Source organism: Stenotrophomonas sp. 22385, assembly GCF_052045085.1.
Taxonomy (GTDB): Bacteria; Pseudomonadota; Gammaproteobacteria; order Xanthomonadales; family Xanthomonadaceae; genus Stenotrophomonas.
On sequence record NZ_JBQEOG010000009.1, the window covers coordinates 57,672 to 113,360 of the forward strand.

Consider the following 55,689-nt stretch of genomic DNA (forward strand, 5'->3'; position numbering starts at 1 on the left):
GCTTCAAGTTCGGCCAGTTCGCTGTCGCTGACCTCGGCCTTGTGCGACATGAAGGCCACGAAGGGCGACACCGAGCCCTGCAGCGTCTTCTCCACGAAGCTGGCTACCGCGCCCTGCACCACGCTGTCCTGCTCGCCGGTGGCCGAGTAGCGGTACACGCCCTCGACCTGTCGCCGCTGCAGGTAGGCCTTGCCGCGCAGGCGTTCCATCATGGTCAGCACCGTTGAGCGCGCCAATCCGCGCGCCTCCCCGAAGCCGGCCGCTACTTCGCCGACGCTGGCGCCGTCCTGTTCCGCTATGTACTGCAGCAGGGCCAGTTCCTGGTCCCCGATCGTCTTGCCGCGCATGGCACACTCCGTTGACTACACGTGTCGCCACCATGCCCGTGACTACACGTGTCGTCAAGTGCCGGACGGCGCGCGCCGACGAACGGTCGGAGGCGGTCACGACCGAAGGTCGTGACCTACCGGCTGCATGTCTCGGGGTAGGTCACGACCGTTGGTCGTGACCGCAACGGTGCTACCCGCGCGGGCCGCCCATGACCGGCAGGATCACGCCGCTGATGTAGCTGGCAGTGACCGGCGAGGCCAGGAACACATACGCCGGCGACAGTTCCTCCGGCTGCGCAGGGCGGCCCATGTCGCTGTCCTTGCCGAACTCGGCTACATCCGGCGCCTGCTTGTCGGCCGGGTTGAGCGGGGTCCACACCGGGCCCGGGGCCACCGCGTTGACGCGGATGCCACGCGGCAGCAGCTGGCTGGCCAGCGCCTTGGTGAACGCATGGATGGCGCCCTTGGTGGACGAATAGTCGATCAGCGCCTTGCTGCCGAACAGCCCGGTTTCCGAGCCGGTGTTGATGATGCAGTCCCCCTCTTCCAGATGCGGCAGCACCGCGCGTGCCATCTGGATATAGCCGCCGATGTTGGTCTGCAGGGTTTCCTGCAGGTGCGCGTCTTCCAGATCTTCCAGCCGTTCGCAGTGCAGCTGGAACGCGGCGTTGTTGACCAGGATATCGATGCCGCCGAACGCCTTGGCCACCTGCTTGACCGCCTTGTTGCAGAATTTCGGATCGCGCACGTCGCCGCCGATCACCACGCAGCGGGTGCCTTCGGCTTCCACATGCTGGCGGGTGACCTCGGCATCCTCGGCCTCATCCAGGTGCAGCACCGCCACGTCCGCACCTTCGCGTGCGAACAGCACCGCGACCGCGCGGCCGATGCCGGAGTCGGCGCCGGTGATGATGGCGCGCTTGGCCTGCAGTTTGCCGCTGCCCTGGTAGTCGGGCGCGAGGAAACGCGGCGCCAGCTGCAGTTCGTGTTCATTGCCCGGCTTGGCGATGTGCTGGGCGGGCATGGTGTCAGGTTGCTTGCGGGTGCCAGCCTGGGTCGCCTTCTTGGTGGCCTTTTTGGCGGCTTTCTTCTTTGCGGCGGCACGCGCGTCCTTGGCCTTTTCCTGGTCCTGCAGGCGGCGCTGGCGGGCGGCCACGCGCGCAGCGCGCGGATCGCTGGCGGCGGCCTTGCGGGTGGCGGTCTTGACCACTGGCGTGCGCGCGCGGGCCGGCTTCGGGTCGGCGGCGGGTGCGGCAGCGGTGGGGGTGCGCTTACGGGTCTTCTTGGCCGTGGCCATGCTGAACTCCTTCGTTGCGGTTGCCTCGATGCGGGTGGAGGGCGAGGCAAGAGCAGTGTGTCGCTGGCGGCGGTCGCATACGGTGAATGCCATGTGGGCGCGCCGTGCAGGGCTTCATCCCCTGCATACGCCGGCGGCGGCATCGTGGGCACCAGAATCCCCCCGGAGTAACACCATGTTGCGTCCCCTCTTTGCCGTTGCCGCATTGACCGCTCTTACCGCCTGCAGCAGCACCCCGGTGGCCCAGGTACAGCCCATCGACGGCGTCATTTCCGGCCAGTGCCATGTGGACAAGGTACGCGGCGCGGTCGGCCTCGCCGCGTCGGCAGCGACGGTGGAGCGTGCCCGCGTGGACAGCGACAGCCTCGAGGTCGTGGTACTGCGCAGCCAGCGGGCCGAGAGCGGCGCCACCGCCAGCGGCGCGGCCAACCCGAGCCCGGGCGCGGAAAGCGGTGGCGAGCGGCTGACCATCGAGAAGGGCCGCACCAACAACATCACCGCTATCTACTGCGGTTGATCGCCCCCGGCACGGCCGCGCTTCAACGCGCGGCTTTGCCTTTCACCACGCGTCGCGCCGAGCGCAGGAATTTCAGCGTGGCCTGCTCCCACTGGCGCTGGCCACGCAGCCCCGCCAGCTTGGCCAGCGAGCCATCGCGCCAGCCATCGAAGACGCTTGGGTCGATGTAGGCCTTGCGGCACACCGCTGGGGTGTTGCCCAGCAGCGTCGCTACTTCGCACACCACCTCTTTCTGCAGCGCGGCCAGCGCCCGTTCGCTCGGTGCCTCGGGCAGCGCGGTGGCAGCGAACTGGCGCAGCGCCGCCACGGTGCCACCCCAGGTACGGAAATCCTTGGCACTGAAGTCGGTGCCCATTGCATCGCGCAGGTAAGCGTTGACCTGGCCCGAGTCCACCGGCTGCAGGGTGCCGTCGTCATCACGGTACTGGAACAGGGCCTGCCCCGGCAGCTGTTGGCAACCCTTGATCAGGCCCACCAGGCGCTTGTCGTCGATATCCACTTCGTGCTGCTGGCCGGACTTGCCGCGGAAGCGCATGCGCGCGCGCCCGCCCTTCACCAGTTCCAAGTGGCGGTTGCGCAGCGTGGTCAGCCCGTAGGAGCGGTTGTCGCGGGCGTACTCGGTATTGCCTACCCGCACCAGCGTTTCGGCAAGCAGGGCGACCACGATCGCCAGCACCTTGTCCTGTGGAAACCCGGGCAGCTTCAGATCACGGCCCAGGCGGCGGCGCAGCGCCGGCAGCGCCTCGCCGAAGGCGATCACCCGGTCGAACTTGCCATCACCGCGCACCCGCGCCCAGTCCGGATGGTAGCGGTACTGCTTCCGCTTGCGCGCGTCGCGCCCGGTGGCCTGCAGGTGACCGTTGGCCAGCGCACAGATCCAGACATCGGTGTAGGCCGGCGGAATGGCCAGCGCGCGGATCCGCGCCAGGGTGGCGGTATCGCGCACCGGCTGACCATCGGGGTCGCGGTAGCTGAAGCCCTTGCCGGCGCGGCGACGGGCAATGCCGGGCTGCTCGTCAGTGACATAGCGAAGGCCGGCGTCGCGGGCGGCGGCAGCTTCAGGGGTGGCAGGACGTGCGGGCATGGAAGCGGTGGCGATGGAGCGGGCCTGCAGTGTGCTGGGCGGGGTGACGGCGCCGCGTCAATAACGCAACACAAACACCTCACACCCGCCCTTGGCGATATGCTCCATGGTTTACCGCCTGGAACTCTGGAGTCGCGATGTCGTCCTTGTCCTTCCGCCGCCTGCGGCGTCCGTCTGGTCCCGCCCTGCTGGCTGCGGCCCTGGTCCCCACCCTGCTGTTGCTTGGCGCCTGCAAGGCCCCGCCGATGGACGAGCAGGAAGCAGCGGGTACCCACGCGCAGAAGGCTGCCGAGGAAGTCGCGGCCGCCCCGGCCGACACCACCGCCAAGGCCACCGAGGCACCGCCGGTCGGCAACTGCGATGCCAACCAGGTGCAGAGTCTGGTCGGCCAGGCTTACAGCGACGCCATCGGTGCCCAGGCACAGCAGGATGCCAGCGCGCGCGAGCTGCGCGTACTCAAGCCCGACGACATGACCACCATGGAATTCGTCGGCGAGCGGCTGAACATCGAAGTCGATGAAAAGGGCGTGGTCACCGGCCTGCGCTGCGGCTGAATTGGGCGCACCGGACGCGGGTTTTCCGTGGGTTTGGTTGCGCGTGCAACCGTGTATTGCGGCGTTGCAGCAACTGTGATCTAGTCGAAGCATCCGGTGCCTCCAGATGCGCTCGACGGATTGAGCGGGGACGAGTGTCGCCGCTCACCCGACATCGAGGCAGAAATGGCCCCCCGCAACCGCCAAGGGCTTTACGACCCACAAGACGAACGCGATGCCTGTGGTTTCGGCATGGTGGCGCAACTGGATGACCAGCCGTCACGGCTGCTGGTCGACACCGCGATCGCCGCGCTCTCGCGCATGACCCACCGCGGCGGCGTCGCCGCCGACGGTGTCACCGGAGACGGCTGCGGGCTGTTGCTGCGCCGCCCGGACGCGTTCCTGCAGGCGCTGGCCACCGAGGCCGGTCTCACCCTTGGCAAACTGCATGCGGCCGGCGTGGTGTTCCTGCCGCACGACGATGCCGCTGCCCAAGCCTGCCGCGACATCCTCGAACAGCAGCTGCGCGACGCCGGCTGCCAGCCGCTCGGCTGGCGCGTGGTGCCGACCGATCCCAGCGTGTGCGGCCAGCTGGCACGCGACACCCTGCCGCACATCGAACAGGTGTTCGTTGATGCCGGCCACGGCCAGGACGAAGCCGCCTTCACCCTGGCGCTGTTCCTGGCCCGCCGCCGCAGCGAACAGCAGCTGCGCGACCATGCCGATTACTACGTCACCACGCTCAGTCCCAACGCGATCAGCTACAAGGGCATGGTGCTGCCGGACAAGCTGAGCCGGTTCTACCCGGACCTGCAGCGCAACGACCTGGCCTCCAGCGCCATCGTGTTCCATCAGCGCTTTTCCACCAACACGCTGCCGCGCTGGCCACTGGCGCACCCGTTCCGGATGCTCGCGCACAACGGCGAGATCAACACCATCGAAGGCAACCGGCGCTGGGCGCAGGCGCGCAGCAAGGTGTGGAAGACCCCGCGCTTCGACATCGGCGAGTTCGATCCGGTGATCTCCATGCACGGCTCGGATTCGCAGAGCCTGGACAACATGCTGGAGCTGATGGTCAGCGCCGGCATGGAGCTGATCCAGGCGCTGCGCATCCTGGTGCCGCCGGCAACCCAGTCGCTGGAGTTCAAGGACGCCGACCTGGCCGCGTTCTACGAGTTCTACGGCCTCAACAGCGAACCGTGGGATGGCCCGGCCGGCATCGTCGCCTGCGACGGACGCTATGCCGCCTGCACGCTGGACCGCAACGGGCTGCGCCCGGCGCGCTGGATGCTCACCTCCGACCGCCACTTCCTGGTGGCGTCCGAAGCGGGCGTGTGGGAAGTACCGGCCGAGCGCGTGGTGCGCAAGGGCAAGTTGGGCCCCGGCGAGATGATGGCCATCGACCTCAAGCGCGGCGACCTGCTGGATTCGGATGCCATCGACCGCATCAACCGTGGGCGCGCCCCGTACAAGCAGTGGTTGCAGCAGGGCGTGACCTACCTGCAGACCGAGCTGATCGATCCGTCGCTGGTGGAAGAGCCGTTCGACGAACGCACCCTGCGCAGCTACCACAAGCTGTTCCAGCTCAGCACCGAGGAAGTGGAGCAGATCCTGCGCCCGCTGGCCGAAACCGAGCAGGAAGCCACCGGGTCGATGGGCGATGACACCCCGATGGCGGTGCTCAGCCAGCAGAGCCGGCCGCTTTACGATTACTTCCGCCAGGCGTTCGCACAGGTCACCAACCCGCCGATCGATCCGCTGCGGGAAGACTGCGTGATGTCGCTCACCACCCAGCTCGGCAAGGAGACCAACATCTTCCATGCCGGCGCGGAGACGGTGAACCACGTCATCCTCAATTCGCCGGTGCTCAGCCAGCGCAAGCTGCGCCAGCTGATCAAGATGCCGCAGTACGTGGACCGCAACCGGCTCATCGACCTCTCCTACAGCCTGGACGAAGGGCTGAAGGCGGGCATCGAGCGCATCTGCGCCGAAGCCGAAGCGGCCGCACGCGAGGGCATCGTCATGCTGCTGCTCAGTGACCGCTACCCGGTGGCCGACCGGCCGATGGTGCATGCGCTGCTGGCCACCAGTGCAGTGCACCACCACCTGTCCAACGCCGGGCTGCGCTGCGACGTCAACCTGATCCTGGAAACCGGCACCGCGCGCGACCCGCACCACATGGCCTGCCTGCTCGGGTTTGGTGCCACTGCGGTGTATCCGTACCTGGCCTACCAGACCCTGTTCGACCTGGGCCGGCGCGGCATCCTGCAGCTGAAGAAGGGCGGCGAGCAGTCGCAGATCGGCCGCAGCTACCGCAAGGGCATCTACAAGGGCCTGTCCAAGATCATCTCCAAGATGGGCATCTGTACCGTGGCCAGTTACCGCGGCGCGCAGTTGTTCGAGATCGTCGGCCTGGATGATGAAGTAGTCGACCTGTGCTTCCCGGAAACGCCGTCGCGCGTGTCCGGCGTGGGCTTTGCGCGGCTGGATCACGAAGCGCGCGAACTCACCGTACGCGCCTGGAACGACCTGCTGCGCCCGGAGGTGGGCGGCGTGCTCAAGTACGTGCACGGCGGCGAGTACCACATGTACAACCCGGACGTGGTCATGACCCTGCAGCGCGCCGCGCGCAGCGGCGATGCCGCCGATTGGCAGCGTTACTGCGAGGCGGTGCACGGGCGGCCGGTGTCGGCGCTGCGCGACCTGCTGCAGCTCAAGGCCGCCCCCACGCCGACCCCGCTGGAACAGGTGGCGCCGGCCGAGGACCTGTTCCGCCGCTTCGACACCGCCGCCATCAGCCTGGGTGCGTTGTCGCCCGAAGCGCATGAAGCGCTGGCCATCGCCATGAACAGGTTGGGTGGGCGCAGCAATTCCGGTGAGGGTGGCGAAGACCCCGTACGCTACGGCACCCACAAGCGCAGCAAGATCAAGCAGGTGGCCTCGGGCCGCTTCGGCGTCACCGCCGAATACCTGGTCAATGCCGAAGTGCTGCAGATCAAGGTCGCCCAGGGTGCCAAGCCCGGCGAAGGCGGGCAGCTGCCCGGGCACAAGGTCAACGAACTCATCGCGCGGCTGCGTTATGCCAAGCCGGGCATCGGCCTGATCTCGCCGCCGCCGCACCACGACATCTACTCGATCGAAGACCTGGCCCAGCTCATCTACGACCTCAAGCAGGTCAACCCGGATGCGCTGGTGTCGGTGAAGCTGGTCTCGCATGCCGGCGTGGGCACCATCGCCGCCGGCGTGGTCAAGGCCGGTGCGGACCTGATCACTGTGTCCGGCCATGATGGCGGCACCGGTGCCAGCCCGGTCAGCTCGATCCGCTACGCAGGCGTGCCGTGGGAGCTGGGCGTGGCCGAATCGCATCAGGCGCTGGTGGCCAACGACCTGCGCGGGCGCACCCTGCTGCAGACCGACGGCGGGCTGAAGACCGGCCTGGACGTGATCAAGGCCGCGCTGCTGGGTGCGGACAGCTTCGGCTTCGGCACCGCGCCGATGATCGTGCTGGGCTGCAAGTACCTGCGCATCTGCCATCTCAACAACTGCGCCACCGGCGTGGCCACCCAGGACGAGCGCCTGCGCGCGCAGTACTTCACCGGCCTGCCCGAGCGCGTGGAGAATTTCTTCCGGCTGCTGGCCGAGGAAGTGCGCGGCTGGCTGTCCTACCTGGGCGTGCGCTCGCTGGACGAGATCGTGGGCCGCACCGACCTGCTGCAGCAGTTGGAGATCGCCCCGCGCCCGGGCGTCAAGGTGGATCTATCGCGCCTGCTCGACCCGGCCCGGTACGGCGGCAGCCACTGTGCCGCGCAGCGCCTGTACGAATCACCCGACAGCCTGGCCACGCAGATGGATGGCCTGCTGGCTCCGGCCATTGCCGGCAAGCTGGGCGGCGAACACCGTTTCCTGATCCACAACACCGACCGCTCCATCGGCACCCGCCTGTCCGGCACCATCGCGCGCGCGCATGGCAACCAGGGCATGAGCGATGCGCCGCTGACGCTGCGCTTCCGTGGCACGGCCGGGCAGAGCTTCGGCGCGTTCAACGTGGGCGGCCTGCAGCTGGAAGTGGAAGGCGAAGCCAACGATTACGTGGGCAAGGGCATGGCCGGCGGCCGCCTGGTGGTTCGCCCGCCGCGCGGCGCACGCTTCGAAGCGCGCAACACCGCCATCATCGGCAACACCTGCCTGTACGGCGCCACCGGCGGTGAGCTGTTCGCCGCCGGCCGGGCCGGCGAGCGCTTCGGCGTGCGCAACTCCGGTGCGCTGGCGGTCATCGAAGGCGCCGGCGACCACTGCTGCGAATACATGACCGACGGCATCGTGCTGGTGCTGGGCAAGGTGGGTCTGAACTTCGGTGCCGGCTTCACCGGCGGGCTGGCCTATGTGCTGGATATCGACCGCGACTTCGTGGACCGCTACAACCACGAACTGATCGACATCCACCGCATTTCGGCCGAAGGGTTCGAGAACCACCGCCAGCACCTGCACACCCTGATCAGCCGCCACCGCGAGCTCACCGGCAGCATCTGGGCCCAGCAGATCCTGGATGAATTCCGCGATTATGTCGGCAAGTTCTGGCTGGTCAAACCCAAGGCCGCCAGCATTGAATCGCTGACCGAATCGCTGCGCCGCGCCGCCTGATTTCCTGGATGCCCCTTACATGAGCCGCAAGCACGCCTTCCAGTTCCTCGACCTGCCCCGGACCATGCCGCAGCGTATTCCGGTGGAGCTGCGCACCTCCGGCGACTGGGGTGAGCTGTACGGCAAGTTCGGCAAGGAAGATGCCCAGTACCAGGCCGGTCGCTGCCTGGACTGCGGCAACCCCTACTGCAGCTGGAAGTGCCCGGTGCACAACGCCATTCCGCAGTGGCTGCAGCTGGTGCAGGAAAACCGCATCCACGAAGCGGCCACGCTGTGCCATTCCACCAACCCGCTGCCGGAAGTGTGCGGCCGGGTGTGCCCGCAGGACCGCCTGTGCGAAGGCAGCTGCACGCTGGAAGAGTTCGGTGCCGTCACCATCGGCGCGGTGGAGAAATACATCGTCGATACCGCGCTGGCCACCGGCTGGCGGCCGGACATGGCGGCGGTGGAAAGCACCGGCAAGCGGGTGGCGGTGATCGGTGCCGGCCCGGCCGGGTTGGCCTGTGCCGACCGGCTGGCGCATGCAGGCGTGCAGGCGGTGGTGTACGACCGCTATGAACAGATAGGGGGCCTGCTGCAGTTCGGCATTCCCAGCTTCAAGCTGGACAAGTCGGTGATCAGTCGCCGTCGCAACGTGCTCGAAGGCATGGGCGTGCAGTTCCGGCTCGGCGTGGAGATCGGCCGCGACGTGACCCTGGAAACCCTGCTGGCCGACTACGACGCGGTGTTCGTCGGCACCGGTGCCTACCGCTACACCGACGGCGGGCTGCCCGGGCAGGATCTGAAGAACGTGCTGCCGGCGTTGCCGTTCCTGGTCCAGAACAGCCGCATCGTCAGCGGCAGCGATGCCCACGGCCGGCCGATTGCCGGCTGGGAAGACACGCTTGCCCTGCCCGACCTGGAGGGCAAGCGCGTGGTGGTGCTGGGTGGCGGCGATACCGGCATGGACTGCGTGCGCAGTGCGGTGCGGCTGGGTGCGGCCCGGGTGACCTGCGCCTACCGCCGCGATGAAGCCAGCATGCCGGGCTCGGCCCGCGAAGTGGCCAACGCCCGCGAAGAAGGCGTGCGCTTCCTGTTCAACCGCCAGCCGCTGTCGATCGAGGCCGGTGCCGACGACGAAGCAATCGGTGTCACCGTGGTGGAAACCCACCTGGGCGAGCCCGATGCGCAGGGCCGGCGCAGCGCGGTGCCGATCGAGGGCAGCGAATCGCTGCTGGAAGCCGACGTGGTGATCATTGCATTCGGCTTCTCGCCCACGGCACCGGAATGGCTGACCGCGCAGGGCGTGGAAGCGGGCCACAACGGCCGCATCCTGGCCGGCGGCCAGGGCCGCCTGCCGTTCCAGACTGCCCACCCGCGCCTGTTTGCCGGTGGCGACGCGGTGCGTGGTGCGGACCTGGTGGTTACCGCCGTGGCCGAAGGGCGCGATGCGGCGGCGGCGATCGTAGCGCTGATCACCGCCTGACAGCGGTCACAGAGCACGGTAGCGCCGGCGTCAAGCGGCGGCCCGTAGCCCGGCGCGTTCGATCTCCAGCGCCAGCAACAGCTGGATCTCATCCAGCTGGTCGCGGATGCGGGCATTACCGGCGTCGTCGGCATGGTCGCACTCGATATGCGCATCCAGCATGCGCGCCAGCCCAACCAGCAGTACGTCGGCATCGCCGTGGGCAGCGTGGCGCAGCAGGCGGCCCAGCGTACGGATGCGGGCGCCGCGGTCGTGCGCCAGCGTCGGCACCGACGGCGCGGTGCGGGAAGCGGAAAGGGGCATGAGGGGCTGTCCTGATTGACCGGGTGACAGCCGTCAATGTCGGTTATGGCCCCAGTGGCCGGCTATGCAACTTTTACGAATTGGCGTGAAGGGCTGGTAATGTCGCTGATGCCCCACTCGTTCGGATGATTCCCATGCGCATCGGCCTGGCCGCCAATCGGCTGCACCACCACGACAAACACGCTGCACTGTTCCGCTGGCTGCGCGCCAGCGACACCGGGCTGCGCGAGCTGGGCGTGGAGCTGCATGCGGTCGGCCGCACCTATGACGCCATCCGGCGGCTGGGTTTCCTGCCCGATTTCGCCCCCCTGCGCCGCTACCCGAACGGCCGCGAGGGCGGGCTGATGAAGCTGGTCGCCGAAGTGGTGGGCATGGGCACGCCCGAGCGCACGCTGGATGGGGCCATCTATCTGATGGACCCGGTCGATCCGTCCTCGGTGTTCCCCGAAGCCACCGCGCTCAAGCGCCAGTGCGTGATCCACGGCAAGCCGTTCATCTCCACCGTGGCCACCGCGCGCGACTGGATCGAAGTCGAACGCGTGCACGCCGGCCTGCCCGCTGATCCCGGCGCCGATGACCTGCATGCATTCGAGCAGCACACGCTGGCGCTGATCGCGCACGATGCGATGAAGCCGGCCATGCTGGCCTTTGCCGACGAACATTTCGCCCTGCTTTCCCGCTTCCGCAGCCGCGTGGGCACCGGCACCACTGGCCAGCGCCTGAACGAACTGGCCTGGAGCCGTGGCTGGCCGAAGGACCAGGACTGGGTGACCCGATACCAGAGCGGTCCGATGGGCGGTGATGCGCAGATCGCCGACCAGGTGCTGGAAGGCCGCTGCCAGCGCGCGATCTTCTTCGAAGACCCGCACGTGGCGCGCCAGCATGAAGCCGACATCCAGCTGCTGGAGCGCGCGGTCACGACCGTGACCGATCAGGCGGTGTGCATCACCGCCCCGCGCGTGGCCGCACGCTGGGCGCAGGCGGCCACACTGCGCACACGCGCGTCGCCCTGATCACAGGGTGGGTACGCATCGCTGGCCACGGCGAAATCATGCGCGCCCTGCCCCGCCGCCGGGCTACAGCAGCTGCCGCAGCATCGCTTTGAGCCGCCGCCCCTCCAGCTGGAAGTAATCGCGCTCCTCGCGCCAGGCCGGGAAGCGCTGTTCCACTTCGTCCCAGAACGCCGGCGAATGATTGGCCTGGATCAGATGGCAGAGCTCATGCACCAGCACGTACTCGAACGCCGACGGCCGCCCCAGCACCAGCGCCAGGTCCAGCGCCATGCTGCCATCGGGGGCCAACGAGCCCCATTGCGAGGACATTACCTTCAGCCGCAGGCGCGCCGGTGCGCGCGGCAGGCCGGGCAGGTAGCGCGGCAGCCACTGGCCGACATCGGCGCGGGTCTGCGCTTCGTAGAATTCGCGCAGCGCACGCTTCACGGTCGTATCTGTAGCGCGCGCCGGCAGGTGCATGCACACGCCAGTATCGTCGAGCACCAGGCGCGCATAGCGTCCGGCATCCCACCGCACTGGCAGCAGTTCGCCGCGCAGCGGCAGCACCCCGGGCTCGCCGATCACCAGCGGCGGCGGCATGTTCTGGGCCTGGTAATTGCGCAGCTGCGAGGACAGCCAACCGCGGTGCTCTTCCAGGAAACGCTCGCCCATCAGCAAGCTGGCGCGCGGCGGCAGGGTCAGCCGTACGCCACGCTCGTCCACGCTGAGCTTGATCCGGCGCGCACGCGGATCGCGCACGCGCAGCACGTCGATCTCGGCATCCTCCAGGCGCAGGCGAACGGTGTCGCGCTGCAACGTGGGGGCAACGGCCGGGGAGATCAGGCGGCGGAGGAATCCGGGCATGGCTACAGCATAGCGCCGGCAGCGGCCCGCACATGACTGCGGGCCCCGCCCGGTGCCTCAGTCGGCCTTGCTCAGCTTGAAGGCCTCTTCCAGCAGCAGGAACAGGCGACGCACTTCGCCGCTCTGCAGGGCGAAACGGGCGTCCAGCTCGGCGCGGCGGCCGTCTTCGTCGGCGTGCTCGAGCTGGTCCAGGGCGCCGTCCAGGAACTTCAGCTTGCGCACGATCAGGTCGTCGCCCAGCACGAAGGACAGGTTGTCCTCGAACACCAGGGCCAGCTTGGTCACCTGCTTGCCGGCGTCCAGGTGCTTGTCGATCTCGTCGCAGCGCAGTTCTTGGTGCTGGCACTTGACCACCGCACCGCCCTCGGCCGGGTCCTTCATCTCGCACTCTTCGCCCAGGCTCAGTCCGGTCGGGAGCGGCTCGCCGGCGATCCAGCCGGTCAGGATCGAGCGCGGCGCCACTTCAGCGTTCAGCGGCATGGCCGGGAAGCTGCCGAGCAGGCCACGGATGTCGGACATCATGTTCTCGCCCTTCTTGCTGCTCGAGCAGTCCACCGCCACGTAGCCGTGGGTCAGGTCGATCAGCGCGTCAGTGCGCGAGCTCTTCACGAAGGCACGCGGCATCAGCTCATGCAGCAGGTCGTCCTTCAGGCGCTTGCGCTCACGCCCGCCGGGCTTGCGCCCCTCCTTCTCTTCGATCTCTTCCAGCTTGCGGGCCAGCAGATCGTTGACCACCGCGCCCGGCAGGATCTTGTCCTCACCCCCTACGGTCAGCCACAGCGCGTCGCCGACGCGGTGCGAGAACACGGCCTTTTCCTCACGGCCGAACGGGGAGATGAAGCCACGTGAACTCATTTCGAGCGGGCCCACCGGCTTGAGCAGCACCTGCGGCAGCAGGGTGTCGACTTCGGAGAAATCAGTGGCAGTCGGGAAGCGGAACAGCGTCAGGTTGCGAAAGAACATGGAAATCCGGATGGGAAGGCGTGGAAGGGAAGGTCAGGGGGTGCCGTCGGTCCAGGCCGACGACGGGCTGGGCGCGACCGCGGTGCGGCCCAGCGCCATGAAATCGAACAGGGCCGGGTCGGCCAGCTGCGACGGGTGGATGTTGCCCAGCGCGCGTGCGATCTGGTCAATCCGCCCGGGGTGCTGATCCTCCCACTGCTGCAGCATCTGCGCCACCTGGCGGCGCTGCAGGTTGTCCTGGCTGCCGCACAGCGTGCACGGAATGATCGGGAAGCCGCGCGCCTGCGCATGCTGTGCGATGTCCCGCTCGCTCACATAGGCCAGCGGGCGGATCACTACATGCCGGCCGTCATCGCTGCGCAGCTTGGGCGGCATCGCCGAGAGCTTGGCGTGGTGGAACAGGTTGAGGAAGAACGTGGCTACGCTGTCGTCGCGGTGGTGGCCGAGTGCGATCTTGCTGAAGCCGTTTTCCGCCGCGTGCCGGTACAGCGCACCGCGACGCAGCCGCGAACACAGCGAGCACATCGTGCGGCCTTCGGGAATCACCCGGCTGACCACCGAATAGGTGTCCTGTTCGATGATCTGGTAGGCCACGCCGATCGAGGCCAGGTACTCCGGCAGCACGTGTTCGGGGAAGCCCGGCTGTTTCTGGTCCAGGTTCACCGCCACCAGTTCGAAGGCCACCGGGGCCCTTTTCTGCAGCTGCAGCAGCACGTCCAGCAGGGTGTAGCTGTCCTTGCCGCCGGACAGGCAGACCATGACGCGGTCGCCATCCTCGATCATGCCGAAGTCGGCGATCGCCTGGCCGACCTGGCGGCGCAACCTGCGCGCCAGTTTGTCCTGCGCGGCCGCGTCCGTGCGCGGGGCGCGGGGAAGCGGATCGGGCAGGGGCAGGACGGCAGGCATCCGAACATTCTACCGGCTCGCACCGGTCGCCATCGGTGCGGGGAAGTGACTGCGTTCACTCCCGGGCGTCATGCCGGGTGTGTATGCTCAACCCCTGTGGATACCTTGACGCCCGAACAGATCAGCGCCCTGCTTGCCGACCTTCGGCAGGAACATCGCACGCTGGATGAAGAGATCCAGCGCATGGCCGCCAACGGCGAGGATGAGCTGGAGGCCAAGCGCCTGAAGCGGCGCAAGCTGCAGCTCAAGGACCGCATCGCGAAGCTGGAGGACATGTTGATTCCGGACGAGCCGGCGTGACGCGTGCCGACCCGCGGTCGTCACCTGCCCATTGCCGCACCGGCAGGTGACGACCGTTGGTCGTCACCCGCGGTCAATCCGCGGCCACCGGTTCTTCCGGTTTTGCCGCTTCGGGACTGACGCGTTCGATGGTGTGGCGCAACTCGCGACCCAGGATGAACTTGGCATCCTTGGCCCACAGGTCCAGGCGTTCGTCGAACAGCAGCTTGCTGTTCTCGTCCGGCCACACCAGGCGCAGCTCGCGCATCTTCTGGATGAAGCCGCGGAACAGGGTGCGGTCGAAGAACTCCGGTGCCGCCGGAGCGTAGAGCAGGCTCAGGCGCTGCGCGGCCTGCTGGCACAGGCTTTCCAGTTCGGCCGAGCCGAGCGTGCCCGGGCCGTTCTTGACCAGCACCGAAATGGCGATGTAGTAACGCTCGAACGCCTGCTGCAGTGAATGGCCAATCGCACGCAGGCGGAACACCTCGTCGGTCTGCCCGGTGTTGCGCGCCAGGATGCCGCCGTCGTCATCATTGACGTTCTGCAGCAGGCCCTCGCGAACGAACACCGCGATGGTCTGCTCGATGCGCTGGGCGAACTCGTCCTCGGTCCAGGGCAGGAACAGCTCGGCCTGCAGGAACGGGTACACGGTACGGCCCAGCTGCACCAGGCCGGTGCGGCTCATGCGGCGGTTGTTCTGGAAGCAGCACGCCACCCACGAGGAAGCGGTGAACAGGTGGATGACGTTGTTGCGGAAGTAGCTGAGCAGCACCGCGGTATCGCCACTGACGCTGAGCACATCGCCCAGCGGGTGCTTGACCCGGGTCAGTACGTTGATTTCCTCGGCGTGGGCGATGATCCGCTCCGGCGAGTGCGGCGTGACCGTGACCCGATCCGAATACGGCATTTCCACCAGCAGGGTCTTGCACAGCTCGATCTGCGCGATCAGGTCCGCCTCGCCCATCGCGTGCTTGGGCGTGGACAGCAGCGCCAGCGCCAGCAGGTTGATCGGGTTCACGTCGGCCGCGCCGTTGATGTGCACCTGGATGCGTTCGGCCAGATGGTCCACCGTGCCCGACAGCCATGATGGCTTCTCGTCCTCGCCTACCGGTGCCCCGTCCCACTCCGGTGCCTGGCGGGCCAGCACGTCGTTGAGCGCGATCGGCTCACCGAAGTTCACCACCACCTGGCCGTAGTTCTGCTTGAGCACCTTGGGGATCGACCACAGCAGCTGCCAGATCGATTCCTTTTCCTTCGGCCGTCCGGACAGTTCGTCCAGATAGCTGCCGCCTTCCATCAGCTTTTCATAGCCGATGTAGACCGGCTGGAACAGCACTGGCTTGCGCGGCTGGCGCAGGAAGGCGCGCAGCGTCATCGAGATCATGCCGCCCTTGGGCTGCAGCAGGCGCCCGGTACGCGAACGGCCACCCTCGACGAAGTACTCGATCGAATAGCCACCGGCCACCAGCTGCGCCACGTACTCGCTCAGCACTGCCGAATACAGCGCGTTGCCGCGGATCGAGCGGCGGATGAAGAATGCACCGCCCTTGCGCAGCAGGGTACCCACCACCGGCAGGTTGAGGTTGATGCCGGCGACAATGTGCGGCGGCACGATGCCGCGGTCGTACAGCAGGTAAGACAGCAGCAGGTAATCCATGTGGCTGCGATGGCTGGGCACGTAGACCACTTCATGGCCCGGCGCGGCGGCCTTGAACTTGTCCAGGTGGTGCACCAGCACGCCGGCGTAGATGCGGTTCCACACGTGGCTGAGCATGAAGCTGGCCGATCGCACCACCGGGCTGGAGTAGTCCGCGGCGATTTCCCAGGCATAGGCATGCGCCTTTTTCCAGGCATCGGCAGGCTTGGTGTTGTCACGCTTGGCCTGCGAGGCGATGGCTTCGCGGACGGTGTCGGCCTCCAGCACCTTGTCCACCAGAAGGCGGCGGGTGGACAGGTCCGGGCCGATCACCGATTCGCGGATACGGCGGAAGTGGGTACGCAGCACGCGCTGCAGCTTGCGCACCGTGCGCTCGGGGTCCAGCCCTTCGTCCACGGTGGCGCGCAGCGATATCGGCGGGGCGAACCGCACAATGGTGCTGCGACCGTTGAGCAGCACCGCCAGCAGGCGGCGGAAACGCCCCACCAGCGCCCAGTTTTCCGAGAACAGCACCGCAAACCAGCCGCTCTGCTTGTCCGGCGCGCGGCCGACAAAGATCGACACCGGCACCAGGTTCACGTCCAGCTCGCCGCGCGCGCGATGGGCCTGCAGCACCTTGGCCAGTGAATCGGAATGGGTCTTGGCGCCGCGCTGCTCGGGAATCAGCGAGTTGCTGCTGCTCCGCCGCGACAGCGCCAGGTATGCGCGCCGGCGCCCGGTCGGGTCGCCGGCGATGGGGACCAGCGGCGAGGGCAGGCCGGCTTCCCGGCAGGCCTTGTCCAGGATCAGCGCGTTGGACAGACCGTAGTCTTCCAGCACGTAGACCACCGGGCGGCCGTCATCGTACTGGCCGGGCTGTTCGGGTTCGATCTTCAGCGACAGCCAGGGTTCGACCAGGCGGCCCAGCAGACGGGCCCACCACGGGCGGCGCCCGAACGAGGTGCGGGCCGCCGCGCTGACCGGGCTGGGCACGATCGCCGCCGGGTCGGTTGCGCCCGCGGCCGGGGCGTCCGCGCCGGGCACGGTGTCGGGCGACGCGGACGGGACGTCCGGCGTCTTGGGCGGCTCTTCGCCGGGGAAAGGCAGGGGATTCTGGTTCGGCATCGGCTTCATTATGGCTTAGCCGGTGCAGAAGCACCGTCCTTGACCTGCGCGGCGGCCTCTGCTTCAGCTGCCCGCTGCGCGTCATGTTCAGCTTGCGCGGCCACCGCCTCGTCTGCCGCCTTGAGCAGTGCGTCGGTCTCTTCCAGGGTGCGTGCCAGATACCAGTGGCCGTCGCGGCGGGTCATGCGCACCTGGGCTTCGATCTGTTCACCGGCCAACGGGTACTGGATCCGCAGCAGGGCGGTGTCGCCCTGCTGCGACACCAGCTCGCCGCGCAGCCCGGTCATGGCCGCGTCGAGCGACAGCCCATAACTGGCCAGCGCGGTCTTCAGCGCCTTGGCGAACGGCCCCAGCCGGCGCAGGCTCCCCTCCATGCCGGCCGCCTGCAGCTCGGCGTCGGTGGACAGCCCGGCGGTGCGCGCGGTGGCGGTCAACAGGGTGATGGTGGTCTTCGCGCGCTGCCGGTCGGTCAGCGGCGCGGCGGCAGCCCAGCGGCTCAGTGCATCCACTACCTGGCTGTAGTGCGCCCGCTCGTCCTCGCTGTAGTCGGCCTGGTTGCGCAGGTACTGCACGCCGAACAGCCCCATCGAATGGGCTGCCTGGCGCACTCCGGCGGCCTGGCCGGCAATCTGGGTATCGAAGGAGCGTTGGAGGCGCTTGGGCGCGTCCGGCGCGGACAGCGCCGCCAGCATCGGCAGCAGCTGGCCGTCCAGTGGCAGGTCGGTCAACGGCCAGCGGCTGTGCCCGTCGCTCCAGGCCACCCGCAGGCGGTTGTACTGGGCCGGCGGCACCGACGCGCGGGCGTACCCCACCAGGTCGTTGTCGGCCAGGTGCTGGGCGATCTGCTGCAGCGCGGCTACCGGCTCGGCGGCGGGTGCGTCCGGGTCGATCGTGTCGCGCCTGCACGCCCCCACCAGCAGCAGGCCGCACAGCGACAGCGACATCACCCAGGGTCGGTAGCGCCCTGTCATCAACGGCATGGACATGAATTCGGACTTCCCCGGACCGGTCCGCATCTTGCGGCCTGCGCCCCCGCAGCGGCAACCCATCCTGCCCGCCACGCCGGCAGGATGGGCGCAAGCCCCTGTTTCTACTGGATATCAGTCGCGCATCCAGGTGGCCTGGATGAAGTCGCGCACATAGCCCTGCGACAACCGCGCATATACCCCGGGACGCCCCGGCAGCGCACAGCCTTCCCCCCAGCTGACCGTGCCCAGTACTGTCCAGGCCTGCTTCCGGCGCACCAGCAGCGGCCCACCGGAGTCACCACTGCAGCTGTCGATGCCCTCGGCGCCGGCGCAGATCACCGTGCCGGCCTGCAGGCTCGGGTAGGCCTGCTGGCACGCGGCGAACGAAACGAACGGGGTCAGCACCGTCTGCAGGGTGGTCGGCAGCGCCTCCCCGGGAAATTCGGTGACACCCCAGCCGATCACCGTGAAGTCGCGGCCAGGTCGCAGGTACGCGCCGTCCCGGCCCAGCATCACCTCGGCCGGCTCGGCCTTGGGTACCGGCCGCTTGAGTTGGATCAGCGCCACGTCATTGACCAGGTCGCGCTCGTCGAACGCCGGATGCACATGGATCGCCTTGACGTTGGACACGCGGCGGCGCGGCGTGGTTTTCAGCTCGGTCTGCCCGACCAGGACCGCCAGGCCTGCTGGCCGCAGCCCCTCTACGCAGTGCGCGGCGGTAAGCACCCACGAGGGCGAGATCAGGGTGCCGCCGCAGCCGTGCCGGGCGTGGTCCGAATCGCCGCGGCCCAGCCGCTGCAGGCTCGCCATGAACGGATACTGGCCGGGTTCGGCGTCGACCCCACCGATGATGCGGGGAACGCTGTCTGGTCCGGGCTGGGCCAGCGCGGGAAGAGAAACAGCAGAGAGGATCAGGCCGAACATCCAGGCCGGCCGGGAACAGGTACGCATGCAGCAACTCCTTTGCGGAAAAGTGGAAACGACAGGCACGGCGCCGGGGCGCGTGCCAGGTCGATTCGACGGCAAAGAAGGGGGGTCAACTGCGTGGCCGGTCGCGTTTCAGCGGCAGCAACGATTGATGGATCCGTTTATGCGAACGGGCGCAACAATACACCCGGATGCAGTTCCATCCCGGTGCGTGCAACCCTTACATCACGCCGCGGCGGGCGCTGCGGATTTCGTCCTGGATCGCCAGCGCGGCCGCGCGCGGGTCGGCGGCCAGGCGGATCGGGCGACCGACCACGATGGCATCGGCGCCGTCGGCGAAGGCCTGGGCCACGCCCACGGTGCGCTTCTGGTCATCGCCGACCGGGCCGCCGGGACGGATGCCCGGGCACACGATCGAAAATCCGGCGCCGGTGGCGGCGCGGATCGGGCCGGCTTCCTGGCCGGAGGCGATCACCCCGTCGATGCCGGCGGCCTGGGCGGCCAGCGCGCGCTCCACCACCACCTCCACCGGCTCGCGGTCGATGCCCATGCCGCGCAGGTCATCGCGCCCCATCGAGGTCAGCACGGTCACCGCCAGCAGGCGCATGTCGCTGCTGTTGGCGGCCGCGCAGGCCTCCATCATGGCCGGGTGCCAGCCGTGGATGGTGGCGTAGCTCACCGGCCACTGCGACAGCCGGCGGATCACCGCTGCGGCGGTGGCCGGGATGTCGAAGAACTTCAGGTCCACGAACACGCGCTTGTCGCGCGCGGCCAGCGCATCGAGCACCTCGAAGTACTCGCCCGAGGCCAGCAGCTCCATGCCGATCTTGTAGAAGGAAACCGCGTCGCCCAGCCGGTCCACCCAGGCCAGCGCGTCCTCGCGGCCCGGCACGTCGAGCGCGAAGATCAGGCGTTCGTCATCGCGCAGCGGCAGCGGGGCGCGGCTCACGGCGCGTAGTCCAGCGCAGCGCGCTTGGCGTCATGACGGGCCTGGCGCGACTGGCTGTAGTCGTTGTTGAACTGGGCCGGCTCGAAGCCACCGTAGGTCGGGTTGGGCAGCATCCACCAGCGTTCGCCGAACCAGTCGTGGTACTGCTGCAGCAGCGCGTCGCGGCCGTCGTTGGTGTTGGCGGTGACTTCCACGAAGTCGCCCAGCTGGTCGCCGAACTGCATCAGCACGCGGTAGTTCTGCCCGGCCAGGCGGCGGCGGCAGTTCTTTTCGCTGCCGGCCTGCTCGCAGTCCTTCACCACCGTGCCCAGTCCCAGGAACACGCTGTCATCGGCCACCGGCAGGCCTTCGGCACGCAGGTTGGCCAGGGTGGCCTCCTTCAGGTGCACGGCGCGGTTGGAGATGTACAACAGGGTGACGCCCTTGGCGTTGGCCGCCTTCGCGAAATCGACCACGCCTGGAATGGCCTTGGCCTTCTTTTCGGCCACCCACTGGTCCCAGCTCAGTTCATCGTACTCGCCGCCGTCGCGGACCAGGCGGGCCTGGTAGGGCGAGTTGTCCAGCACGGTTTCATCCACGTCCAGCACCACGGCCGGCTTCAGGCCCTTGGCGGCATTGCCGCGCTCTTCGGGCACCAGCGCATCCCAGTTGGCTTCCTTCAACGCCTTGTCCAGGTGGTCGGCGGCGGCGCGGTAGGTCTGCTCGGTGATCGCCCGGTATTCCTGCGAACGCTGCATCCACAGCACGGCATTGAGGTTGTCGTTGGCGGCCACGGCTGCGTCGCCCTTCGCGGCAGGCGCCGCAGCGGCGGCAGCAGGGGCCGGGGCAGCGGCTTCGGCAGGGGTTTCGGTGCGCTTGCACGCACCCAGTGCCATCACGGCACAGGCAAGCACGGACAGGGAAACAGCGGTACGACGCATGGGAATCACCAGTACTGAGTGGCGCCAGTTTACCGGCTTGCCCGCCGCGGTTCATGCCGGTCGCAGGGCTCGGCTATGCTGCACGCCCCAGAAACACCCGGAGCGCGACATGACCGATGACATCCAGACCCCTGCCCTGCCCGTGCTCAACGCGGCCCAGGCCCGTGCCCTGGGCTGCCTGATCGAGAAGGAAGCGACCACCCCGGACGCCTACCCGCTCACGGTCAACGCCACCCAGGTGGCCGCCAACCAGAAGACCGCCCGCGAGCCGGTGCTGCAGCTGTCGGCCGGCGATGTGCACCACGCGCTGCGCCAGCTGGAAACCCTGGGCCTGGCCCGCCAGCAGTTCTCCTCTCGCGCCGAGCGCTACGAGCACCGTGCCGGCAGCGCACTGGACCTGACCCGCCAGCAGCTGGCCATCCTGGGCCTGCTGCTGTTGCGCGGCCCGCAGACCGTGAACGAGCTGCTGACCCGCAGCGAGCGCCTGTTCCAGTTCCAGGATGCCGATGAGCTGCGCCACCACGTCGAGCGCATGATCCAGCGCGGCCTGGCCGTGCAGCTTCCGCGCGCCGGGGGTCAGCGCGAGGACCGTTACATGCACCTGCTGGCTGGCCCGGTGGATGTGCAGGCGTTGGCGGAGCAGTACAGATCAGCGCCGTCCAGCGGCGGTGGCAACGGCGCGCTGGAAGCGCGGGTACAGGAGCTGGAAACGACGGTGGTCGCGTTGCAGGAACAACTGGCGGAACTGCGCGCTCAGCTGGGCGGGTAACGGCAGCCACGCAGGGCGTGGCGCTGCGACCTCAGGCGATCATGCCCCTGTTACGGCTGGGGCGCCGGGCGTGGCGAACAGCAGCAGCACGTCTTCATCGCGCGGCGCCGGCAGGCGCACATCGCCACGGTCTTCCATGCCCAGCTTGCGCAGCAGCGCGGCCGAACGCAGGTTTTCGGGGGCGACGATGCCGTACAGATCGGGGTGGCCCAGAACGTCACGCGCGTAATGCATCACACCGCGCGCGGCCTCGAATGCGTAGCCATGGCCTTCGTACCGGGCCAGCAGCGCATAGCCCACATCCGGCGCGGGCAGGCCATCGCGGCGCACCAGCCCGGCATTGCCCAGCCACGCGCCGTCGCTGCGGCGGATGATGGCGTACATGCCGAACCCGTTGAGCGTGTAACTGCCGAGCACGCGTTCGGCGGTGTAATCGCGCGCCTGTGCGAGCGTGCGCACGCCACGGTCGGCGATATGCCGGATGAAGCCGGGCTCGTTGAGCAGCGCCAGCATATCGGCCGCATCATGGTCGGGATCGATCAGGCGCAGGTGCAGGCGGTCGGTCTGGATCACGGCGGACATGGAACCCCTCGCAGGCAGGAATGGGCCGATTGTGCGGCCGATCGACTCAGTCGAACAACGCTTCGATCGCCGCCAGGCCGGCGCTGGCACGCTCCTTCTTGCGCGCCGCATCAGCCACCGGGTCGGCGCCGTCGCGCTGCATTTCCTCGGCGGGGATCTCCTCGAAGAAGCGACTGGGCTTGAGCCGCACGTGCTCGCCGAACTTGCGGGTGAGCTTGCTGTAGCTCATCCACAGCTGCACCTTGGCACGGGTGATGCCAACGTACAGCAGGCGTCGCTCTTCCTGCAGGTTGCCTTCGTCCAGACTCACCTGGTGCGGCAGCACGCCATCCTCGCAGCCGACGATGAATACATAGGGGAATTCCAGGCCCTTGGAGGCGTGCAGGGTCATCATGCGCACCTGGTTGCCGCCGTCATCCTTGTCGTTGCGCGACAGCAGCGCCAGCTGCGCGGCCAGGTCGGCGGTGCTCGCGCCGCGCGGACCGCCTTCAAACCACTGCGCCAGCTCTTCCAGATTGCCCAGGCGGCGCTGGTACACCGATTCTTCCTTGCACGCGCCACGCAGCTCGGACACCAGCCCGGAATCTTTCACCAGCTTGCGCACCAGGTCGCCCGAGCTGAGTTTGGGCATGTCCGCGCGCAGGTCGCGCAGTATGTCGGTGAAACGGCTCAGGCTGTTGGCCGCGCGCGGCGGGAGTTGCGACAGGGCGCCGATCGCTTCGGCCGCGTGCGCCATCGGCAGCTCTTTTTCCGACGCCAGCTCGGCCAGCTTGGCCAAGGTGCCGGCGCCAACTTCGCGCTTGGGCGACTGCACCGCGCGCATGAAGGCCGTATCGTCATCGGGATTCACCAGCAGGCGCAGCCACGCCAGCGTGTCCTTGACCTCCTGCCGTTCCAGGAACGCGGTACCACCTGTGATGTGGTACGGCGCACGCACCAGCTGCAGTGCCTTCTCCAGCGGGCGCGACTGGAAGTTACCGCGGAACAGGATGCAGAAATCGCTCCACGGAATCTGCTTTGACGTGGCGAGGTAGGAAATCTCAGCGGCGACCTTCTCCGCCTCGTGCTCGCTGTTGCGGCACTCCCACACGCGGATGCGTTCGCCGTCGGCCTGGTCGCTCCACAGCTTCTTCAGGTGTTCGTGCGGGTTGTTGGCGATCAGCGCGTTGGCCGCGCGCAGCACGCGGTTGGAGCAGCGATAGTTCTGCTCCAGCTTGATGATTTCAAGCGCCGGGTAATCGCGCGCCATCTGCTGCAGGTTTTCCGGGTTGGCACCACGCCAGGCGTAGATGGACTGATCATCGTCGCCCACGCAGGTGAAGTTCCCCGCGCTGCCGGCCAGCTGCTTGAGCAGCCGGTACTGCGCATCGTTGGTGTCCTGGCATTCGTCCACCAGCAGGTAGCCGATGCGTTCGCGCCACGCCAGCGCAATCTCGGGGTTCTCTTCCAGCACCTGCACCGGCAGGCGGATCAGGTCGTCGAAATCCACCGCGTTGAACGCGGTCAGGCGCAGCTGGTAGCGCTCGTAGACGCTGGCCGCTTCCTTCTCGCGGTTGCTGCGTGCTTCGGCCATGGCCTGTTCGGGCGACAACCCGGCGTTCTTCGCACGCGAAATGAGGTTCTTCACGTCCTCGATGTCGTCCGGCTTGGCGCCGTACATCAGGTCTTTCACCTGCGAGGTGGAATCGTCGGCGTCGAAGATCGAGAAGCCGCGCTTGAGGCCCACCGCGGCATGCTCGATCTGCAGGAATTTCAGGCCCAGCGCATGGAAGGTGCAGATGGTCACGTCTTCGGCGTCGCCGCCCTGCAGTCGCTTGGCCACGCGCTCGCGCATTTCCTTGGCGGATTTGTTGGTGAAGGTGATCGCCGCGATGCGCTTGGCCGGGTAACGCCGGGTGCTGATCAGCTGGGCGATCTTTTCCACGATCACGCGCGTCTTGCCGCTGCCCGCGCCGGCCAGTACCAGCAGGGGACCTTCGCAGTGCAGGACTGCCGCGCGTTGGGGGGGATTGAGACCGTGCATGCCTTCTCCGTGGGTGCCGCATTGTAACGGGCGGCCGTCCCGACGGCCGGCTTGGGCGGCGAGTACGGCGCGCGCCCGGGGTCCTGGCCGGTGAACCGGTTCACGATCCAGCGGCCGGGCCGGGGTGCGGATTAGAATGGCCCGATGGCCAAGCTCTATTTCTATTATTCGGCAATGAACGCCGGCAAGACCACCACGCTGCTGCAGTCGGCGCACAACTACCGCGAGCGCGGCATGCGCGTGGCCATCCTCACCCCGCGCCTGGACGACCGGGCCGGGCGCGGCGTGGTGGCCTCACGGATCGGGCTCAAAGCCGACGGCATCGCCTTCGACCGCGATACCGACCTGGAGCAGCTGATCCGGGCCGACCTCGCCAGCCATGGGCCGTTGGGCTGCGTGCTGGTGGACGAGGCGCAATTCCTCAGCCGCAGCCAGGTCTGGCAGCTCAGCGAAGTGGTCGACCAGCTGCGCATTCCGGTGCTGTGCTACGGGCTGCGCACCGATTTCCGCGGCGAGCTGTTCGAAGGCAGCCAGTACCTGCTGGCCTGGGCCGACGAGATGCAGGAGATCAAGACCATCTGCCACAGCGGCAAGAAGGCCACCATGACCGTGCGCGTAGACGAACACGGCCACGCGGTGCAGGACGGCCCGCAGGTGGAGATCGGCGGCAACGAACGCTACGTCTCGGTCAGCCGCGCGGAGTTCAAGAAGATCACGCGCGGCGAAGGCCGGATCGAGCCGTTGCAGGCATCCCTTCCGCTCTGATCAATAGAGCGTGCGTTCCGGCGCCCCCGGCGGCGGCGGGGAGTATTGGTACAGCCAGGTTTCCGTCAGGGTCTTGCCACCGCTGCGCAGGTACAGGCGGATGTCGATCTGCTCGGTGCTGTCATCCGGCGGCACCAGATCGAACATGGCGCGGTAGCCCTTGATCTCGCGCAGCGGTCGCGCCGAAACGATCTCGGTGCGGCCGCGGCTGGCCTGTACCACCGCCTCCACTTCGCCCTTGTCGATCAGCGCCGCCAGTTCGCCGCCCTGGAAATCCACGGCGAAGCGCCAGGAGAAATACTCGCGCTTCTTGCCGATCACCCCGCCCAGGCCGGTGCGGGTGGCCACGCACTGGGCCAGCGGCGGGCGCGCGGGCGGCTCGGCGCCCCAGTACAGGCGGTAGCCCAGCAGCATTTCCTGGCCCGGCTGCGGCTTGGCTTCCGGGTTCCAGAACGCCACGATGTTGTCGAAGGTCTCGTCCACCGTGGGAATTTCCACCAGCTGCACCGAGCCCCTGCCCCACTGCCCCTTCGGTTCCACCCACAGGCAAGGGCGCTTCTCGTAGAACACGCCGTCGTCCTGGTAGTGGTCGAAGCTGCGGTCGCGCTGCAGCAGGCCAAAGCCCCTCGGGTTGTTGTCCACGAACATGTTGAAGCGCAGCTGGCGCGGGTTGGACAGCGGGCGCCAGATCCACTCGCCCGCGCCGTTCCACATCGACAGGCCGTCGGTGTCGTGGATCTCCGGGCGCCAGTCCCAGGCCATACGGCGGTCGTTCTCGCCGACCTGATACATGCTGGTGCACGGCGCGATGCCAAGCCGTTCGATGGCCTTGCGCGGATACAGCGCCACGTCCACGTCCATCAGCAGCACATCGCCGTTGGTGATGGCGAAGCGGTAGGCGCCGGCCACGCTGGGCGAATCCAGCAGCGCGTACACCACCAGGGTGTTGGAGTCGGCGGCCGGCTGTTCCAGGAAGTAGGCGATGAAATCGGGGAATTCTTCCGGGCGGTCCATGCCGGTGTCGATCGCCAGGCCGCGGGCGGACTGGCCGTACTGGCCCTCCTTGCCCACCGCGCGGAAGTAGCTGGCGCCCAGGAAGGCGGCAAAATCGCGGTCGGTGTCGGCACGGGTGTTGAGCCGGAACCCGGCAAAACCCAGATCAGCCGGCAGGTGGCCGTTCTTCAGCCCGCTCTTGCCGTAATCGAACGCGGCCGGGTCATAGGCCAGTTCCTGCGCCTTGCCGTCAACGACGTCGAACATGCGCACCGGTGAATGGAAGTACAGGCCCAGGTGGAAGAACTTGGCCTGGAAGCGACCGGGCTGGTCGGCCCACAGTGCGTGGTCCTGGCGGTAGCGGATCGACTGGTACTGGTCCCAGTCCAGCGCCTCCAACGGTCCCGGCAAGGTCCGCCGGTGGCTTTTGTAGGCGGCCTCGGACAGCGCGCGCGCCTGACCCTTGAGGGAGGCGAAATCGAACGGTTGCGGCTGGCCCAGCCGGCGCAGGCCCACCTGGCTGCCCTGCGCGGCACAGGCCGGCAGCGCGGGAAAACCAATGGCGGCAAGGGCCAGGGAGGCGTTGCGGATGAAGTCGCGTCGTTGCATGCAGGCAGCGATGGGCAGGAAAGGGTCGGCCATCATAGGCACGTGGACGTTAATTCGCCGCTGTGGCGCGCGGATCGCGTTCAGGCTTGCCGGCGCGCGCCTGCAGGGTCCTGCTGCCACAGGCGCTCAACGCCTGCGCAATCTGACGTGGAATGCGCCCCCCCTGCGGGCGCTGCGCGCGCACCTCGGCCTGCAGCTGCGCCAGCGCCTCGCGCCCGCGAGCGGGTGCCTGCGTGCAGCCCAGCTCGCCCAGCGCGGACCGTGCCAGCCAGCGCAGGTTGACGCTGCGAGGGTCCAGTGCCCCGCCCTGGGTGAGCGGCTGCAGTGCAAGCTGCGCCTCCACCGGCTGGTCCATCCGCATCAGATTGCGCCCCCAGGCCAGCTGTACCGCCTGCTGCTGCAGGCGCGCCTCCGGTCCGCCGCGCGCGGGCTGGCGCATCAGCCTTGCGAGACGGTCGCCGGCCTGCCAGGGGTCGACGTGCTCGCCGATGATCTCGGCCATGCGCCGGTCGCCGCGCTGCACCTCAGTGTCATCATCGCCACGCTGGGCGGCCTGCCATTGCCTGCCCTCGTGGAAGGCGGCCAGTGCATCCTGCCAGCGGCCGACCTCCGCGAGCGCGTTTCCGTAGTCGTACAGGCCCTGCGGCAGCAGCCCGATACAGTCGGGCTGGCGCCAGATCGCCACCGCCCTGCCGAATGCATCCACCGCCGCCGCCGCATCGCCCCGTTCGAGTGCCGAACGGCCAAGCGCATGCCAGGTCTGGCCAGTGTCGCGGTGCTGCTCGCCCAACGCCTTGCGGGTGAGCCGGTGCACCTGCTGCAGGGCGGCTTCGGCTCCAGCAAGGTCGCCGCGCTGCAGCGCCAGCGTGGCGCGCAGGCGGCGGATCGTCAGCGTTTCGGGGTGGTCGGCGCCGTACAGCGTCACCGCAGCGGCGGCGGCCTCCTGCAGGGCCTGGGCGGCGGCATCCAGATCACCCTGCGCGGCCAGCGTCTCGCCCAGCAGGCGCTGCAGGGTGATCAGCTGCGGGTGGCGGTCGCTGGTTCGGACCTGCAACAGCGCCAAGGCCTGGCGGTAGCCGGCCAGCGCGCCCTGTGCATTGCCATCGTCGTTTTCCAGCGCCGCCAGGTCCACCAGGCTTTCAGCCATGCCGGTGGCGTCGTGGGTGATGTCGCGGCGAAGTGCCAGTGCACGTTCAAACGCTTCGCGCGCTTCATCGCGGTAGCCGAGCAACTGCTGGCAGCGGCCCAGCTGGGCGTGGAACTCGGCCACGATCGACGGCATTGCCTGGCGCTGTTCGGTGGCCAGCGCCTGCACCGGCGCCATGTGCGCCACGCACTCGCGTGAGCGGCCCAGCATGCGCAGCGCGCGGCCACGTTGGGTGACCGCTTCCAGCTGTAGCGCGGGTGGCACCTCCTTGACCTGCTGCAGCAGTGCACGCTGCCGGTCCAGGGTTTCGAGCGCCAGCGCGTAATCGCCGATGCCGATCCGCAGCCGGCCGATCACCCCTTCAAGGTTGGCCAAGGGCAGCGGCTGGTCGGCCAGTTCCGCCTCGCCACGCTGTTGCCCGGTGGCAAGCAGCTGGCGCACATCAAAGCTGCCATGGCGCACGCTGGCGGCACGGTCGAACAGGCCGATGGTGAAATCCTGCATGGCCTGCGCACGCGCGATCTCGCGCCGTGCCTGTTGCATCTGCCACACCGCCAGCGCCGCCAGCGCAGCCAGCGCCAGCACCGCCACCGCAGCCAGCGCCACGCCCCAGCGGTGCCGCCCCAGGTACTTGCGCAGGCGGTACAACGGGCGCTGCGGGCGCGCGTGGATCGGCCGCCCTTCCAGGAAGCGCTGCAGGTCCTGCGCCAGCGCCTCCACCGATGCGTAGCGCTGCGCCGGCTCCTTCTGCAGCGCCTTGAGCAGGATGGTATCCAGGTCGCCGCGCAGGCGCCGGGCCAGCCGTCGCGCGGCCGGGGTGGCAGCCGCATCGGTGATGTCGCCGCGCATCAGCACGCTCGACGCGCGTGGCGCATCCACTTCCAGGATCGAGCGTTCCCATTCGGCATCGCTGTGCCGACGCAGGCGGTACGGCTTGCGCCCGGTAATCACCTCGAACAGCACCACACCCAGCGAATACACGTCGGTCAGGGTGGTGACCGGTTCACCCCGCACCTGTTCGGGTGCGGCGTAGTGCAGGGTGAAGGCACGCACTTCGGTCGGCGGGTGCGCGGCGCTGGTGCGCGTGTGCTCATCGTCGAGCAGTTTGGCGATGCCGAAGTCCAGCAGCTTCACCTCGCCGTTGGCGGTGACCAGGATGTTGGACGGCTTCAGGTCGCGATGCACGATCAGGTTGGCGTGTGCGTGGCTGACCACCGCGCATACCTGCAGCATCAGCTGCAGGCGCCGTTCAAGCGGCAGCTGCAGGCGTTGGCAGTAATCGGTGATCGGCTCGCCTTCCACATACGCCAGCGCCAGGTAAGGCTGGCCCTGCAGGTCCACGCCGGCATCGAGCAGCTGCGCCAGATGCGGGTGCTGAAGCCGCGCCAGGATTTCGCGTTCACGGCTGAAACGCTGGCGCAGGCCAGGGTCGGCGTAGCCGCTGCGCAGCAGCTTCAGCGCCACCTGGCGCTGGTACAGCCCATCGGCGCGCTCGGCCAGCCACACTTCGCCCATGCCGCCTTCGCCCAGCTGTCGCAGCAAACGGTACGGGCCGACAGCGGTACCAGCGCGGCTGTCTTCGGGTGCCGCGGTCCATAGCGGCTGTTCGAGGAACTCGCGGCTGTCCTGCTCATGGTCGAGCAATCGTTCCAGGTCGTCGGCCAGGCTGGCGTCGGCCACGCGCAGCTGTACCAGGCGCGCGGCGCGCTGGTCGTGCGGCATCTCCAGCAATTGATCCAGCAGCGTCGACAGCTGCCGCCAACGCACTGCGTCCATCGTCCTTCCCCGGAGCGCTGCATGATTCCTGCCCGCGCGCGCCACGGCGCGGGTCCCTGACCGCGGCGCTCAGTCCTCGCGGACCGACGCCAACAGGAACATCCGTGCCTTCTGCCAGTCGCGCCGGATGCTGCGCTCGGAGCGCTGGCACAGGTCGGCGATCTCCTGCTCGGACAACCCGGCGAAGTAACGCAGCTCGACTACCTTGGCCAGGTGCGCGTCCACCGCCTGCAGCCGCGCCAGGGCCACGTCCAGCGCCAACAGGTCCTCATCCAGGCGCACGCCGCTGCTGCTGTTCTCGGGAATTTCGGCCACGCGCTTGAGATCCCCGCCACGCTTGCGCGCCAAGCGGTTGCGCGCGTAATCAACCACCACGCTGCGCATGGCCGACGCGGCGTAGGCAAAGAAATGCGCGCGGTCTTCGAACCGGGCCGCGCCGCGCGCGCCCAGCAGCTTCAAGTACGACTCATGGACCAGAGAGGTGGCATCCAGCGTGCGGCCCTGCTGCCCGGCCAGCTGGCGCCGGGCCATGCTGTGCAGTTCCTGGTACAGCAGGGTCAGCACCCGGTCGAGTGAGGCGCGGTCGCCCGACCGGGCCGAATCGAGCCATACGGTGATATCCGGGCTTTCGTCCATCGCACACCCCGCCGGTGACGTTTGGCCGACTATAGCGCCGCTTCCTGCCTGTGCGTAGGACAGTTCATCGCTGGCAGTGGCCGCACCACACGCTGGCACGCTGGCCAATGATGGCGTGGCGCAGCGCTCGCCCACACTGGCGGCACGGTTCGCCCTCACGCCCGTACACCAGCAGTTCCTGCTCGAAATAGCCCGGGGCGCCGTCCGGATTGATGAAATCACGCAGGGTGGTGCCGCCGCGGGTGATGGCGTAGCCCAGGATCTGCTTCACCGCCGTGGCCAGCCGCTGGTAGCGGTCGCGCGATATCTTTCCGGCCTCGCGCAGTGGGTTGATGCCGGCCATGAACAGGCTTTCGGCGGCGTAGATGTTGCCTACCCCGACCACGATGGCCTGGTCCATCAGGAACGTTTTCACCGAGGCGCTGCGGCCCCGGCTGCGCTGGAACAGGTGGTCGCCATCGAACACCTCATCCAGTGGCTCCGGTCCCAGCCCAGCCAGCAGCGGATGGGTTTCTCCGGCCGGCTGCCAGAGCAGGCTGCCGAACCGGCGCGGGTCGTTGAAGCGGAGCAGGCGACCGTTGTCCAGGCTGATGTCGACATGGTCATGTGCGCGAAGTGGGGTGTCTCCCGGTAGTACACGGAGGCTGCCGGACATCCCCAGGTGCAGCACGGCGCTGCCGATGGGCGTATCCAGCAGCAGGTACTTGGCGCGGCGGCGCACCCCGTCAATGGGCTGGCCGGGCAGCAGCGCGCTGATTTCGTCGGGAATCGGCCAGCGGAGATCCGGCCTGCGCAGGATCACGCCGTGCACGCGGCGCCCTTCCAGGTGCGGGGCCAGGCCGCGGCGGGTGGTTTCTACTTCGGGAAGTTCAGGCATGGGGACAGTCTACGTGCGCCGCAGCGGGGCAGAGCCCCCTCTACGAAGGTGGCAGGCATGTGCGCGGTGTCAGCGGGGTGGGGCCGAGAGTTCCTTCGCGCTCAGGAAGCCATCGCCGTTGGCGTCCTGCTTGTGGAAGCGTTCGACGATCGTCTGCCGCTGCTGGTCGCGGGTGACCGGCCTGCCCTTGCCGCCGGGCAGTTCATCGGCGCTGAGCACGCCGTTGCCGTCGCGGTCCATGCGGTCGAACGCGTACATCATCCACTGCACGTATTCGTCAACGCTGACCTTGCCATCCCCATCGGTATCCATGCGCTGCAGATAGCTGCCGGTATCGGTGACCTGGGCCTGCGCGGAAAACACAAGCAGCAGTGCCGCGCAGGGAAGGCCCCGCACAAGGCGGCGCCTTCCGGTGGTGCAAAGGGCAGGCCGCACCGGTCAGTGCGCCGTCAGCGCGTAGCCCTTCAGGCGCGCGGCGTAGTTCTGCAGCGCGGCGATGCCGCTGGCCTCGGCTTCGTGGCACCAGGCCTGCAGCAACTTGAGGCGTTCGGCAGCATCGTTGCCACGGGCTTCCAGCAGGGCCGCCAGGCGCGCGCGGTGTTCCACCAGCACGCGGATGCGCGGGCGCTGTTCGACCCAGGTGCTGAGCTCGGCGCGGCAATCGGGCTTGAGCCAGCGTCCGTCGTTGACCAAGCCACGACGCATGCGGCGCGGCAGCAGCTTGCGCAGCTTCGCGCCGGCAAAGGCCGCTTCTTCGCGTAGCGCCGGCACGAACACGTTGCGCTGGTAATCGGTCATGGCCTGGAAGCGGTGCGAGAGCAGCGCCTTCAGGGTTTCGGCATCGGGCACGGCGATGTTCGGGCGCACGTCCATGCTGGGCGCCACGCGCAGCACCTTGGCCAGGCCCATGGCCTGCAGGCCGCGGATGGCCGCCCAGCCGATATCGAACTCCCAGCGGCGCATCGAGAAGCGGGCCGAGCTGGGGAAAGCGTGGTGGTTGTTGTGGAGCTCTTCGCCGCCGATCCAGAACGCCCAGGGGGTGAGGTTGGTGGAGGTGTCAGCCGATTCAAAGTTGCGGTAGCCCCACCAGTGGCCCAGGCCGTTGACCACGCCGGCGGCCCAGAAGGGAATCCACGCCATCTGGATCGCCCACAGGGCCACGCCGGGCAGGCCGAACAGCAGCAGGTTCAGCGCGAACAGGACCACCGGGCCCAGGTTGGCGTGCGGGGTATACAGGTGGCGCTCGATCCAGTCTTCCGGAGCGCCGCGCCCGTACTGTTCGATATCCGCGCGCATGCCACGGGCTTCGCGGTACAGCTCCACGCCGCGCCAGAACACGGTGCCGATGCCCTTGGTCACCGGGCTGTGCGGATCCTCCTCGGTTTCCACCTTGGCGTGGTGCTTGCGGTGGATCGCTACCCACTCCTTGGTGATCATGGAGGTGGTGAGCCACGTCCAGAAGCGGAAGAAGTGCGCGATGGCCGGGTGGAAATCCACCCCACGATGCGCCTGGCTGCGGTGCAGGTAGAGGGTGACGGCAAAGATGGTCAGCTGGGTGAACACCAGCAGCACCAGGCCCATGCCCCACCAGCCGAGGCCGACTACACCGCCGGTCAGGAAGTTGATGAGGGTATCGAGCATCGCAGGACTCCGGGCCGAGATGGCCAGCAGGGAAACGGGTACGGTTGGAACCATGATGGGGCCAGACGTTGCAAACTTCATCCGTCTGATGCGATTTTTGCGCAGTCATTCAGTTGTTTTCCCCCTTCGTGAGCATTGCCCCCGCATTCATGACCGTTGCCACCCCGCCGGCCGTTGCCAACGCCGCCCCCCTGATCGAACTCGACCGCGCATGTGTCATCCGTGGACAGGTCCGCGTGCTGCATGACCTGAGCCTGCGCATCGCCCAAGGCCAGCACACCGCGCTGCTGGGTCCCAACGGCTGCGGCAAATCCTCCTTCATCAAGCTCATCACCCGTGAGCTTTACCCGCTGGCGCATGCCGACGGCAGCGTGACCGTGCGCGTGCTGGGCCAGAACCGCTGGCAGGTGGACCGGCTGCGTTCGCAGCTGGGCATCGTCACCGGCGACCTGAGCAGCAACCTGGCCGACATGCCCGGACTGACCGTGGAGGAAGCAGTGCTGTCGGGGTTCTTCGCCAGTTTCGTGGTACCGGCGTTCCGCGAGGTCACCGACCAGATGCGCGCGCGGGTACGTGAAACGCTGGCTCTGACCGGCGCGCTGGGGTTGCTGCAGCGGGGCTATGCCGAACTTTCGGCAGGCGAAACGCGGCGCGTGCTGATCGCCCGGGCGCTGGTGAACCGGCCGCAGGCGCTGTTGCTGGATGAGCCCTCCACCGGGCTGGACCTGGTGGCGCGCCAGCACCTGATCGCCAGCATGCGCACGCTGGCCGCGCAGGGCATCACGCTGGTACTGGTGACCCACCACATCGAAGAGGTGATTCCGGAGATCGAACGGGTGGTGCTGCTGCGTGGCGGCCGGATCGCAGCCGATGGCACCCGTGCGGAACTGTTGCGGGACGGGCCGTTGTCGGACGTGTTCGGCGGCCCGATCCAGGTGGTGGAGCACGAAGGCCGGCTGACCGCCTTCGCAGGCTGAGGGCGCTGCGCACGGCAGGGGACGGGGGTTGCCCGTCCCCTGCGCTGGTCAGAACCGCACCGCTACCGCGCGGCTTTCGATCGGCGCCATCCGGCCCTGGTCCTGCAACTGCAGGTCGCGCAGTTCGAAGGGGGCCGAATAGCCTTTGGGCAATGGCGCGGTGTCGAACGCGAGCAGCAGCTCACCGGCGCCTGCCGCATCGAACCACGCCGCACTGTGCGCCTGCGCCACCGGGTGCAGCCTGCCGTCGGGGCCGGTGGCGTGCAGCGTGCCGCGCGCCTCATAACGGCCCGGCGCGCCGATCTGCAGCGGCAGCCGCACCTGGCGCTGGGCGGCATCCACCTCGACCTGGCCGCTGAAGCGCGCCGTCGGCCGGGCCACGGCGAACGCCACCTTGGCGTCGCGCTGCACCCCCTGCGCGGTAACGAAGGCCTGCAGTTCCCACAGCCCCTGTGCCTGCCCCACATCCTCGGGAATGGTCACCTGCGCGCGCAGGCCATCCTTGCCTGCCACCAGCGGCACCGGCCAGCTGCGCCCGTCCGGTGCCACCAGCAGTGCTTCGCCGCCCGCCGGCAGCGTGCGCGCTACCGAGCGCCCCGCCGCCCGCGCCGCGCTGCCGCCGTCGTGCTGCAGGCGTGCATTCAACAGCACGCTGCCACCGGCCAGCACCTGCTGGCGGTCAGCCTGCAGGGTCAGCGCGATCGGGCTGTTGGGCTCCAGCACCTGCACCACGTAGCGGCCCTGGGCCTGCGGTGCCTGCAGGCGGTAGGTGCCCACCGCCGTACTGGCGCCGGTCCGCGCCATCGCGCTGCCCTCGCCCACGCCCATGCCGGCGGCGCGCAGCTGCTGGGCATCGACCACCTTGTCCAGCGCCACCGCGCCGGACGGGTCGCGCACCTGCAGCTGCGCCACGTCCAGCGCGCGGGCGCCCTGCACCGGGCTGACCTGGATCACCGCATCGGGTGCGGTCAGCGGCAGCTCCAGGCCGCGCTGCAGCGTGGCCGCATCCACGGTGTCCCAGTAGCTGCGGCTCAGTGCAACGAACGGGGCCGGCGCGCTCAGCGCCCGGGTCGGGTCCAGCGCCCAGGCAAAGCGCACGGGGGCACGTTCCACCGTGGCATCGGGCATCGGCGCGCGTTCCACGCGTGGGGCCACCTGGTCGGTGCCGCGCGCGGCCTGCAGCGGTTGGGCGGCGTGCAGCGGCAGCGCGGACAGCGCCGAGGCTATGGCCATGGCAAGCATCAATCGTGACGTCATGGCATGCTCCTCAGAGGGTCAGGTCGTTGCGCAGGATCGCGCCCAGGCCGAAGCATTCGCGCCGGCTCTGGTTGTGGCTGAGCGGTTCGGCGCCGTCGGTGCGCGCCTTGTCAGTGAACAGCACGCTGCCGGCCGCCTTCTGGCTGCTGCATTCCAGGAAGCCATCGGAACAGCTGTCGAGCCAGTTCCGGGTAAGTTCCAGCCCGACGTTCTGCGCATACCCGCCGCAGTAGCTGCTGCTGTCCCACACTGCCGATTCCACATCTGAACCCACCACCGCGCGGAATGGCCTGGGCAACGCAGGCCGGCCTGCGCTGCCGTACAGGTTCTGCGCATTGTAGGTGGCCATCCAGCCCACCTGCTGCATGCGCACCGCATCGTTCTGGTAGCCCAGCAGCCAGCCGACCGAGGCTTCGAACGCGTTGCCGTTGAGCACCGCATCAGCCAGCGGCGTGCCGGCCGACGACGGCGCCAGCGCGGTGACCTTGCTGATGGTCTGGATGAGTTTCGGGTAGCGGCTGTCGTAGGTGGGGTTGGACAGGATCCAGCGCACCACGTTGCCGCCGTTGGAATGGGTGATCACCACCAGCTTGGTGATGCCACGCGTGTTGATGAACGTGGTGAGCTGGCCAGCCAGGCAGCCGGCTGCTTCCGGCTTCCACATGTACTGCTCGAAATCGCAGTTGACCACGGTGTAATTGGCGCTGTTGGGCAGGCCCTGGCGAACGGTGTCGATGATGCCCGGCTGCCAGTAATCGGCGCGCGCATCGGTCTGCTGGCCGGTGCCGTGCACGAACGCCACACCCACCACGTCGGCCGCGTGCGCGCTGGCGCAGGCCAGCATCATTCCCAGGGCCAGGCCAGCGCCCTTCCCCACTGCAGTGCTTTGCATCCTGTCACTCCCTCTACCGGTGATCCCCCTGATTGCCGACAGAAGCTATGCCGCCTGCGAATCGGTTTCCGTGAACCAGTAGAGATTTCCTATCATTTGAAACCACTCCCAATGGCGCGCTGCAGTGGATCGTGCCGGTTGTGGCGGCATGACCAGTGGCTGCTGGCAGCGCGCGCCCAAGCTGCGATCATGCGCACTTCACGCCTTCGAGTCCTGCCGATGCAAGCTGCCGCTTCCACCACCGTCCTGCGTCCCTTGCTCGCCACCGCGCTGCTGGCGGCGGCGGCCGGCTGCACCACGGTGGCCGCACCGACCACACCGGTGGAGGCGTCGGTCGTGACCAAGGCGGTGGGTTACCTCGCGGCGGACGCGGTGCCGGACAGCCTGAACCTGGTGCCGGCCCCTCCGGCCAGCGGTTCAGGCAGCTTCGCGCTGGATGAGCAGGTCAGCCGTGAGGCGCGCGCCCTGCGCGACACCCCGCGTTTTGCCCAGGCCCACCGCGATGCCGAACTGGGCTTCCCGGAAGGGGCAAACCAGTTCGCCTGCGCGATCGGGCTGGACGTGGATGCGCAGAAGACCCCCGCGCTGTATCGCCTGCTCGAGCGCAGCCGGATCGATGCCAGCGCCGCCACCCGCGCGGCCAAGCACCAGTACCAGCGCCCGCGCCCGTTCATGGTCAACGGCGAACCCACCTGCACGCCGGAAGATGAAGAAGGCCTGCGCAGGAATGGCTCCTACCCGTCCGGCCACACCTCGATCGGCTGGGCGTGGGCGCTGATCCTGTCGGAGATCGTCCCCGAGCGCGCCGATGCCATCCAGGCACGCGGCCGCAACTACGGCGAGAGCCGCCTGGTATGCAACGTGCACTGGCAAAGCGACATCCTGGAAGGCCGTTTCATGGGCGCGGCAGCCGTGGCGAGGCTGCACGACAACGCCGACTTCAACCGCGACCTGCTGGCCGCACGCAAGGAAATCGCGGCAGCCCGAAAGGCGGGCGCAACGGTAGACCGCGACTGTGCCGCAGAAGAGACGGTCCTGAAGACCCGACCTGCCAGCGCACTGTGATGTCGGGTCGCCCGCGCTGACGTATCCGGTTCTCACCACGTTCGCCAGCGATTTGTAGTGCCACGCCATGCGTGGCAACCGCGCAACGCGCGGCTCAAGCATCCGGAGCCTCGACACTGACGCGTCCGGTGAAATCACCGACGCTGACATCTGTCCGAAGACGTCCGTCAGATGTGCATGACGCCGGAACGAAGCGCCGTTTTTCGCCACAGGTCATGCGTTACCGGGCGTTGAAGCGTTATCGGCGGTCGTTCGGGAACCGACCCTACCGCGCCGGCAACAGCTCGAAACGGAATGGAAAACGGCGCGGATCTCTCCGCGCCGTTGTTGATTCAACCCGTCATCCGCACCATCAGAACTTCGCGGTGAACTCCACGCCAAACGTACGCGGCTCGTTGAGGAAGCCGGTCAGGTTGTTGAAGTCGATCGCACCCACCACGCGGGTCTGGTTGGTCAGGTTGCGACCGAACACCGCAACGTCGTACTGGCCATAGTCCCAGTTGTAACCCAGGCGCAGGCCGCCTTCCAGCGACGAGCGGCTGCGGAATTCCGGCGACTCGTACAGGAAGAAGTTCACCGGGCTGCGGTAGGCCCAGTCGGTGTAGACGTAGAGTTCGCTGGCATCGTTGAGCGGGAAGCCGGCGCGCAGCGTCAGGTTGTGGATCCACTTCGGCGCCTGCGGCAACGGGTTGCCGTTGACCAGCGCGTAGGTGCCCCCGTTGATCACCGTGGTCGGGTCGGTGATGGTGCAGCCGCCACCGCAGATCGCCACCGCCAGGTCGCGGTCCTTGATCTCGGTGTCGTTGTAGCTGCTGCCCAGGGTCAGCAGCACGTGGTCGGTCAGGTAGGCTTCGAAGTCCAGCTCCGCGCCCTGGCCGATGGTCTTGTCCGCGTTGAGCAGGGTGGCGGTGTTGTTGCTGCCGCCCACTGCGATCAGCTGCTGGCCATCGACGTTGTAGCGGAAGATGTTGAAGCCCAGGCGCGCGCGGCGATCGAAGAGGTCGGCCTTGACCCCGATCTCATAGGAAATCACCTTTTCCGAATCGGCCTGCGACACGCCACCAAAGGCCAGCCGGCCCTGGATCGACGGCGCGCGGAAACCCTTGGCTACACGTGCATACGCGTTGAAGTTGTCGGTGACCTGGTACACACCGCTCAGGTCCCAGCTGACATCGTCGACGTCGGTGTTGGCCACGTACGGGCCGCTGACCGGGGTACCGCCCGGCACCGCCTGCAGCACGCTGGCGGTGAAGTCCTTCTTGTCCTGCGTGTAGCGCACGCCGCCGCGCAGCTTGAACTTGTCGGTGACGTCGAAGTCGCCGGAAGCGAATGCCGCCCACGCCTTGTTGCGCTGGCTCTGCACGGCGTGACCGGTCTGCGGGTTGCCCGGGGTCAGCGAGTCGTAGTTGAAGCTGTCGATGGTGACGTCTTCATCGAAGTAGAACACGCCCGCCTGCCAGTCGAAGCGGCCCCATTCGTTGGATTCCACGCGGAATTCCTGGGTCCACTGGCGGTGGTGCGGCAGGCCGTCGGCCGATTCGGACGGGAACGGAATGAAGCCCGGGCCGTAGTTGCCCGCGCCCAGGAAGCTGGCGCCGTAACCACCGTCGATATCGCCATGGTTGAGCGATTCGGCGGTTTCATAGCCGGTGATCGAGTGCAGCGTCACGCCGCCCAGGTTCCACTGCAGGCGCGCGCTGCCGCCCCAGGTTTCCAGCTCGGAGAAGTTCTCGCCGTCGTTGGAGACCTTGTCGCGGTCGAAGTTTTCCACCAGCGCATTGCTGCCCGGTTGGATGATGTTGGCGCGGAACAGGCGCGCGGTGCCGTTGAGCTTGCGCTTGTGCAGGTTGAACAGCGCTTCGAACTCGTCGCCTTCGTACAGGAACTGCACGCGGCCCGCGGCTTCGTCGTAGCCTTCGAAGCCTTCCGCCGGTGCGTTCGGGCGGGTGTTGTCCACGTAGTTGTCGCGGCGCTGGTACAGCGCCGACACGCGCGCGGACCAACGGTCGGTCAACGGCCCACCGTAGGCGGCCTGGGTGTTCCAGGTGTCGTAGGTGCCGTAGGAGACCTTGACGTAACCATCGGCATCCTGCGACGGACGGGCCGAATCGAACTTCACCACGCCGGCCGGCGTGTTGCGCCCGAACAGCGTGCCCTGCGGGCCGCGCAGTACTTCCACGCCGGCAAGGTCGAACAGCGGGAAGCCCTTCAGCAGCGGGCTCTCCTGCACCACATCGTCATACACCAGCGACACCGGCTGCGAGGCATTGAGATCGAAATCGGTGTTGCCCAGGCCGCGGATGTAGAAGCGCGGGAAGGCACGACCGTAGGACGATTCGATGTTCAGGCTCGGCACGCGGGCCGACAGGAAGCGGATGTCGTCGCCGGCCGAACCAAGCACGTCGAGCTTTTCGCCCTGGATGGCCGAGATCGAGACCGGCACGTCCTTGGCGTTTTCGACGCGGCGCTGGGCCGTGACCTGCAGGGTGTCGAGGGCTACCGGATCCTTGGTGGCAGGGGCGTCCTGGGCTGCGGCCGTCAACGGCAGCAGGGCGGCAAGCGCGACAACGAGGGGATGCACGGACGGAGTACGGCCGTGGGCAGTGCGGTTCGGGAACATGGCGATTAGGCTGTGTTGGGAAGGGTGGTGGACCGGCGCTACCAGACAATTGTTGCAGTACAACAACAGCGTCGCAATTGCAGGTCACTCATTACCAAGATCCGGGAGCGCAGATGTGAAGGCACTTGGCCGCGCCCTCGCCCCTCCCTGTGCCAGGATGAATGTCTTCAGCCAGGCCCTGCTGGCGCCACGCGGATGCTGCAGTGCTGCTCTACCAGCGTGGCTGGCACCTCCGCCAGGCACGTGGACCGACAGGCAACCTCGCATAACCACCAGGCGCGAGATCGCCCGCCATGGCCCGGCACTACCGGTATGCTATCGCCCATTCACATTTCGCCACGCCCATGACCGCCTTCCGCCGCACCCGTCTCACGCTGTCCGTTGCCCTGCTCGGCCTGCTGGCTGGTTGCGGCGGTGAAGCCGTTCGCCCGACCCCGCCGCCGGTGGCCACCACGGTGGTGCCGGCCAAGCCGGTGAAGATCGGCATCGCGCTCGGCGGTGGTGCGGCCAAGGGCTTTGCGCATATCGGCGTGATCAAGATGCTGGAAGCCAATGGCTTCGAACCGGTCGTGGTATCCGGAACCAGCGCCGGCAGCGTGGTCGGCGCGCTGTATGCCAGTGGCATGGATGCGTTCCAGATGCAGTCCAAGGCCGTGGCCCTGGATGAGGCCAGCATCCGCGACGTGCGCCTGTTCTCCGGCGGCCTGGTGCAGGGCCAGAAGCTGCAGGATTACGTCAACGCACAGGTGAACAACAAGCCGGCCGAAAAGCTGAAGAAGCCGTTCGCCGCCGTGGCCACCAACCTGGATACCGGCGACCGCGCGGTGTTCGTGCGTGGCAACGTGGGCCAGGCCGTGCGTGCCTCGAGCAGCATCCCGGGCGTGTTCGAACCGGTGAAGATCGGCAGCAACCTGTTCGTCGACGGCGGCGTGGTCAGCCCGGTGCCGGTGGATGCCGCGCGCCAGCTGGGCGCGGACTTCGTCATCGCCGTGGATATTTCCAGCAAGGCCAGCGGTAAATCGCCGACCGGCATGCTGGGCATCGTCAACCAGTCCATCTCGATCATGGGCCAGCGCCTGGGCGAGCAGGAGCTCGCGCGCGCCGACATCATCATCCGCCCCAAGGTGCTGGACATCGGCGCGGCCGATTTCAGCCAGCGCGGCTACGCGATCCTGGAGGGCGAGAAGGCCGCGATGGCCGCGATGCCGCAGATCCGCGCCAGGATCCAGCAGCTGCAGAAGGCCCGCGCCGCTGCGCTGGCCCCGCCGCCGCCGCCGAAGTGCGAGGAGCCCTCGCGCGTGGGCAAGCTGATGGGCCGCAAGGAAAAGTGCGCGTAACCCGCGTTATTCCAGTTGAGACAACGGTAACGCCCTGAAGTCCTTCACCGTGCGCAGCACGAAACTGGAATTCACGTCGGCCACGCCTGCGGCATTGAGCAGCTTGTCCAGCAGGAAGCTGGAGAAGTGCTCCAGGTCGCGCACGTAGATGTGCAGCAGGTAATCCATATCGCCGGTCAGCGCATGGCAGGCCACCACTTCATCCCAGTCCACCACGCTGTCGGCGAACACGCCGATGGCGTGCTGGTCGTGCTTTTCCAGCTGCACGCGCACGAAGGCCTGAAGCCCCAACCCAATCCGGCGCGGGTCCAGCCGCGCGCCGTAGCCGGCGATGACCCCCTCGCTCTCCAGCCGCTGTACCCGCCGCAGGCAGGCTGACGGGGACAGGTTCACCCGCGCCGCCAGTTCGGCGTTGGTGGCGCGGCCATGTTGCTGGATCTCTGCCAGGAGACGCAGATCCGTGCGGTCGAACTGGGCATCTCCGGACATTGCTGCTCCGCAACATTGATTGGACGCAACGATATTGCGCCAGACCGGCAGATCCGTGCAACTTTGCAATCCTCTTGCGCGCGCCCTGCCCTAGCATCAAGGGGTCACTTCCCAGGAGTCCACCTCGATGGAAACCGCCACCGCCCCCCGCCGCGTCGAACACCAGCAGACCGACAAGGGCTACGTGCCGGTGTACACCACCGCCGTGGTGGAACAGCCGTGGGAAAGCTACACCGCCGACGACCACGCCACCTGGAGCACGCTGTACCAGCGCCAGCGTGAGCTGCTGGTGGGCCGCGCCAGCAGGGAGTTCCTGCAGGCGCAGGACGAGATGGGCATGAACGCGCACATGATTCCGCGCTTCGACCAGCTCAACGAAGTGCTGGGCGCCGCCACCGGCTGGACCCTGGTCGGCGTGGAAGGCCTGCTGCCGGAACTGGATTTCTTCGACCACCTGGCCAACCGCCGTTTCCCGGTCACGTGGTGGATCCGTCGCCCGGACCAGATCGACTACATCGCCGAACCGGACATGTTCCATGACCTGTTCGGGCACGTGCCGCTGCTGATGAACCCGGTGTTCGCCGATTACATGGCGGCCTACGGCCGCGGCGGGGTCAAGGCGCACGCGATCGGCCCCGAAGCGCTGCAGCACCTCACCCGCCTGTACTGGTACACGGTAGAGTTCGGCCTGATCAACACGCCCGAAGGACTGCGCATCTACGGCGCGGGCATCGTGTCGTCCAAGGGCGAATCGCTGTATTCGCTGGAATCGGCCGCGCCGAACCGGATCGGGTTCGACCTGGAGCGCATCATGCGCACCCGCTACCGCATCGACACCTTCCAGAAGACCTACTTCGTCATCGACAGCTACGAGCAGTTGATGGAAGCGACCGCACCGGACTTCACCCCGATCTACGCCGCGCTGGAAACGCAGGAGCACCTGCCGGCCGGTGAGGTGCAGGAAGGCGACCGCGTGTTCCAGAAGGGCACCGGCGAAGGCTGGGCCGAAGGCGGCGACGTTTGAGGCAGGAGCGTCACGACCAACGGTCGTGACCTACCGGTGGTCCGAGCGGTAGCGCACGACCGTTGGTCGTGCGGCGTAGAGCCGGGCCCTGCCCGGCCGGCTTCACCGCGGATACGCCAACAGCACCACCAGATCCTGCTCCCCGCGCTGCTGCAGCGCATGCAGGCTGCCCACCCGGGTCAGCAGGGCGTCGCCGGCCGCCACGTCGTACTGCTTGCCATCGAGGACGTAGCTGCCCTGCCCGCTGACGATGTAATAGATCTCATCCTTGTGCTGCGGGTGCAGGCCGATGCCCGCGCCCTTGTGCAGCACGCGCTTGCGCAGCACGAACGGAAGGTCTGTGTTGTCGGCGAAGAACGGGTAGGCGGTGGTCGGTCCGGCGCCGCCATGCGGGCCCGGCTGGGAAATGCCGATATCGCGCTCGTGAACCACGCGCGAGGGCCTGGCCGGGTCGCTGCCCTGCCCTGCGGGCTGGCCCACGTCGCAGTCGATGTCGCGCTTGAGGGCCGGTTTCAGCTCGGGGGTCAACGCCACCCAGTCGCGCAGTACCAGGCAGGCCACGGCGGTGGCACCGGCGGTGCTGAAGTGGGTGCCGTCGGCCTTGTTCTGCTCGGGTACGAACATGAAGTAGGGTTTGGCGCCCTGCTCGCCCAGCGCGCGGATCCAACGGGTGGAGCTGGCATTGAGGTCGATCAGCGCCACCTGTTCGCGCGCGGCCAGCTGCTTCACCGCCTGGGTGTACAGCCCGTGCGTGTCCAGCAGCGAACCGAAGTCGTACAGCAGCCTCGCCACCGGAGTGATCAACACCGGCGTGGCGCGCTTGTCGCGGGCCAGCTGCACATAGCGCATCAGGTACTGCGGGTAGGCGGTGTCCGGGTCGTCGTAGCGGGTGGGGTCTTCGAACTTGGCGTCGTTGTGGCCGAACTGGATCAGCAACACGTCACCCGGTTGGAGCTCGGCGGCGATCGCGTCGAGGCGCTTTTCCTCGATGAAGCTGCGCGCGCTGCGGCCGCCCTTGGCGTGGTTGCGCACCTCCCACACAGCAGGGTCCAGGTAACTCTGCAGTGTCTGTCCCCAGCCGGCCTGCGGCGCGCGTTCCGGGCCGTACCCGGCGGCGGTGGAATCGCCGGCGATGAAGATGCGGTGCGGCGCCGCGTGCGCGGCGGTCGCAAGGAAAAGCAACGACAGCAACAACGAAGAACGCAGCATGTTCGTGCCCCGTAGCGCCGGGCCCTGCCCGGCGGTCGCATGATGTCAGGTTGCGTGGGCCGGGCAGAGCCCGGCGCTGCGCATGAAGCGAGGTAGGTATCGACCGTTGGTCGATACCTTGGCGTTACCGGGCGAGCCAACCACCGTCTACGGGAATGACCGAGCCATTGACGTAATCCGACGCGCTCGACGCCAGGAACACGGCCGTACCGGCGAGGTCTTCCGGGGTGCCCCAGCGGCCGGCCGGGATGCGGTCGAGGATGGACTTGTTGCGGTCCTCGTCGGCGCGCAGCGCGGCGGTGTTGTCGGTGGCCATGTAGCCCGGGGCGATCGCGTTGACGTTGATGCCCTTGTTGGCCCACTCGTTGGCCAACAGGCGGGTGATGCCGGCGATGCCGCTCTTGCTGGCGGTGTACGACGGCACCCGGATCCCGCCCTGGAAGGACAGCATCGAGGCGATGTTGATGATCTTGCCGCGGCCCTGCGCGATGAAATGACGACCGGCCGCCTGCGAGATGAAGAACGCGGACTTGATGTTGACGTTCATCACGTCGTCCCAGTCCTGTTCGCTGAAGTCCACCGCATCGGCGCGGCGGATCAGGCCGGCGTTGTTGACCAGGATATCCAGGCCACCCAGCCCTTCGATGGTTTCGCGGATCACCCGCTCCACCGGCTCGATGCTGATCAGGTTTGCTTCCACCGCCAGGCAGCGGCGGCCCAGCGCGGTGATCCTGGCGATGGTCTCGGTGGGCGGCGCGATGCCGGCCACGGCCACGTCGGCACCGGCCTGTGCCAGCGCCACGGCGATGCCCTGCCCCAGGCCGGTGTTGCCACCGGTGACGAGGGCGACCTTGCCTTCCAGACTGAACGGATTAGCCATTGCGGTTACGGTCCTTATCCAATGCGGTGTGGGTTACTTGAGCTGGCAGATGTCCAGCACGTGCATGTCGGTGTAATCCAGGTTTTCGCCGCCCATCGCCCAGATGAAGGCGTAGTTGCTGGTGCCGGCACCCATGTGGATCGACCACGGCGGGGACACCACCGCTTCGTTGTTCTGGATCACGATGTGACGCTGCGCGTCCGGCTCGCCCATGAAGTGGTACACGCGATCGTTCTGGCCCAGATCGAAGTAGAAATAGACCTCGCTGCGGCGGTCGTGCAGGTGCGGCGGCATGGTGTTCCAGACGCTGCCCGGCTTCAGCACGGTCAGGCCCAGCAGCAACTGCGAGGACTGGCAGGTGGCCGGCACGATGTACTGGTAGATGGTGCGCTCGTTGCTGGTTTCCAGCGCGCCACGCTCCAGGGCAACCGCATCCTTGATCGACAGCTGCTTGGTCTCGAAGCGTGCGTGCGCCGGGGTCGAGGCCAGGTAGAACTGCGCCGGGGTGGCGGCATCATCGGAGGCGAACACCACCTCTTCGCTGCCCATGGCCACGTACAGGCCATCCTTCGGGCCCAGCGTGTAGACGGTGCCATCGACGGTGACGGTGCCACTGCCGGCGCCGACGTTGATCACGCCCAGCTCACGGCGCTCCAGGAACGCGTGGCCGGCGGCCGAAGCCGGTTCGGTCTGCCTGGGCAGGGCCACCGGACCCTTCACCGGGGCCGCACCGCCGAGCACGAAGCGCTCGTAGTGGGTGTACTTCAGGGTCACCGCGTCGGCATTGAACAGGCCGTCGAGCAGGTACAGCTCGCGCAGGTCGTCGTTGCTGGCGCCCTTGATGGCGTCGGGATGGGTGGCGTAGTGGGTCTTGCAGTACATGGCGTCTCCAGAGCAGGGGTGGGCCGACGGGCGGTCCCGGCGCGATTTCCTCCATTCTAGCCAAGCAGGAAACCGGTGTCATTTTGCATTGCGGGATCGGTGGGAACACGACCAACGGTCGTGGGCTACCGGGTGAAATCATGTCCGGGGCGAACGGGGGGCTTGGCTTGCCGGTAGGTCACGACCGTTGGTCGTGACCGGCATCGCTCACTCAATCTTCCGGCGGTTGGCACGAATCGCGCACGATCAGGTGCGGCCGCACGCTGGCAATCTGCAGTGCCGCCTGCCCGTCGGGCTGGACCAGCATCGCCGCGGCGGTGCGGCCGGTGTCGCGGGTGTGGCGGCGCACCGAGGTCAGCGACGGCCACAGCCGCGAGGCCAGCGGGCTGTCGTCGTAGCCGATGATCGAAAGCTGGCGCGGAATGTTGATGCCCGCGCGCAGCGCCACCTTGTAGATACCGGCAGCCATTTCATCGTTGCCGGTGAAGATCGCGGTCGGGCGCTGCTTGCCCAGCAGCAGCTTTTCGGCAGCGGCCACACCGGATTCGAAGGTATAACCGGCTTCCACGATGCGCCCGGGCGGCAGCTCGATCCCGCGCTGGGCGAGGGCATCGATGAAGCCGGCGGTGCGCTCGTGCGCCGAACGGTAGGCACTGGGGCCGGTGACCAGCGCGATGTCGCGGTGGCCCAGTGACAGCAGGTAATCGGCCGCTTCGGCGGCGCCGTCACGGTCGTGGGTGACCACCATCTGCGAGGTGTCGTCCAGCGGCAGCGCGGCGATGCGGGTGAAGCGGCAGCCGATCTCATCCAGCATGTCCACCAGTGCCTGGTCTTCTGAGGCGCGTGGCACCAGGATCACCCCATGCAGCTTCTGCTGCTGCACGAAGCGGCGCACGCCTTCGATGTAACCGGGGCTGCGCGAATCACACGGGTGCACCACCAGTTCGAAGCTGGAGCCACGCAGCGCGTCCAGCGCGCCGTACTGCATGTCCACGATGTACTGCGCGGTGGGGTTGTCGTAGACCATGCCGATCAGGAAGGAGCGGCGGAAGGCCAGCCCGCGCGCCAGCGGGTCGGGGGTGTAACCCACCTCGCGCATCAGCGTTTCCACCTTCTCACGGGTGTCCTTGCGCACCAGTGGCGAGTTGTTGATGATCCGAGAAACCGTTTTCTTGGATACACCCGACAGCCGCGCGATGTCATTGATCGTGGCGGCCTTGCCCTTGGTCAACCCGTGCGGTGACGGGTCGGTCTTGCTGCGCAGTGACATGTGTTCAAACCATGAGAGGTCGATGGAGTCTACCGGCGCCCTCAATCAAGGGCGCGGTAGCGGAACTGGCGGAAGGTCACCTTGCCGTCGCCGGCAGCGTACAGTGCCGGCTTCAGGGCGAGGAACTTCCCGGCCACATTGTGATGGTAGCCGGAGACTTCCATCTGAACCGGGTACTTCTGCCAGGTTCTGCCGTCGGTGCTGGAATGGAAGGTCACGATGTGCCGGTTGTTGGTCACCCGCAGCCACAGCTTGCCGCCTTTGGCACTGGGGGCCAGCCGGGTGGGGCGCTCCTCGCCGTAGCGGTGCATGATGAACTTCTCGCCGTTGCTGCCCACGCCCACATACAGCCGGTCGCTGTAGAAGAGCAGGGCACCGCCCACCGCGCCGGGCGCGATGTCCATTTCGACCTCGAACTGGTAGGCCTGGTCGCCGGCGATGGCGGTCAGCGGCGAGCTGTCCTTCGGGGTGTCGCCCTTGCCCTGCACGGTCAGCCCGTTGGCACCGAAGGCGAGCCGCTTGTATTCGTCCTGGGCCGGGTTGAAGAACGACCACTGTGCGCCCAGGGTCTTGCCCGTGAAGTCGTCCGACAGCGCCATGCCGTGCGGGCCGACCGACTCGCCCGAAGGCTTGGCCAGCGGCTGGCCGAGATCGCCGCCCTTGGCCACGAACCAGCCGTCGTCGGTCCACTCGATCGGCTCCAGCAGCGCCTGGCGGCCCAGTGTCCAATAGCCGTTCTCGTAGCCGTGGTAGATCATCCACCAGCGCCCGTCGGTGCCTTCCACCACGGTGGCATGGCCGCGCGACCACCACGGCTCGCTGGCGGACTTCGTGCGGGTGATCGGGTTGTTTGGTGCGTTCACCCACGGCCCGTGGATCGAGCGCGAGCGCGCGGTAATCACCATGTGCCCGGTCGGCGGGCCGGCGGTACCGCCCACGGCAGTGGTCATGTAGTACCAGCCGTTGTGGAAGTTGATCTTCGGGCCTTCCTGCGCGTAAGCCTCCACATCCCAGCTTTCCGGGTATTTCCAGCCGTCGTAGACGTGTCTGGGTTTGCCCACCACGCTCAGGCCATCGTCGGCCAGCTGCACGTATGCGCCGCCGCTGAGGAACAGGTAGCGCTTGCCGTCTTCCCCCACCGCGTGGCCCGGGTCGATGTAGCCGCCCAGGCCGATGTCGATCGGCTCGCTCCAGGGCCCGCGGATGCTGTCGGACCACACCACGAAGTTGCTGCGGGTCTCGCCGGTGCGTGCCGGGAAGTAGATGAAGTAGCGGCCTTGGTGCTTGACGATGTCCGGCGCCCAGATCGCCCCTACGTTCTTCGTGATGGCATGGCCCAACGGCTGCCAGTTCACCAGGTCGCGCGAGTGCCAGATCGGCAGGCCCGGGTAGGCGTCGAACGAGGACAGCGTGAGGTAATAGTCGTCGCCATCTTTCAGCACCGATGGATCCGGGCGGTCGCCGGCAAACACGGGGTTGAGGAAGGTGCCATCGCCCAGGTCGGCCTGGCGCTGGTTTTCGATGCCACGCTTCCAGGTCGGGGCGGGCGCTTCCGCGGCGTGCAGCGGTGCGGCCAGCAACAGCCCAGCGGTGGCCAGCCCGGCCAGCAGATTCTTCATGCGCATGGAAAATCTCCCTTGTAGGATGCCGGACCCGTCCCGGCAGGACGGGTCCACGTCAGCATTGGCGCGGCGCGGTCACGCGCGCAGCAACGCCGGCAACCACAGCGACAGCTGCGGGAAGAAAGTCACGATGAACAGCACGGCCAGGGCGGCGAACCAGAACGGCCAGATCGAACGCATGCTCTCGCCCACGCTGATTTTTCCGATCGCCGTGCCGATGAACAGCACCGAGCCCACCGGCGGGGTCACCAGGCCCAGTCCACCGGTCAGCACCAGCACCAGCCCGAAGTGGATCGGGTCGATCCCGTAGGCCTTGGCCACCGGCAGGAAGATCGGCGTGCAGATCAGGATCATGGGCGCCAGGTCCATGAAGGTACCCAGCAGCAGCAGCATCACCACGATCATGAGCAGCACCATGAACTGGCTGTGCGCGAAGGACTGCAGGAAGTCCACCGCCGCCGCCGGTACCTGCAGGAACGCCAGCAGCCAGCCAAACACCGCCGCAGTGGCGATCACGAACAGGATCACACCGGTGCTGCGTGCGGCATGGGTCACCGTGCCCATGAACTCGCGCCAGTTGAGCTGCCGGTACAGCACCGTTGTCACCACCAGCGCATAGACCACGGCGATGGCCGCGCTCTCCACAGCCGTGAAGATGCCGGCACGGATGCCAACGAAGATCAGCGCCACCAGCCCAAGCCCGGGCAAGGCCGACACCAGCCGCAGCGTCACCGCGCGCCAGCCCGGGAACACTTCCACGCCATAGCCGCGGCGGCGCGCGACCACGTAGCCGGTGACCATCAGGGTGACGGTCATCAGCAGTGCCGGGACGATGCCGGCCGCGAACAAGTCGGCGATGGAGAGGCCACCACCGGCGGCGGCCGAGAACAGGATCAGGTTGTGGGACGGCGGCACCAGCAATGCCACCAGCGCGGCGGTGATGCTCACGTTCACCGCGAAATCACGGTCGTAACCGCGCTTGACCATCTGCGGAATCATGGTGCCACCGACGGCGGACACGTCGGCGATTGCCGAGCCGGACACGCCACCGAAGAACAGTGAGGACAGGATCGACACCTGGCCGAGGCCGCCACGCAGGCGCCCCACCAGCGAGGAGGCGAGCGAGATCAACCGTTCGGAAATCCCGCCGCGCATCATGATTTCGCCGGCGAAGATGAAAAGCGGAATGGCGATCAGCGAGGCCGAACCGGTACCGGCCGAGATCTGCTGCACCAACACCAGCGTCGGCAGGTCGAGGTACCACAACGTGGCCAGCGCGGCCGCAGCCAGCGCATAGGCTACCGGTACCCCCAGCAGCAGCAGGACGGCGAATACGGTGAAAAGAATCGTAATACCCATGACTCAGCGGTCTCCTTCTGCGTCGGTGGCAGCCGGTTGCACGGCCTGCACCATCTGGTTCAGCGCGAACACTGCCATCAACGCACCACCAATGGACAGCGGCAGGTAGTTGATGCTCTGCGGCAGGTTGGCACCAGCAGTCTTGATGTCCAGCCCGTCCAGCAGCAGCACGGCGGCCCACCAGGCGATCACCACGCCCAGTACCGCCACCACCAGCGACGCGAACACATCCACCGCACGGCGGACGGCCGGGGCCATGTGCGCAGCCAGCAGAAAGAAGCCGAAGTGTCGGCGGGTGTGCACGCCGGTGGCTGCACCCAGACTCATTGCCGTGGCCAGCAGCAGCAGCGTCACCGGCTCGGTCCAGCTGGGCGAATCATTGATGACATAGCGGGCAAAGACCTGCCAGCCCTGCACCACTACCAGCCCGAGCAGGGCGAGCACGGCGATGTGGATGGTGACGTCGGCAATCCGGTCCAGCGCGCGTTGTGGCGCCGAACGCAGGTCGAGGGTGCTTTCAGAACGCGTATCGGACATCGCGGCGGGCCTCAGGCGAAGTCGCGGATGCGACGGGTGAGCGCGGCCAGTTCCGGCTGCTGCAGGTACTGCTGCAGCAGCGGGTCGGCGGCCTTGCGGAAGGCCGGCATGTCGACCTCGTTGAACTGGATGCCGAAGTCGGCCACGGCCTGGCGGGCCTTGCTTTCCGAGGCATCCCATTGCTGGCGCATCACGCCCACCGATTCACGCGCGGTCTGCAGCAGCAGCTGGCGGTCTTCGGGGCTGAGTGATTCGAAGCTGCGGCGCGACATTAGCAGCACGTCCGGCGCATACGAATGATCGCTCTGCGACCAGTAGCGCGCGGCCTCGAAGTGGCGGCTGGAATGGAAGCTGCGCATGTTGTTTTCCGCGCCGTCGATCATGTGCGTTTCCATGCCCGAGAACGTGTCGCCCAGCGACATCGGCGTCGGGTTGGCGCCGAGCAGGCGCATCAGCTGGATGAAGATGTCCGAGGAGGCCACGCGCAGCTTCAGGCCGTGCAGGTCGTTGGGTTCAACGATCGGGTGCTTGGTGTTGTAGAAGCAGCGCGCGCCGGAATCGTAGATGGCCAGGCCCACCAGGTCGCGGTGTTCAAAGCCACGCAGCACCGTGTCGGCCACGCCCGCGTCCAACGCGCGGCGCATGTGCGCCACCGATTCGAACACGTAGGGCAGGCACAGCGCCTGGGTCAACGGGAACGCGTTGTTGAGCGCACCCGAGTACACACGGGTGATGTCGATGGCGCCGAAGCGGGCCATGTCGATCGCTTCGGATTCGCGGCCCAGCTGGCCGGAATGGTACTGGCGCAGCCTGAGGCGGCCACCGGTTTTTTCTTCCAGCTGCTGGCCGATCCACTTCACCGCGGTCACGGTGGGGTAGTCGGCCACGTGCACATCGGTGGCGGTCAGCAGCCGCGCGCCGTCGGGCGCGCTACTGCCTGGGCCGGAACAGGCCGACAGCACGGGCACGCTGAGCGCACCCAGACTGGTGGCAAGGAAACTTCTGCGAGTAATCATCTGCGCCCTCCCAAGCGTACTCGCCATGGCCGCACGGTTACCCGGCGGCGATGGCCCTGCAGGTAATGTCGCCGTAACCGGCGAAACGGATCAGTGCCTGTTGGCCTACGGCGATGTCATGGATACCGGTGGCATTGCCACTGGCGATCAGGTCGCCGGCCTTCAGCGGGCGCCCGCGCTGGGCCGAACGGGCCAGTGCGAAGGCATAGGCGGTGCGCAGGCCACCCGGCAGCAGGGTGGCGCCACCGGTGCCTACCACTTCGCCTTCGATGCGGGTTTCGGCGCGCAGGTCGGCATCGTCCAGCCGGGTCCAGTCCGCAATCTCCGGGCCCAGCACCAGGCCGTTGTTGTTGCCGAAGTCCGACACCACCACGCGCGGGCCCAGCACGTTGATCGTGGCCAGCGGGCTGCTGGCCACTTCCACGCCGATGAACAGCTTGGCGGGCAGGGCTTCAGCCTCTTCGGCGGTCCAGTGCAGCTTGTCGGCCGGGGCGTCCTGCTGGAGCTGGATCACGTACTCCGCTTCGACCGCGCCGAAGCCGCCGACGAACACCGGAATGTCCACTGTTCCACCGGTAGCATTCCAGAGCCGCTGAGAGAAAATCGGGCCCAGCAGGCGGTCGTCGCCGGAGCTGTCGCGGCGCTCGGCTGCGATGTAGCCGACCTTCCAGCCCACTACCTCATCATTCCAGAGCGCGATCGCCTGATCCTGCACCTGGTAAGCGGTGACCAGGTCTTCCGGGATGGTTCCGGGAAAATCCGGCAGGGAACGGCCCTGCTGGCGGGCCGTGACGAACGCGTGGGCGATGCCGCCCAACCCCTGTTCTGGCAGGTCCTGTTTGCCTTGATCGTTGCTCAAGCGGGTCTCCCGGTGATTTGTTGCACTGCCCATCGACAGCACTTGGATGAGCTGTATATGGTAAACCGGTGTCATTGGCAATGTGCACCGCATCAGAACGTGCACAGGCCCGGCACGCTACCGTTTGCCCACCCTGAGAGGACTGCCGCGGATGCGTTGTGCTGTGTTGATGTCCCTGCTGGCCAGCTGCCTGCTGGCCGCCGTTGCCCCGACGCCGGCCCAGGCCGCCGAACGCCCGGTGCCGCAGAGCGAGCCCGCCCCGGGCGCACCCACCCGCATCGCGCTCTGGCCCTCCGGCAAGGTGCCTGGTGAGTCCACCTTCGCCACCGTTCCCAATGTGATCGAGCGCAGCCGCGACAGCGCGCTGCCGGACCGCTACATCGACAACGTCAGCGCGCCGTACCTGGTCGCCTACCGCCCGGCCAGACCCAACGGCACCGCCCTGCTGGTCATACCCGGTGGCGGCTACCAGCGCATCGTCCTGGACAAGGAAGGCACCGCGCTTGTGCCGGCCTTCGTGGAGCAGGCTGGGGTCACCCTGTTCGTGCTGCGCTACCGGCTGCCCGCCGGGCGCGCGGACCGTCACGCCGCACTGGCCGATGCACAGCGCGCGATGCGGGTGATCCGCGCCGGCGCGGCGAAGTGGCAGCTGGATCCGCAACGGGTCGGCGTGATCGGCTTTTCCGCCGGCGGCCATGTTGCTGCGCGGCTGAGCAACGGCTACGCCACCGCCTTGCCGGGCATCGGGGATGCCACCGATGCGCTCAGCGCGCGCCCGGATTTCGCGCTGCTGCTGTACCCGGTGATCGACATGGGCCGGCATGCGCACAGCGGCTCGCGTACCCGGCTGTTGGGCGAACGCCCCACGCCCGCGCTGGAGCAGCAGTATTCGATGCAGGCGCAGGTCAGCGTGCAGACCCCGCCTACCTTCCTGGTCCACGCGCAGGACGACGCCGTGGTCTCCGTGCACAACAGCCTGCTGTATTACCAGGCGCTGCTGGCGGCAGGCGTGCCCACCGAGATGCATCTGTTCGCGCACGGCGCGCATGGCTTCGGCGTGCGCCTGCCGACCGGTGCACCTGCGGCACAGTGGCCCGCACTGGCGTTGCGCTGGATGCAGGGGCAGGGGCAGGGGCAGGGCGCGGAGAAGACGCCATGACCGTCACGACTGCGGACCTGCAGCGCCGCCGCTTCCTGCGCGACAGCGCGCGCTACGCGATGTTGCTGGCGGCCGCCCCGTTGCCGCTGGTGTCGTCGCTGGCAAGCGGGTCCACCCGCACCACCCCCACCGCCTCACTGGTGAAGGTGCGCGGCGGCCGCCTGCGTGGCCGGTATGACCAGGGCGTGCACCGTTTCCTTGGCGTGCCCTATGGCGCGGACACCGCCGCCCGCCGTTTCCAGCCGGCGCTGCCCGAGCTGCCGTGGCACGGCGTGCGCGATGCGCTGGCCTACGGCGCCTCTGCACCGCAGGGTGGCAACGACGGCCCCGGCAGCGAGGACTGCCTGTTCCTCAACGTATGGACCCCGGCACTGCGCGACGGCGCGCGCCGTCCGATCCTGTTCTACATCCACGGCGGCGCCTACAACAACGGCTCCGGCAGCGACCCGCAATACGACGGCAGCGCGCTGTGCCGGCGTGGCGATGTGGTGGTGGTCACCGTCAACCACCGGCTCAACGTGTTCGGGTACCTGTACCTGGCGCAGCTCGGCGATGCGCGCTTCGCCGCCTCCGGTAATGTCGGCCAGCTCGATCTGGTCCAGGCGCTGCAGTGGGTGCGCGAGCATGCGCACGAATTCGGCGGCGACGCCGGCAACATCACCGTGTTCGGCCAGTCCGGCGGAGGCGCCAAGATCGCCACGCTGATGGCCATGCCCGCCGCGCGCGGCCTGTTCCAGCGCGCCTGGACCATGAGCGGGCAGCAGGTCACCGCCGCCGGCCCGCGCGCGGCCACCCAGCGCGCGCAGATCGCCATGCAGGCGGTGGGCGCACAGGATGTGGAGGCCCTGCTGGCGCTGCCGGTGCCGGCGTTGCTGGCGGCCACCCGCGCGCGCGACCCGTCGCGGGTGGAGAACACCAGCCTGTACTTCGGGCCCGTGGTCGATGGCGGCGCGCTGCCGGCACACCCGTTCTGGCCGCAGGCGCCCCAGCAGTCCGCCGGAATCCCGATGGTGATCGGCAACACCCACGACGAAACGCGCGCGTTCCTGGGCCACGACCCAGCCAACTTCGCGCTGACCTGGGACACCCTGCCGGCGAAGCTTGAAAAGGAACAGTTCGTCGATCTGCTGCCATCGGCCGTGATTGCCGAGTATCGGCGCCTGTATCCGCAGTACACGCCTTCGGAGGTCTTCTTCGCCGCCACCACCGCCGGCCGTTCCTGGCGCGGCGCGGTGGAGGAACTGGAAGCCCGGGCGCGGCAGGGCGCACCCACCTGGGCCTACCAGCTGGATTGGGGTTCACCGCTGGACGGCGGCAGGCTGGGTGCCTTCCACACCCTCGATATCCCGCTGGTGTTCGACAACATCCGCGCAGAGGGGTCGCGTACCGGCGACGGAGCCGACGCACAGCGCATGGCGGCAGCGATGAGCAATGCCTTGATCGCTTTTGCCCGCACCGGCGACCCCAACCACGCCAGTCTCCCGCAGTGGGAGCAATACACCCTTGGTCGTCGCCAGACCATGCTGTTCAACGCGCCACCACAGCTCGCTGACGACCCGCGTGGCGGCGAGCGGCGCCTGTACCAGCAAGCCCCCTTCGTACAACGGGGCACGATGTAGCGACACGCCACGCGTGCCCCGCGCACACCCGGCCCCGCTCCGAACAACGATAGGCAGCACCAACCAAACAACGAAATTTGATAGATTTTCGGCCAATACGCATTCATCAGCCGTGATTCAGATCAAACATGTCCTTAACCTCCATCGCCTAGACTGGGGACATGCAGGACCTTTGCGATCCCTTTCCGCCGTTCCATGGCCGCGATCGATTGATAGCCGCCATCGATCATGCCGTGCAGCATGACGATCCACAGCAGATCGCCAGAACGTTGCGTGGCGCGCTGTGCGAGGCCATTGCCGACAGCCGCATCCAACTGCCGGCCTGCGTGCACCGCCCTATCCGCGACCATTACGCCCGCCGCGAGCTGTACCGCAGCGCCGCCCACGGCTACAGCATCGTGGCGATGAGCTGGGCGCCGGGGCAGGGCACGCCGCTGCACGACCACAGCGGCCTGTGGTGCGTGGAAGGCGTGTGGCTGGGGCAGCTGGAAGTCACCCAGTACCGGCTGCTGGAACGTCGCGGCGAGCGCTTCCGCTTCCAGCCCGAACCGGCAGTGATCGGCGACTGCGGCAGCGCAGGCAGCCTGATCCCACCGCACGAATACCACACCATCCGCAACACCAGCGACGAACGGCTGGCCATCTCCGTGCATGTCTACCAGGGCGAAATGACCCGCAGCGCGATCTTCGAGCCCGGCCACGACGGCTGGTACGAGCGCAGGTTGAAGGAAATGGAAACCGACGCGGCGTAGTCAGGCACCGTTGGGTTGGATGCACCAGATCGCTTCGTCGCCGTTGCTGAAGCGCGTCAACGAGAAGCCGGCACCGGCGTAGACCTCGGTGGATCCGGCGCCCTCAGGCAGCTTCAACGGCCAGTTCGGCAACGACACCCGCGCCGTGGGAAACCCCACGTGCAACGCCCAGAAGACGCCGGCCGCATGCGCGATCACCAGCTGGACCCGCCCAGTGCCATCGCGCACTTCAACGTGGTCCACACCGCCGTCCTCGTACTCCCGAATGCGCCAACCGCCAGGTGCGCCAGAAACGTCAGCATGTACCCGCGGACGTACCCCGCTCCGCACCGCCTCATCGAGGTCGGC

The 55,689-nt window shown here is 67.7% G+C and carries 49 protein-coding genes (2 of these 49 running past the window's edge); 15 read left to right on the top strand and 34 right to left on the bottom strand.

Going from position 1 to position 55,689, the window contains the following annotated elements; genetic code table 11:
- Both ACTJI4_RS15850 and ACTJI4_RS15855 read right to left on the bottom strand, forming a co-directional pair.
- A protein-coding gene (locus ACTJI4_RS15850; RefSeq protein ID WP_282248449.1) for a BlaI/MecI/CopY family transcriptional regulator crosses the window boundary here: on the bottom strand, positions 1-347 show its 5' portion. 40 nt of this gene lie to the left of the window's left edge; the window shows 347 of its 387 coding nt (coding positions 1-347); it begins with the start codon at positions 345-347; the stop codon falls past the left edge of the window.
- Positions 348-519: 172 nt separating this feature from the next.
- Positions 520-1,626 carry an SDR family oxidoreductase gene (locus tag ACTJI4_RS15855; RefSeq protein WP_440869897.1) on the bottom strand — a complete coding sequence of 369 codons (1,107 nt, stop codon included), beginning with the start codon at positions 1,624-1,626 and terminating at the stop codon, positions 520-522.
- Between the two features lie 175 nt (positions 1,627-1,801).
- On the opposite strand from ACTJI4_RS15855, the gene ACTJI4_RS15860 reads away from it, so the two are divergent.
- Complete coding sequence (locus ACTJI4_RS15860) at positions 1,802-2,143, top strand: hypothetical protein (RefSeq protein ID WP_392923258.1); 342 nt, start codon at positions 1,802-1,804, stop codon at positions 2,141-2,143.
- A 22-nt stretch (positions 2,144-2,165) separates the two neighbouring features.
- Here the strand turns inward: ACTJI4_RS15860 and ACTJI4_RS15865 are convergent, their stop codons facing one another.
- Positions 2,166-3,227 (bottom strand): DNA topoisomerase IB, encoded by a 1,062-nt coding sequence (locus ACTJI4_RS15865; RefSeq protein ID WP_392923255.1) that lies wholly within the window; start codon positions 3,225-3,227, stop codon positions 2,166-2,168.
- A gap of 137 nt (positions 3,228-3,364) precedes the next feature.
- Here ACTJI4_RS15865 and ACTJI4_RS15870 point away from each other — a divergent pair, with 137 nt between their 5' ends.
- From ACTJI4_RS15870 to ACTJI4_RS15880, 3 genes are all read left to right on the top strand, one after another.
- On the top strand, positions 3,365-3,781 hold the full coding sequence (locus ACTJI4_RS15870) for an I78 family peptidase inhibitor (protein ID WP_392923252.1): 417 nt from the start codon (positions 3,365-3,367) through the stop codon (positions 3,779-3,781).
- 165 nt (positions 3,782-3,946) lie between these two features.
- Complete coding sequence (gene gltB, locus ACTJI4_RS15875) at positions 3,947-8,401, top strand: glutamate synthase large subunit (RefSeq protein ID WP_440869898.1); 4,455 nt, start codon at positions 3,947-3,949, stop codon at positions 8,399-8,401.
- 19 nt (positions 8,402-8,420) lie between these two features.
- Positions 8,421-9,866, top strand: a complete 1,446-nt coding sequence (locus ACTJI4_RS15880; RefSeq protein ID WP_392923247.1) for an FAD-dependent oxidoreductase — start codon at positions 8,421-8,423, stop codon at positions 9,864-9,866.
- 30 nt (positions 9,867-9,896) lie between these two features.
- Here the strand turns inward: ACTJI4_RS15880 and ACTJI4_RS15885 are convergent, their stop codons facing one another.
- A complete protein-coding gene (locus tag ACTJI4_RS15885; protein ID WP_392923244.1) occupies positions 9,897-10,169 on the bottom strand; it encodes a hypothetical protein in 273 nt (90 codons plus the stop codon).
- Positions 10,170-10,303: 134 nt separating this feature from the next.
- Between ACTJI4_RS15885 and ACTJI4_RS15890 the strand changes: the two genes are divergently transcribed.
- Positions 10,304-11,182: a methylglyoxal synthase gene (locus tag ACTJI4_RS15890; RefSeq protein WP_392923594.1), complete on the top strand. Its 879-nt coding sequence runs from the start codon at positions 10,304-10,306 to the stop codon at positions 11,180-11,182.
- 63 nt (positions 11,183-11,245) lie between these two features.
- Here ACTJI4_RS15890 and ACTJI4_RS15895 read toward each other — a convergent pair whose 3' ends face one another.
- The 3 genes from ACTJI4_RS15895 to ttcA are packed head-to-tail and all read right to left on the bottom strand — an operon-like array spanning position 11,246 to position 13,894.
- Positions 11,246-12,025 (bottom strand): M48 family metallopeptidase, encoded by a 780-nt coding sequence (locus ACTJI4_RS15895; RefSeq protein WP_440869899.1) that lies wholly within the window; start codon positions 12,023-12,025, stop codon positions 11,246-11,248.
- A 57-nt stretch (positions 12,026-12,082) separates the two neighbouring features.
- Complete coding sequence (locus ACTJI4_RS15900; RefSeq protein ID WP_068848158.1) at positions 12,083-12,988, bottom strand: recombination-associated protein RdgC; 906 nt, start codon at positions 12,986-12,988, stop codon at positions 12,083-12,085.
- Positions 12,989-13,021: 33 nt separating this feature from the next.
- On the bottom strand, positions 13,022-13,894 hold the full coding sequence (gene ttcA / locus ACTJI4_RS15905; RefSeq protein WP_440869900.1) for a tRNA 2-thiocytidine(32) synthetase TtcA: 873 nt from the start codon (positions 13,892-13,894) through the stop codon (positions 13,022-13,024).
- A gap of 96 nt (positions 13,895-13,990) precedes the next feature.
- Here ttcA and ACTJI4_RS15910 point away from each other — a divergent pair, with 96 nt between their 5' ends.
- Complete coding sequence (locus ACTJI4_RS15910) at positions 13,991-14,194, top strand: YdcH family protein (RefSeq protein WP_392923234.1); 204 nt, start codon at positions 13,991-13,993, stop codon at positions 14,192-14,194.
- Between the two features lie 73 nt (positions 14,195-14,267).
- Here ACTJI4_RS15910 and plsB read toward each other — a convergent pair whose 3' ends face one another.
- The 5 genes from plsB to ACTJI4_RS15935 form a co-directional block, all read right to left on the bottom strand.
- Positions 14,268-16,943, bottom strand: coding sequence for a glycerol-3-phosphate 1-O-acyltransferase PlsB (gene plsB, locus ACTJI4_RS15915; RefSeq protein WP_440869901.1), 2,676 nt, complete (start codon positions 16,941-16,943; stop codon positions 14,268-14,270).
- Positions 16,943-17,920, bottom strand: a complete 978-nt coding sequence (locus tag ACTJI4_RS15920; protein WP_440869902.1) for a hypothetical protein — start codon at positions 17,918-17,920, stop codon at positions 16,943-16,945. The genes plsB and ACTJI4_RS15920 overlap by 1 nt, the downstream gene beginning before the upstream one ends.
- Positions 17,921-18,034: 114 nt before the next feature.
- Positions 18,035-18,853: a S1 family peptidase gene (locus ACTJI4_RS15925; protein WP_440869903.1), complete on the bottom strand. Its 819-nt coding sequence runs from the start codon at positions 18,851-18,853 to the stop codon at positions 18,035-18,037.
- A 196-nt stretch (positions 18,854-19,049) separates the two neighbouring features.
- The gene (gene pyrF, locus ACTJI4_RS15930) at positions 19,050-19,778 is read right to left on the bottom strand and encodes an orotidine-5'-phosphate decarboxylase (RefSeq protein WP_440869904.1); all 729 of its coding nucleotides are present in this window, start codon (positions 19,776-19,778) and stop codon (positions 19,050-19,052) included.
- Positions 19,775-20,698, bottom strand: coding sequence for a 5'-nucleotidase, lipoprotein e(P4) family (locus ACTJI4_RS15935; RefSeq protein ID WP_184126310.1), 924 nt, complete (start codon positions 20,696-20,698; stop codon positions 19,775-19,777). The genes pyrF and ACTJI4_RS15935 overlap by 4 nt, the downstream gene beginning before the upstream one ends.
- A gap of 109 nt (positions 20,699-20,807) precedes the next feature.
- Between ACTJI4_RS15935 and ACTJI4_RS15940 the strand changes: the two genes are divergently transcribed.
- Positions 20,808-21,467 (top strand): YceH family protein, encoded by a 660-nt coding sequence (locus ACTJI4_RS15940; RefSeq protein ID WP_440869905.1) that lies wholly within the window; start codon positions 20,808-20,810, stop codon positions 21,465-21,467.
- Positions 21,468-21,506: 39 nt separating this feature from the next.
- Here ACTJI4_RS15940 and ACTJI4_RS15945 read toward each other — a convergent pair whose 3' ends face one another.
- Positions 21,507-22,049 carry a GNAT family N-acetyltransferase gene (locus ACTJI4_RS15945; protein WP_392923216.1) on the bottom strand — a complete coding sequence of 181 codons (543 nt, stop codon included), beginning with the start codon at positions 22,047-22,049 and terminating at the stop codon, positions 21,507-21,509.
- A gap of 46 nt (positions 22,050-22,095) precedes the next feature.
- On the bottom strand, positions 22,096-24,072 hold the full coding sequence (locus ACTJI4_RS15950) for a UvrD-helicase domain-containing protein (RefSeq protein ID WP_392923213.1): 1,977 nt from the start codon (positions 24,070-24,072) through the stop codon (positions 22,096-22,098).
- A 144-nt stretch (positions 24,073-24,216) separates the two neighbouring features.
- Between ACTJI4_RS15950 and ACTJI4_RS15955 the strand changes: the two genes are divergently transcribed.
- Entirely contained in the window at positions 24,217-24,837 is a 621-nt protein-coding gene (locus ACTJI4_RS15955; protein ID WP_440869906.1) for a thymidine kinase, read from the top strand.
- On the opposite strand, the gene ACTJI4_RS15960 is transcribed toward ACTJI4_RS15955, so the two are convergent.
- The 6 genes from ACTJI4_RS15960 to ACTJI4_RS15985 all read right to left on the bottom strand — a co-directional run bounded on the left by ACTJI4_RS15960 (position 24,838) and on the right by ACTJI4_RS15985 (position 32,516).
- On the bottom strand, positions 24,838-26,439 hold the full coding sequence (locus tag ACTJI4_RS15960) for a glucan biosynthesis protein (RefSeq protein WP_392923592.1): 1,602 nt from the start codon (positions 26,437-26,439) through the stop codon (positions 24,838-24,840).
- Between the two features lie 49 nt (positions 26,440-26,488).
- Positions 26,489-29,362, bottom strand: coding sequence for a protein kinase domain-containing protein (locus ACTJI4_RS15965; protein WP_440869907.1), 2,874 nt, complete (start codon positions 29,360-29,362; stop codon positions 26,489-26,491).
- A gap of 69 nt (positions 29,363-29,431) precedes the next feature.
- Positions 29,432-29,998, bottom strand: coding sequence for an ECF-type sigma factor (locus tag ACTJI4_RS15970; protein WP_392923207.1), 567 nt, complete (start codon positions 29,996-29,998; stop codon positions 29,432-29,434).
- 64 nt (positions 29,999-30,062) lie between these two features.
- Complete coding sequence (mutM, locus tag ACTJI4_RS15975; protein ID WP_392923204.1) at positions 30,063-30,875, bottom strand: bifunctional DNA-formamidopyrimidine glycosylase/DNA-(apurinic or apyrimidinic site) lyase; 813 nt, start codon at positions 30,873-30,875, stop codon at positions 30,063-30,065.
- A 69-nt stretch (positions 30,876-30,944) separates the two neighbouring features.
- The gene (locus ACTJI4_RS15980; protein ID WP_440869908.1) at positions 30,945-31,271 is read right to left on the bottom strand and encodes a hypothetical protein; all 327 of its coding nucleotides are present in this window, start codon (positions 31,269-31,271) and stop codon (positions 30,945-30,947) included.
- A gap of 42 nt (positions 31,272-31,313) precedes the next feature.
- On the bottom strand, positions 31,314-32,516 hold the full coding sequence (locus ACTJI4_RS15985; RefSeq protein ID WP_440869909.1) for a DesA family fatty acid desaturase: 1,203 nt from the start codon (positions 32,514-32,516) through the stop codon (positions 31,314-31,316).
- 149 nt (positions 32,517-32,665) lie between these two features.
- On the opposite strand from ACTJI4_RS15985, the gene ACTJI4_RS15990 reads away from it, so the two are divergent.
- Positions 32,666-33,493, top strand: coding sequence for an ABC transporter ATP-binding protein (locus ACTJI4_RS15990; RefSeq protein WP_440869972.1), 828 nt, complete (start codon positions 32,666-32,668; stop codon positions 33,491-33,493).
- A gap of 48 nt (positions 33,494-33,541) precedes the next feature.
- Here ACTJI4_RS15990 and ACTJI4_RS15995 read toward each other — a convergent pair whose 3' ends face one another.
- Positions 33,542-34,750, bottom strand: a complete 1,209-nt coding sequence (locus ACTJI4_RS15995; protein ID WP_440869910.1) for a DUF4785 domain-containing protein — start codon at positions 34,748-34,750, stop codon at positions 33,542-33,544.
- A gap of 10 nt (positions 34,751-34,760) precedes the next feature.
- A complete protein-coding gene (locus ACTJI4_RS16000) occupies positions 34,761-35,642 on the bottom strand; it encodes a hypothetical protein (RefSeq protein WP_440869911.1) in 882 nt (293 codons plus the stop codon).
- 219 nt (positions 35,643-35,861) lie between these two features.
- Between ACTJI4_RS16000 and ACTJI4_RS16005 the strand changes: the two genes are divergently transcribed.
- Positions 35,862-36,707, top strand: coding sequence for an acid phosphatase (locus ACTJI4_RS16005; protein WP_392923190.1), 846 nt, complete (start codon positions 35,862-35,864; stop codon positions 36,705-36,707).
- A 352-nt stretch (positions 36,708-37,059) separates the two neighbouring features.
- On the opposite strand, the gene ACTJI4_RS16010 is transcribed toward ACTJI4_RS16005, so the two are convergent.
- Positions 37,060-39,327: a TonB-dependent receptor gene (locus ACTJI4_RS16010; RefSeq protein WP_392923188.1), complete on the bottom strand. Its 2,268-nt coding sequence runs from the start codon at positions 39,325-39,327 to the stop codon at positions 37,060-37,062.
- A gap of 344 nt (positions 39,328-39,671) precedes the next feature.
- On the opposite strand from ACTJI4_RS16010, the gene ACTJI4_RS16015 reads away from it, so the two are divergent.
- Positions 39,672-40,664: a patatin-like phospholipase family protein gene (locus ACTJI4_RS16015; RefSeq protein WP_392923185.1), complete on the top strand. Its 993-nt coding sequence runs from the start codon at positions 39,672-39,674 to the stop codon at positions 40,662-40,664.
- Positions 40,665-40,670: 6 nt separating this feature from the next.
- Here ACTJI4_RS16015 and ACTJI4_RS16020 read toward each other — a convergent pair whose 3' ends face one another.
- On the bottom strand, positions 40,671-41,153 hold the full coding sequence (locus tag ACTJI4_RS16020) for an Lrp/AsnC family transcriptional regulator (RefSeq protein ID WP_392923182.1): 483 nt from the start codon (positions 41,151-41,153) through the stop codon (positions 40,671-40,673).
- A gap of 127 nt (positions 41,154-41,280) precedes the next feature.
- Between ACTJI4_RS16020 and phhA the strand changes: the two genes are divergently transcribed.
- On the top strand, positions 41,281-42,177 hold the full coding sequence (phhA, locus tag ACTJI4_RS16025; RefSeq protein ID WP_440869912.1) for a phenylalanine 4-monooxygenase: 897 nt from the start codon (positions 41,281-41,283) through the stop codon (positions 42,175-42,177).
- A gap of 102 nt (positions 42,178-42,279) precedes the next feature.
- Here the strand turns inward: phhA and ACTJI4_RS16030 are convergent, their stop codons facing one another.
- The 9 genes from ACTJI4_RS16030 to ACTJI4_RS16070 all read right to left on the bottom strand — a co-directional run bounded on the left by ACTJI4_RS16030 (position 42,280) and on the right by ACTJI4_RS16070 (position 51,811).
- Positions 42,280-43,386, bottom strand: coding sequence for a GDSL-type esterase/lipase family protein (locus tag ACTJI4_RS16030; protein WP_440869913.1), 1,107 nt, complete (start codon positions 43,384-43,386; stop codon positions 42,280-42,282).
- A gap of 124 nt (positions 43,387-43,510) precedes the next feature.
- Complete coding sequence (gene kduD, locus ACTJI4_RS16035; RefSeq protein ID WP_392923174.1) at positions 43,511-44,266, bottom strand: 2-dehydro-3-deoxy-D-gluconate 5-dehydrogenase KduD; 756 nt, start codon at positions 44,264-44,266, stop codon at positions 43,511-43,513.
- A gap of 33 nt (positions 44,267-44,299) precedes the next feature.
- Positions 44,300-45,148, bottom strand: a complete 849-nt coding sequence (gene kduI, locus ACTJI4_RS16040; protein WP_392923172.1) for a 5-dehydro-4-deoxy-D-glucuronate isomerase — start codon at positions 45,146-45,148, stop codon at positions 44,300-44,302.
- A 211-nt stretch (positions 45,149-45,359) separates the two neighbouring features.
- Complete coding sequence (locus ACTJI4_RS16045; RefSeq protein WP_093535383.1) at positions 45,360-46,418, bottom strand: LacI family DNA-binding transcriptional regulator; 1,059 nt, start codon at positions 46,416-46,418, stop codon at positions 45,360-45,362.
- Positions 46,419-46,459: 41 nt separating this feature from the next.
- On the bottom strand, positions 46,460-48,043 hold the full coding sequence (locus tag ACTJI4_RS16050; RefSeq protein ID WP_440869914.1) for a family 43 glycosylhydrolase: 1,584 nt from the start codon (positions 48,041-48,043) through the stop codon (positions 46,460-46,462).
- A gap of 72 nt (positions 48,044-48,115) precedes the next feature.
- Positions 48,116-49,399 (bottom strand): TRAP transporter large permease, encoded by a 1,284-nt coding sequence (locus ACTJI4_RS16055; RefSeq protein WP_392923166.1) that lies wholly within the window; start codon positions 49,397-49,399, stop codon positions 48,116-48,118.
- 3 nt (positions 49,400-49,402) lie between these two features.
- Positions 49,403-49,936 (bottom strand): TRAP transporter small permease, encoded by a 534-nt coding sequence (locus ACTJI4_RS16060; RefSeq protein WP_440869915.1) that lies wholly within the window; start codon positions 49,934-49,936, stop codon positions 49,403-49,405.
- 11 nt (positions 49,937-49,947) lie between these two features.
- A complete protein-coding gene (locus ACTJI4_RS16065; protein WP_440869916.1) occupies positions 49,948-50,952 on the bottom strand; it encodes a TRAP transporter substrate-binding protein in 1,005 nt (334 codons plus the stop codon).
- A 37-nt stretch (positions 50,953-50,989) separates the two neighbouring features.
- Positions 50,990-51,811: a 2-keto-4-pentenoate hydratase gene (locus ACTJI4_RS16070; RefSeq protein WP_440869917.1), complete on the bottom strand. Its 822-nt coding sequence runs from the start codon at positions 51,809-51,811 to the stop codon at positions 50,990-50,992.
- A 169-nt stretch (positions 51,812-51,980) separates the two neighbouring features.
- Here ACTJI4_RS16070 and ACTJI4_RS16075 point away from each other — a divergent pair, with 169 nt between their 5' ends.
- The 3 genes from ACTJI4_RS16075 to ACTJI4_RS16085 all read left to right on the top strand — a co-directional run bounded on the left by ACTJI4_RS16075 (position 51,981) and on the right by ACTJI4_RS16085 (position 55,341).
- Positions 51,981-52,970, top strand: coding sequence for an alpha/beta hydrolase (locus ACTJI4_RS16075; RefSeq protein WP_440869918.1), 990 nt, complete (start codon positions 51,981-51,983; stop codon positions 52,968-52,970).
- Positions 52,967-54,589: a carboxylesterase/lipase family protein gene (locus tag ACTJI4_RS16080; protein WP_440869919.1), complete on the top strand. Its 1,623-nt coding sequence runs from the start codon at positions 52,967-52,969 to the stop codon at positions 54,587-54,589. Before ACTJI4_RS16075 ends, ACTJI4_RS16080 begins: the two co-directional genes overlap by 4 nt.
- A gap of 161 nt (positions 54,590-54,750) precedes the next feature.
- Positions 54,751-55,341, top strand: a complete 591-nt coding sequence (locus ACTJI4_RS16085; RefSeq protein ID WP_440869920.1) for a cysteine dioxygenase — start codon at positions 54,751-54,753, stop codon at positions 55,339-55,341.
- Here the strand turns inward: ACTJI4_RS16085 and ACTJI4_RS16090 are convergent, their stop codons facing one another.
- On the bottom strand, positions 55,342-55,689 hold the 3' portion of the coding sequence (locus ACTJI4_RS16090; RefSeq protein ID WP_440869921.1) for a hypothetical protein. Its footprint extends 15 nt past the window's final position; 348 of the gene's 363 nt are visible here — the last part of the coding sequence; its start codon lies off the right edge, out of view; the stop codon is at positions 55,342-55,344.

What these genes read in the sequence shown, in the direction of transcription:
- ACTJI4_RS15960 (WP_392923592.1), bottom strand. Translation starts at nt 26,439, where the DNA reads ATGCAACGACGCGACTTCATCCGCAACGCCTCCCTGGCCCTTGCCGCC.
- ACTJI4_RS15985 (WP_440869909.1), bottom strand. Translation starts at nt 32,516, where the DNA reads ATGCTCGATACCCTCATCAACTTCCTGACCGGCGGTGTAGTCGGCCTC.
- ACTJI4_RS15935 (WP_184126310.1), bottom strand. Translation starts at nt 20,698, where the DNA reads ATGCGTCGTACCGCTGTTTCCCTGTCCGTGCTTGCCTGTGCCGTGATG.
- ACTJI4_RS16075 (WP_440869918.1), top strand. Translation starts at nt 51,981, where the DNA reads ATGTCCCTGCTGGCCAGCTGCCTGCTGGCCGCCGTTGCCCCGACGCCG.
- ACTJI4_RS16085 (WP_440869920.1), top strand. Translation starts at nt 54,751, where the DNA reads ATGCAGGACCTTTGCGATCCCTTTCCGCCGTTCCATGGCCGCGATCGA.
- ACTJI4_RS15880 (WP_392923247.1), top strand. Translation starts at nt 8,421, where the DNA reads ATGAGCCGCAAGCACGCCTTCCAGTTCCTCGACCTGCCCCGGACCATG.
- ACTJI4_RS15945 (WP_392923216.1), bottom strand. Translation starts at nt 22,049, where the DNA reads ATGTCCGCCGTGATCCAGACCGACCGCCTGCACCTGCGCCTGATCGAT.
- ttcA (WP_440869900.1), bottom strand. Translation starts at nt 13,894, where the DNA reads ATGCCTGCCGTCCTGCCCCTGCCCGATCCGCTTCCCCGCGCCCCGCGC.
- ACTJI4_RS15995 (WP_440869910.1), bottom strand. Translation starts at nt 34,750, where the DNA reads ATGACGTCACGATTGATGCTTGCCATGGCCATAGCCTCGGCGCTGTCC.
- gltB (WP_440869898.1), top strand. Translation starts at nt 3,947, where the DNA reads ATGGCCCCCCGCAACCGCCAAGGGCTTTACGACCCACAAGACGAACGC.
- ACTJI4_RS15920 (WP_440869902.1), bottom strand. Translation starts at nt 17,920, where the DNA reads ATGTCCATGCCGTTGATGACAGGGCGCTACCGACCCTGGGTGATGTCG.
- ACTJI4_RS16010 (WP_392923188.1), bottom strand. Translation starts at nt 39,327, where the DNA reads ATGTTCCCGAACCGCACTGCCCACGGCCGTACTCCGTCCGTGCATCCC.
- ACTJI4_RS15965 (WP_440869907.1), bottom strand. Translation starts at nt 29,362, where the DNA reads ATGGACGCAGTGCGTTGGCGGCAGCTGTCGACGCTGCTGGATCAATTG.
- ACTJI4_RS16080 (WP_440869919.1), top strand. Translation starts at nt 52,967, where the DNA reads ATGACCGTCACGACTGCGGACCTGCAGCGCCGCCGCTTCCTGCGCGAC.
- ACTJI4_RS15885 (WP_392923244.1), bottom strand. Translation starts at nt 10,169, where the DNA reads ATGCCCCTTTCCGCTTCCCGCACCGCGCCGTCGGTGCCGACGCTGGCG.
- ACTJI4_RS16045 (WP_093535383.1), bottom strand. Translation starts at nt 46,418, where the DNA reads ATGTCACTGCGCAGCAAGACCGACCCGTCACCGCACGGGTTGACCAAG.
- ACTJI4_RS15955 (WP_440869906.1), top strand. Translation starts at nt 24,217, where the DNA reads ATGGCCAAGCTCTATTTCTATTATTCGGCAATGAACGCCGGCAAGACC.
- ACTJI4_RS15900 (WP_068848158.1), bottom strand. Translation starts at nt 12,988, where the DNA reads ATGTTCTTTCGCAACCTGACGCTGTTCCGCTTCCCGACTGCCACTGAT.
- ACTJI4_RS15870 (WP_392923252.1), top strand. Translation starts at nt 3,365, where the DNA reads ATGTCGTCCTTGTCCTTCCGCCGCCTGCGGCGTCCGTCTGGTCCCGCC.
- ACTJI4_RS15940 (WP_440869905.1), top strand. Translation starts at nt 20,808, where the DNA reads ATGACCGATGACATCCAGACCCCTGCCCTGCCCGTGCTCAACGCGGCC.
- ACTJI4_RS16050 (WP_440869914.1), bottom strand. Translation starts at nt 48,043, where the DNA reads ATGCGCATGAAGAATCTGCTGGCCGGGCTGGCCACCGCTGGGCTGTTG.
- ACTJI4_RS16015 (WP_392923185.1), top strand. Translation starts at nt 39,672, where the DNA reads ATGACCGCCTTCCGCCGCACCCGTCTCACGCTGTCCGTTGCCCTGCTC.
- ACTJI4_RS16020 (WP_392923182.1), bottom strand. Translation starts at nt 41,153, where the DNA reads ATGTCCGGAGATGCCCAGTTCGACCGCACGGATCTGCGTCTCCTGGCA.
- ACTJI4_RS15950 (WP_392923213.1), bottom strand. Translation starts at nt 24,072, where the DNA reads ATGCACGGTCTCAATCCCCCCCAACGCGCGGCAGTCCTGCACTGCGAA.
- plsB (WP_440869901.1), bottom strand. Translation starts at nt 16,943, where the DNA reads ATGAAGCCGATGCCGAACCAGAATCCCCTGCCTTTCCCCGGCGAAGAG.
- ACTJI4_RS15855 (WP_440869897.1), bottom strand. Translation starts at nt 1,626, where the DNA reads ATGGCCACGGCCAAGAAGACCCGTAAGCGCACCCCCACCGCTGCCGCA.
- ACTJI4_RS15925 (WP_440869903.1), bottom strand. Translation starts at nt 18,853, where the DNA reads ATGCGTACCTGTTCCCGGCCGGCCTGGATGTTCGGCCTGATCCTCTCT.
- kduD (WP_392923174.1), bottom strand. Translation starts at nt 44,266, where the DNA reads ATGGCTAATCCGTTCAGTCTGGAAGGCAAGGTCGCCCTCGTCACCGGT.
- ACTJI4_RS15895 (WP_440869899.1), bottom strand. Translation starts at nt 12,025, where the DNA reads ATGCCCGGATTCCTCCGCCGCCTGATCTCCCCGGCCGTTGCCCCCACG.
- ACTJI4_RS15990 (WP_440869972.1), top strand. Translation starts at nt 32,666, where the DNA reads ATGACCGTTGCCACCCCGCCGGCCGTTGCCAACGCCGCCCCCCTGATC.
- ACTJI4_RS16065 (WP_440869916.1), bottom strand. Translation starts at nt 50,952, where the DNA reads ATGATTACTCGCAGAAGTTTCCTTGCCACCAGTCTGGGTGCGCTCAGC.
- phhA (WP_440869912.1), top strand. Translation starts at nt 41,281, where the DNA reads ATGGAAACCGCCACCGCCCCCCGCCGCGTCGAACACCAGCAGACCGAC.
- ACTJI4_RS16000 (WP_440869911.1), bottom strand. Translation starts at nt 35,642, where the DNA reads ATGCAAAGCACTGCAGTGGGGAAGGGCGCTGGCCTGGCCCTGGGAATG.
- kduI (WP_392923172.1), bottom strand. Translation starts at nt 45,148, where the DNA reads ATGTACTGCAAGACCCACTACGCCACCCATCCCGACGCCATCAAGGGC.
- ACTJI4_RS15970 (WP_392923207.1), bottom strand. Translation starts at nt 29,998, where the DNA reads ATGGACGAAAGCCCGGATATCACCGTATGGCTCGATTCGGCCCGGTCG.
- ACTJI4_RS16060 (WP_440869915.1), bottom strand. Translation starts at nt 49,936, where the DNA reads ATGTCCGATACGCGTTCTGAAAGCACCCTCGACCTGCGTTCGGCGCCA.
- ACTJI4_RS15860 (WP_392923258.1), top strand. Translation starts at nt 1,802, where the DNA reads ATGTTGCGTCCCCTCTTTGCCGTTGCCGCATTGACCGCTCTTACCGCC.
- ACTJI4_RS15890 (WP_392923594.1), top strand. Translation starts at nt 10,304, where the DNA reads ATGCGCATCGGCCTGGCCGCCAATCGGCTGCACCACCACGACAAACAC.
- ACTJI4_RS16005 (WP_392923190.1), top strand. Translation starts at nt 35,862, where the DNA reads ATGCAAGCTGCCGCTTCCACCACCGTCCTGCGTCCCTTGCTCGCCACC.
- ACTJI4_RS15865 (WP_392923255.1), bottom strand. Translation starts at nt 3,227, where the DNA reads ATGCCCGCACGTCCTGCCACCCCTGAAGCTGCCGCCGCCCGCGACGCC.
- mutM (WP_392923204.1), bottom strand. Translation starts at nt 30,875, where the DNA reads ATGCCTGAACTTCCCGAAGTAGAAACCACCCGCCGCGGCCTGGCCCCG.
- ACTJI4_RS16055 (WP_392923166.1), bottom strand. Translation starts at nt 49,399, where the DNA reads ATGGGTATTACGATTCTTTTCACCGTATTCGCCGTCCTGCTGCTGCTG.
- ACTJI4_RS16030 (WP_440869913.1), bottom strand. Translation starts at nt 43,386, where the DNA reads ATGCTGCGTTCTTCGTTGTTGCTGTCGTTGCTTTTCCTTGCGACCGCC.